This is a genomic window from Microbacterium hydrothermale (assembly GCF_004854025.1).
Classification (GTDB): domain Bacteria; phylum Actinomycetota; class Actinomycetes; order Actinomycetales; family Microbacteriaceae; genus Microbacterium; species Microbacterium hydrothermale.
Genome location: NZ_STGM01000006.1, coordinates 166,843 through 219,332 on the forward strand (window position 1 = coordinate 166,843; position 52,490 = coordinate 219,332).

A 52,490-nucleotide genomic window follows, 5' to 3' on the forward strand; every position below is an offset into this window, starting at 1 on the left:
GCTCGCGTAGAGCGTGACGAATTCGGCGTCGGCGGGCGCGAGCTCCACTCCGACTTCGGTGTAGCGAGCGTTCAGCAGCTGAGTGCGCTCTCTCACCTGCTGCGCGTCGAGATTCTGGTTCTCGGCGAACTGCGCATCGCCGGCTGCCGTGATCTCGACGGCGTTGGCGGCCGGCGCGGATACGCCAACGAGCAGCGCTGCTGCACTGGCGGCGAGTACGGTCTTCATCTTCCACTTCGACATGAGGTATCCCTTTCTGCTCCGTTGCCCCGAAGGACCGATGTACTCCACTTCGACCATCCCGTGGCGGGCCCCCGCCCTGTCAAGGGAACGCCTTTCCTGCACACCTGACTGTCAGAAAGCCTCATCCGAGAGAACGCCCGCTCTTGTCGGGGTCGGGCCGGCGTTCACCGGCGTCACGAGGAGCGTGGAAAAATCGCGTGGAGGGGGTCTCCCGTGGAGGGGTTTCCTTTGTCCTCGTCTCTGCACGGCACTCCCGGGAAGGACGCGCTCGCTCCATGGCCGACCACACCTCTCTGCCGCCCGATCTTCCGGTGCCGATCGATGACGGGGCGGCCGCGCACCTGCCCGGGCGACGGATGCCGGGGGTGACGCTGCCGACCTCCGACGGCGGCACGGTCGATCTCGGGGCGTTGCCCGCCGGTCGTACGATCGTCTACCTCTACCCCCTGACGGGGCGTCCCGACGCCGAGCTGCCCGAGGGGTGGGAGGAGATTCCCGGGGCGCGCGGCTGCACCACCGAGGCCTGCGACTTCCGCGACCACCACGAGGATCTTCGCCGCGCCGGGGTCTCGGCCGTCTTCGGGCTCTCGAGCCAGAACGTCGACTATCAGCGCGAGGTGGTTCGGAGGCTGCGTCTGCCCTTCTCGATGATCTCCGACGAGGGGTTCGTCGTGGCCGAGGCGCTGGGGCTGCCGACCTTCGCGGCGGAAGGGCACGCGCGCCTGTACGCGCGGCTGACGCTCGTGGTCGACGACGGTGGCATCACTCACGCGTTCTACCCCGTGTTCCCGCCGAACACCCACGCGCAGCAGGTGCTGCGATGGGTGGGGGAGAACCCGCGGTAGCGGGATCAGCAGGCGGCGAGGAGCGCTTTCGACTTCGTCTCGAGGAACGCCACGAGCGCACCGAGCACGTTGACCTCGTTGCCGAGGGTGACGAGTTCGACGGCGCTCAGCTCGATCACGTCGTCGCGGGCCTCCATCGTCGCCTTCCAGCTGCCGTCGCCGCCGGCGATCGGCTGCAGGTAGGTGATGGTCTTGGCGTTGCTGAGATCCACCACGATGAGGCCGATGTCGGCGTCGGGCTCGGCGTCGTCATCCTGTTCGAGGACACGGATGTCGCTCCCGGTCAGGTATCCCAGGGCGCGGAACTCCGCCAACCACGCCTCGAGCAAGGCCATGTCGAGCAACTTGCGAACCGGCATCCGTCACCTCGATCCATGCGCATGAATGTCATACGCCCCCCACATTATGGGGGGCGTACGGTGAGGCTTCCGTCGCGGGGTCGCGCGTGGTATCAGGCGGCGCGCACCGGCCGGCCGGCCGCCGCGCGAACGGGGTGCGCGGGAGTGCGCGAGGCCTCTTCTGCGGCCTCCCAGGTGCGGGTGTCGACGACGAGGCCGGACGCGGCGTTCGCCTGGTCGGCGAGGGAGCGGAGGTAGTCGCCGACGAGCTGCTCGGGCTCGGGCGACTCGAAGACGAAGCGCAGAGGGATGGCCGGCTGGAGCCAGATGGTGGAGCGGCCGGTCTCATCCGCCGTGCCGGTCCAGGTGAGCGTGAAGGATTCTCCACGGCGCAACTTCGTCGACGCGATCACCTTGATGTATCCCATCAGGCGGTCGGGAAGGGAGATGGGGGCGGTGTCGGAACCGTAGAACAGCGTGGCCATGATGATCTCCTTCGTCGATTGGTCGGGCTGAGTTGATTTCTAAGGTAACACGTATTTCACTCAGTTAATTATCTTCGCGAGATACTCAGGTTTCTCACTAGAGTGAGGATCAGCGACCGGCCGGGTCGCGTCGAGAGGGGGTTCCGTCGTGTCTCTCCCCTCCGCTCTGCTCGCGGCGCTGGACGACTACGTCGCAGCCCGCGACGAGGCCATCGCCCGTGCCCGGAACGAACTCAACGTGAGCGAGCTCGAGGCCTCGGCACTGTCGTGCATCGCCGACGAACCCGGCATCCGCCCCTCCAACCTGCGCGGTCACCTCGGGGTGACGGCGGCCGGGGTCACGACCCTGGTGGACCGTCTCATCGGTCGCGGCCTGCTGCGGCGCGAACTCGACGCCGAGGATCGCCGCGTCAATCACATCTACCTCGAGATCGATCTGGATGCCGAGCCGTGGGTCGCTCTGCGCCGGTTCCCCCGCGAGGTCGAAGAGGCCGTCCGCGAAGAGCCAGCGGAGGTCGCGGCGGCCGCGGCCGAGATGCTGTCGCGCGTCACCGCGCGCGTGCGCGCTCGCGGCTGACGCGCGCCTCCCCGTCGCCGACGACGCGGCCGTCCGCGAGGGCGACGACGCGATCGGCGGTCGCGATCAGCCGCTCGTCGTGACTCACGCACACCACCGTCGCGCCGCGGCGGAGCTCGTCCGCGATCGCCGCGCGATTCAGTGCGGCGCTCGCGGCGTCGAGACCCGTGGTCGGTTCGTCGAGCAGCAGGATGTCGGCCCGGCGGGCGAGCCCCTGCGCGAGCAGGGCCCGCTGTCGCTGCCCTCCCGACAGGATGCCGAAGGGGCGCCGGGCGAGAGCGGCGATGTCGAGGCGGCGCAGGGCCTCGTCGACGGCGGCATGATCGGTGCGGCCCATCGGGCGGAACGGGCCCGTGCGGCCCCAGGTGCCGACCGAGACGACGTCGCGAACGGTCAGGGGGAGGTGCTCGCCCACCGCCGCGCGCTGGGGGACGAAGGAGCGCGAGAGGCCGTGGGCGTCGACGTCGCCCGACGTCGGCGCGCGTGAGCCGGCAAGGGCTTCGAGCAGTGTCGACTTGCCCGCCCCGTTCGCCCCGACGACCACGGTGAGGGCGCCGCGGGGCACGTCGAGGTCGACGGCGTCCAGGGCCACCGTGCCCGAGAAGGTCACGCGCAGGGCGCGAGCGCGGAGGGCAGGGGTGGGGGCGGGTGACGGGGGCACGGCATCCACTATACGAGTTTGAGAATCGTTCTCACTTAACGCTACGGTCGATCACCGTGTCCTGGCTCCTCGATCCGTTCTCGCTCGACTTCGTGCAGCGCGCCCTCTGGGGCGGCGTCCTCGTCGCGGTGCTGTGCGCCGTCGCGGGGACCTGGGTGATCGTGCGGGGCATGGCCTTCCTCGGTGAGGCCCTGGCGCACGGGATGCTGCCCGGCGTCGCACTCGCCACCGTCGCGGGCCTGCCCGTGCTCCTCGGCGCCGCCGCGAGCGCCGTCGTGATGAGCCTGGGCATCGGCGTGCTCCAGCGGCGCGCGAAGCTGTCGTACGACACGAGCATCGGACTGCTGTTCGTCGGCATGCTCGCGCTCGGCGTGATCGTGATCTCGCACGCGGGGAGCTTCGCGACGGATGCCACGGCGATCCTGTTCGGCGACATCCTCGCGGTCGGCGCCGACGACCTCGTCGTGCTCGCGATCGCCGCGGCGATCGGCGTCGTCGCCGCGACGCTGGCGCACCGCGCGCTCGTGGCCGCCGCCGTCGACGAACGCGTCGCGACGGTGCTCGGATTGAAACCCCGTCTCGCGCAGACCGTGCTGGTGGGCCTGGTCACCCTCGCGGTGGTCGCGTCGTATCAGGCCGTCGGTTCCCTGCTGGTGGTGGGGCTGCTCGTGGCCCCCGCCGTGGCGGCCCGGCAGTGGACCGTGCGCATCCCCACGACGATGCTGCTCGCCGCGGTCGTGGGGGCCCTGGCTGTGGCCGTGGGGCTTCTCATCTCCTGGCACGCCGCCACCGCAGCCGGAGCCACCATCGCCGCCACCGCGATCGCCGCGGCCGGGCTGTCGTGGGCGCTGCGGGCCTCATCCGACGCCCTCCGCCGGCGCGCGGCATCCCCCGTTCCCCTTCCCGTCTGACCCGAAAGCCCCCATGCGTCCTTCCTCCCCGACCCGACGGGTCGCGCTGCTCGGCGCGCTCGCCATCTTCACCCTCGCCGGGTGCTCGGCCCCCGCCGCCTCCGCCCCGGAACCCTCCGTCGACACCCACGGCGCCATCGACGGGGCGACCGAGCTCGCCGAGCCCGCCCTCGGGCTGACCTCGGTCGACGCCGACGGTCGCGTGACGCACCTCGACCTCCTCGAGGAGACCACGACCGAGATCGGCGAGGTGCGCGTGCCCACCGCGGCGCACTCCGACGGCCGCTACCTCTTCGTGGCCGACGACGAGGGCGTCTCGATCGTCGACAGCGGCGTGTGGACCTGGGACCACGTGGACCACTTCCACTACTACCGGGCCGAGGCGCGCGTGCTGGGCGACGTCGACGGCGGCGGGACCGCCACCGTCGCGACCTCGAACTCCTCGACGACCGGCGGAACGGGGTTGTTCTTCCCCGCCTCCGGCGAGGCCGTCCTGCTCGACACCGAAGCCCTGTCGAAGGGCGAGATCGTCGAGCGGTTCCGTCTCGACCGTCCGCCCGGGGCGGGTCTCGTCGTCCCGGCCGGGTCGTTCGCCGCGGTCGCCGCGGGCGACGAGGTGTCGCTGCACACCGCCGACGGCGCCGAGGTGGGAACGCGCACCCCCTGCGTCGATCCGGCCGGCACCATCACCACGCGGGTGGGAGCGGTGATCGGATGCCGCGACGGCGCCCTGCTCGTCACCGTCGCCGACACCGGTCCCGCCGTGGAGCGGATCCCCTACCCGGAGGGGACGACGGCGCCGCGCGCCACGGTGTTCGCGAACCGCGAGGGGCGCCCGACCGTCGCCGCCCCCGCCGGGGAGGCCGGGATCTGGATGCTCGACACCCGTGAGCGCACCTGGACGCTCGTGCCGACGGCCGAGCCGGTCGTGCAGGCCACGGCCGTCGACGACAAGGACGCGAATCTGCTCGCCCTGACCCCGGACGGGCGCGTGCTCGTGCTCGACGGGGAGACGGGGGAGCTGCGCGCACGAACCGAGCCCCTGGTCGGCGCGAGCCTCGCCGCCGGTCGTCCCGTCTCGCTCCTCGCCGACCAGCAGCGCGCCTACCTCGGCGGCGCCGAGGAGGGACGCCTCTGGGAGCTCGACTTCGCCGACGGTGCGCGCGTCGCCCGCGAGTTCACCCCCGCGACCTCGCCGCTCTTCACGGCCGAGACGGGGCGATGACGATGACGATGACGATGCCGATGCCCGTGCGCCGGACCCTCGCCCTCGCCGTCACGGCCGCCCTGCTCGTCCTCACCGGATGCGCCGGGTCGGCGGCATCCGATCGTCCCCTCGTGGTGGTGACGACGAACATCCTCGGCGACGTCGTGTCGCACCTCGTCGGCGACGAGGCGGAGGTGCTCACGCTCATGCGGCCGGGCGCCGACCCGCACTCGTTCGAGATCTCGGCCGCCGAGGCCGCCCGCGTGCGCACCGCCGACCTGCTCGTGGCCAACGGTCTGGGGCTGGAGGAGGGACTGCAGCAGCACCTCGACGCCGCCTCCGCCGAGGGGGTGCGCACCTTCGTCGCCGGCGATGCGGTCGACGTGCTGCCCTACACCTCGACCGACGCGGACGGTGCGGACGATCCGCACTTCTGGACGGACCCCGCGCAGATGATCGCCGTGGTCGACGCGCTCTCGCCGCTGCTCGGCGAGATCGCCGGGCCGGCGGTCGCGGATCACGCCGCCGCGTACCGCGCCGAGCTCGAGACGCTGGATGCCGAGATAACCGCCGCCTTCGCCGCGATCCCGAGCGAGCGACGCGCTCTGGTGACCAACCACCACGTGTTCGGCTACCTCGCCGACCGCTTCGGGTTCCGTGTCATCGGCGCGGTCATCCCGGGCGGGACGACCCTCGCCGCACCGAGCGCGAGCGACCTGGCCGACCTCGTCTCGGCGATCGACGAGGCGGGGGTGCCGACGATCTTCGCGGAGTCGTCGTCTCCGGATCGTCTCGTGCGCGCGCTCGCCGACGAGGCCGATCGCGACGTCGAGGTGACCGAGCTGTTCACCGAGTCGCTGACCGACGCCGCGGGCGACGCCCCCGATTACCTGACCATGATGCGCGTCAACACGCAGCGCATCGCCACCGGCCTGTCGCCCTGAGCGTCGGCCACCACCTGAGAAAGAGAAATCACATGCGCAGTTCTTCCTTCCGCCGTGCGGGCCTGCTCGCGCTCGCGGTCGGCGCCACCGTCGGGCTCTCGGCCTGTGCGGGCGGCGCCGGTTCGGCCGCCCCCGCCTCGAGCGCCCCGGCCTCCGGCGAGGCGGCGACCCGGGTCGCCCTGTCGTACCCGGGCGGCATCGTCGTGCTCGACGGCGACACCCTCGAGACGCTCGCCGACGTCTCGAGCGAGGAGTTCACCCGCCTCAATTCGGCGGGCGACGGCCGCCACATCATGGTCACCACGAGCGCCGGCTTCCAGGTTCTGGACGCCGGGACCGCGGGCGACGAGCCCGCGCTCACCGACCTGGTCTTCGCGGCATCCAAGCCCGGCCACGTCGTGACGCACGGGGGCAAGACGGTCCTCTACGCCGACGGCACGAGCGACTCCACGATCTTTGACAGCGACGCCCTCCTGGCATCCACCGATTCGCTCCCCGCGGTCGAGACCGTCCCGGGCGTCGAGGCGCACCACGGCGTCTCGATCGTCCTCGAGGACGGCACCTTCCTCACCACGGTCGGAAACGCCGACGGCCGCAATGGGGCCGTGGCGAAGGATGCCGCGGGCGCGACGATCGCCGAGACCGCCGAATGCCCCGGCATCCACGGTGAGGGCACCGCGAAGGACGAGGTCGTCGTGTTCGGCTGCGAGAACGGCGCGCTCGTGTACGCCGACGGCGCCTTCACGAAGCTCACCGCCCCCGATCAGCCGTACGGACGCATGGGCAACGCCTACGTCAGCGACAGCAGCGCCGTCGTCGTGGGCGATTACAAGGACGACCGGGATGCCGAGGGCTACCTGCTCCACCGCGTCGCGCTGATCGACACCGCGGCGAAGAGCCAGCGCGTCGTCGACATGCCCGCCGGCGCGGAGTACACCTTCCGCGACGTCGCGCGCGGCCCGGGCGACCTGGCCTACGTGCTCGCCTCGGACGGCTCGATCCACGTGCTCGACCCCGTGACGGGTGTCTTCACCGACGCCTTCCCCGTGATCGACCCGTGGGACGGCCCCGTCGAGTGGCAGGACGCGCACCCCGCGATCAAGGTCTCGGGCGACATCGCCTACGTCACCGAGCCCGCGAAGAACGCCGTGCACGCGGTCGACCTCACCACGGGCGAGGTCACGACGAGCGCGACGCTCGACGAGACGCCGAACGAGATCGCGCTGACGAAGTAAGAGGAGGCGTCGCTCCCCTCGCCCCCGATCGGGACCCTCTCGGATCACGAGCGGGACCGCGGGGGGAGCGGCGCTTCACCGGCCGCCCCGGTCGTACGCCACCTGCAGTGCCCCGCGCACCGCGCGGACGCCGGGGCGGTCGGCCGTTCCGCGGCGCACCGCCGTGAACACCTCGCGGCGCGGCTCTCCCGGCAGGCCCACGAGCCGCACGGGCGGCGTCTCGCCGGCGAAGACCAGGTCGGGGATCAGGCCGACGGCATGACCGGATGCCACGAGTCGCACGTGCGCGGTGAGATCGGCCATCTCGAACCGCACGTAGGGCTCGAATCCGGCCGCCCGGCACTGCTGCGTCGCCCACTGCCGGGCGGCGGTGCCGACGGGCTCCATCACCCACGCGCGGTCGCGGAGGTCGTCGAGCCGTGCCGCGCCATCCCCGGGCGCGACGGCGAGGCGGATGGCATCCCGGCCCAGGAGTCCCCGCTCGAGGCCCTCGCGGTGTTCGCGCGTGTGGCCGGGGTACTGCTCGGCGACGGCGAGGTCGAAGCCGCGGGCGGCGACCTCGAACAGCCCCTCCTCAGGGGCGAGCTCGGCGACCTCGACGCGCAACTGCGGTTCGCTCGCGGCGAGGGCGTCGAGCGCGCGGGGGAGCAGACCGTGCGCCGCGGACTGCATCACGGCCAGACGCACGGGGGCGAGGGACGGGCGCATGCGCTCGAGCTCGGCGCGCGCGGCCTCGTCGGCGGCGAGCATGCGGGCCGCGTGCGCGGCGAGGGCGGCGCCCTGCGCCGTCAGACGCACGCGGCGCCCGTCGGGCTCGAGCAGGGCCACCCCGGCCTCCTTCTCGAGCAGGGCGAGCTGCTGCGAGATCGTCGAAGGGCTGTAGGAGAGGGCATCGGCGACGGCGGCGAGCGTGCCGCGCACGCTCAGCTCGTGCAGCAGGCGCAGGCGGCGCAGATCGAACACGGCATCCCTTCGGCTCTATCGAACAGTATGCGTCAGGAATCATCGCTTTTCTCGAACGAATGCGCGCCTCATGCTGAGAGCATCCGAGGAAGGATCGCCATGTCGCTCACCGATGTCCCCGACACCACGTCCGGCCCCACCCCCGCTCCGCGACCTGCTCACGGGCTCGTGTCGCCCCACGAGCTCGCCGACGAGGCGATCGCCCTCGTGCGCCGCTGGCTCGCCGAGAGCCGCGACGAGCCGGTCGACGCCGCCGCCGAGCGCCTGGCCGGCGTGCTGCGCGATCCGCACGGCCTCGACTTCACGGTCGGCTTCGTCGACGGCGTCGTGCGACCCGAAGACGTGCGCGTCGCCGCGCGCAACCTCGCCGCGCTGACCCCGCTCATCCCGGGGTTCCTGCCGCTGCACCTCAAGGCCGCGATCCGCCTGGGCGCGTTCGCCGCCCCGATCCTGCCGCAGGTCGTGGTCCCCGCCGCCCGCACCGCCCTGCGCTCGATGGTGCGCCACCTCATCGTCGACGCCACCGACGGCAAGCTCGGCGGGGCCATCGCCTCGATCCGCGGCCGGGGAGACGGCATCCGCCTCAACGTCAACCTGCTCGGCGAGGCGATCCTCGGCAAGAAGGAAGCCGCGCGACGCCTGGCCGGCACCCGCAAGCTGCTCGCCCGCGACGACGTCGACTACGTCTCGATCAAGGTCTCGTCGACCGTCGCCCCGCACACCCCGTGGGCCTTCGACGCCGCCGTCGACGACGCCGTCGCCGCGCTCCGTCCCCTGTACCGGGTCGCGAAGGAGACGGGGACGTTCCTGAACCTCGACATGGAGGAGTTCAAGGACCTCGACCTCACCCTCGCCGTGTTCGAGACGCTGCTGTCGGAGCCGGAGTTCCACGGCGTCGAGGCGGGGATCGTCCTGCAGGCGTACCTGCCCGATGCGCTCGCCGCGATGATCCGCCTGCAGGAGTGGACGGCCGCGCGGGTGGCATCCGGGGGCGCGCCCATCAAGGTGCGCGTCGTCAAGGGCGCGAACCTGCCGATGGAGCGCGTGGATGCCGACGTGCACGACTGGCCGCTGGCCACCTGGCCGTCGAAGCAGGCGACCGACGCGTCGTACAAGGCCGTGCTCGACTACGCCCTGCGCCCCGAGCACATGAAGAACGTGCGGATCGGCGTCGCCGGACACAACCTCTTCGACGTCGCCCTCGCCTGGCTCCTCGCCGAGCGCCGCGGGGTCACCGGCGGCATCGACGTCGAGATGCTCCTCGGCATGGCCACCGCGCAGCAGGCCGTCGTGCGGCGCACGGTCGGCTCGATCCTGCTTTACACGCCCGTCGTGCACCCGCAGGAGTTCGACGTCGCGATCGCCTACCTCATCCGCCGTCTCGAAGAGGGCGCGTCGAGCGAGAACTTCATGTCGGCCGTGTTCGACCTCGACACCCACGCGGCCCTGTTCGCCCGCGAGCGCGACCGCTTCCTGGCATCCCTCGCCGACATGCCCGAGGGGGTGCCCGCGTCGCACCGCGTGCAGGACCGCACGGCTCCCGCGGCTCCCGCGCCGACGCACGGCTTCCGCAACACCCCCGACTCCGACCCGGCGATCGCCGCGAACCGCGACTGGTCGCGCGCGATCATCGCCGGCATGCCGGAGTCGACCCTGGGCCGCGACATCATCGCCGCCCACACGGTCACCGACGAAGCCGCGCTGAACGCGCTGATCCAGGATGCCGCGGACGCCGCCGCCGCGTGGCGCGCGCTCGGGGCCGCCGGTCGCGCCGAGATCCTGCACCGCGCCGGGGACGCGCTCGAGAAGCGCCGCGCCGACCTGCTCGAGGTCATGGGCGCCGAGTGCGGCAAGGTCATCGAGCAGAGCGACCCCGAGGTGTCGGAGGCGATCGACTTCGCGCACTACTACGCCGAGCAGGCGCGCACGCTCGAGGGCGTCGACGGCGCGACCTTCACCCCCGTCGGGGTGACCGTGGTGACGCCGCCGTGGAACTTCCCCGTCGCGATCCCCGCGGGCTCCACCCTCGCCGCGCTCGCCGCGGGCTCGGCCGTCGTCATCAAGCCCGCGGGCCTCGCCGAGCGGTCGGGTGCCGTGATGGTGGAGGCGCTGTGGGAGGCGGGCGTCCCGCGCGAGGTGCTGAAGCTCGTGCAGGTGTCGGAGAACGACCTCGGGCGCCAGTTGCTCACCCACCCCGCCGTCGAGCGGGTCGTTCTGACCGGCGCGTACGAGACGGCCGAGCTGTTCCGCTCGTTCCGCCCCGATCTGCCGCTGCTCGCCGAGACGAGCGGCAAGAACGCCGTGATCGTCACGCCCAGCGCCGACCTCGACCTCGCGGCCAAGGACGTCGCGATGTCGGCGTTCGGACACGCCGGACAGAAGTGCTCCGCGGCATCCCTCGTCGTGCTCGTCGGCTCGGTCGCGCGCTCGCGGCGCTTCCGCGACCAGCTCGTCGACGCGGTCACCTCCCTCGAGGTCGGGATGCCGTGGGACGAGGCCTCGCGCGTGGGACCCCTCATCGAGCCGGCTCAGGGCAAGCTCCTGCAGGCGCTCACGACCCTCGAGCCCGGCCAGCGCTGGGTGGTCGAGCCGCAGAAGCTCGACGACGACGGCTCGCTGTGGCGTCCCGGCATCCGCGAGGGCGTCCAGCCCGGCAGCGCCTTCCACCGCACCGAGTACTTCGGGCCCGTGCTCGGCATCATGACCGCCGAGACGCTGGAGGAGGCGATCGAGATCGTCAACGCGATCGAGTACGGCCTCACCTCGGGGCTCCACGCCCTCGACGAGGCCGAGATCCAGCAGTGGCTCTCGCGCATCGAGGCGGGAAACGTCTACGTCAACCGCGGCACCACCGGCGCCATCGTGCAGCGTCAGCCCTTCGGTGGCTGGAAGAAGTCGGCGGTCGGCGCGGGCACCAAGGCGGGCGGCCCGCACTACCTCTTCGGGTTCGGCACGTGGGCGGATGCCGCCTCCACGGCACCCCGCACCCCCGACGCCCTCGCCGCCCCGGCGCTGGCCGCCGTACCCGCCGCCGAGCGCGAGTGGCTCGCCGCGGCGCTCGCGAGCGACGCCGCCGCGTGGGCCGAGGAGTTCTCGCTGGCCCGGGACGTGACCGGCCTCGAGTCGGAGCAGAACGTGCTGCGCTATTCGGCGGTGCCGGTGACGGTACGCGTCGAGGACGCTCCGTCGTCGGCCCTCGTTCGCGTCGTGGCCGCGGGGGTGCGTGCGGGCTCGGCCGTGACCGTGAGCTCCGCCGTCGAGCTGTCGCCCGCGGTGCGCGCGTGGCTCGAGGGCGTCGGCGTGCGGGCTTCCGTCGAAGACGCGGCGGACTGGGGCCGCCGCGCGGCTCGCCTCGCCCGGACCGGCGGCCGTGTCCGTCTGCTCGGCGGGTCGCCTGTCGCGGTGGCCGAGGCGACCAACGGCTCGCCCTCGGTCGCCGTGTATGCCGGCGAGGTCACCCGCGCCGGGCACGTCGAACTGCTGCCGTTCCTGCGCGAGCAGGCCGTGTCGATCACCGCGCACCGCTTCGGCACGCCGCGGCGCTACGAGGTTCCGCCGCTGGTCGGCTGAGCGGGACGCCCGTCGAGAGCGCCCGCGGTCCGTCGGAGACGTGGGCACGGCCGAGGGGCGCACAACTCCTGCGGAAAGGCGGTCCCGGGCGCATCGGCGCCCTCTCGCGCGACCGAATGCAGGAGTTGTGCTGCGGGTCGGAGCTCGTTCCGGGGTACCGACGGGGACCGGCGACGCTGCGCGGGCGGAAGTCCTGCGTCAGGGCGCCGGTCGCGCCTCGTCACGGACGTCGGATGCCGGGGATTCGGTCGGGCCGTGCCCGCAGCCGTGGCGCGGCGCCCGGATCGGGCGGCGGCTACGCCGTCCCCGACACCGCGATGCGCGCGGCCGCGCGGCCGATCGAGGCCGGAACGGGAGTCCCCGCCGCCGTCTGCGCCGACGTCACCGGTTCACCGGCGACCACCCGCAGCGGCAGGGTGCCCGCCCACACCGCGCGGTCCTCGCCGTCGTCGTCCTCCTCGACGAGGGAGCCGGCGTTGTCTTTCACACTCGCCTCGGCGAGGGGGATGCGCAGGACCATCGTCGCGGCGAGCTCTCGCGCGGTCATCGGCCGGACGTCGGCGCTGCGTCCCGGCATGAGGTGCTCCGACAGGGCGAGCAGGGCCGCCTCCTTCTCCTCCGGGGGGACGACGGATGCCACGCCGTGCACCACCGCGCAGCGGTACCGCATCGAGCTGTCGAAGAGGGAACGGGCGTACTTCAGGCCGAGCAGGTGCGTCACGGTCACGCAGACCGGCGCGCCGGCGGCGATCCGACGGAAGAAGTCGCTGCCGGTGGAGCCGTGGATGAGCAGGTCGTCGCCGTCGCGTCCGATCCCGACCGGCAGAGCGACAGGGCGGTCGTCGCGCACGATCGCGACCGTCGCCGACAGGGCGTCGTCGATCACCCCGTACAGGGTGGCGCGGTCGGTGCGCTGGTGGTGGGGGAGACGGCGGACGCGCGTGAGGGCGGTCAGGGGCAGATCGGTCATGCCCCGATTCCATCGCGACCACTGGTCTCCCGTGTAGTCCGGTTCCACGACTTCTCGGTGGACCAGTGACAGGATCGAGGCGTGATCGACGTCGGCATCCTGGATCGCGGCGCAGCCGCTCCGCTGCACGAGCAGCTCGCCCACGGCATCCGGGCGGCCGTGCTCGCCGGGCGTGCGCGCGGCGGGGACGTCGTGCCGTCGACGCGCGCGCTCGCGGCCGACCTGGGACTCGCGCGGGGGACCGTCGTCGCGGCGTACGAGATCCTCCTCGGCGAGGGCTATCTCGTCTCCCGACCGGGCGGAGGCACGACGGTCGCCGACATCCCCCGCGCGCCGAGCGTCGCGCCCACCGCCTCCGCGCCGGTCGACGTCGCGGAGGCCGCGCCCGTCGTCGACCTGCGCCCCGGTCGCCCGGGCACCGCGGGCGTCGTCGACGCGGCATGGCGGTCGGCCTGGCGTCGCGCGAGCGCGCTCGAGGCCGCTCCCGACGTGACCGACGTCACGGGCGACCCCGCCCTGCGGGCCGCGATCGCCGCGCATCTCGCGCGCACCCGCGGCCTCGCCGTCGCGCCCGACGAGGTGATCGTGACCGCGGGGACGAGCGACGCGATGCTGCTCACCCTGCTCGCGCTCGCGCCGCGCGGGCCCCGGCTGCGCGTCGGCATCGAGAATCCCGGATACCCGCGGGTGCGCAGCCTGCTCGACCGTCTCGGCGCCCAGGCCGTCCCGATCCCCGTCCGCCTCGCGACGGGCCTCGATCTCGACGCGCTCGAGGCCCACCGCGATCTCGACGCGGTGATCGTGACCCCGCACCACCACTATCCGCTCGGAAGCAGATGGGATGCCGCCGCCCGCTCGCGCGTGCTCGGGTGGGCGGCGCGCAGCGGGACCGTCGTCGTCGAAGACGACTACGACAGCGAGTTCCCGCACGGACGGGTCCCGCTCCCGCCGCTGCACCTGCTCGATCCCGCGGGAGTGGTGTCGATCGGCACCCTGTCAAAGGTGCTGAGTCCCGCGTTGCGGTGCGGCTGGATCGTGGCGACCGGCGTGCTCCGGGACCGGCTCGTCGCGGCGCGGGAGGATCTCGATCCGACCGTGTCGCAGGTGCAGCAGCACGCCCTCGCGCTCTACCTCGCCGAGGGCGCCCTCGCCCGCCACACCGCCCGTCGCCGCCGCGACTACCGCCACCGCCGCCGGCTGCTGCTCGACGCGTTCGCGGGGGTCGACGGGGTGACGCTGACCGCGACCGACGGCGGCCTGCACGCGGTGGTGCTGCTCGACGACGCCCCACCGGCGTCGGAGCGTGCGGTGGTCGACGCGCTCGCCGCCCGCGGCATCCTGGTCTCGCCCCTGTCGGGCTACGCGGTGCCGGGGACCGCGGTGGACCTGCCCGCGGGGATCGTGTTCGGCTACGCGGAGCCGTCGACTCCGGCGCTGATGGAGGCCGTCGGCTGGATCATCGCGGTGGCGCGCAATGCCGCCCGAGTTGACCCTGACACGGTGTGAGGGAGGAGAACGGAAGCATGTTGTCCATCGGAGCGTTCGCGCAGATCGGTCAGGTGACCCACCGGATGCTGCGGCACTGGGACACCGCCGGATTGCTCGTGCCCGCGCACGTGGACGAGCACAGCGGATACCGCTCGTACGATCCGTCGCAGCTCGAGAGGCTGCACCGGATCGTCGCGCTCCGGCAGCTCGGATTCGGTCTCGACGACGTCGCCGCGATCCTGGGTCAGGGGGTGGATGCCGACCGCATCGCCCTCCTGCTCCGCGAGCGCCGCGCCGAGGTCGAGCGCGAGCATCGCATCGCCGCCGCGCGGCTCGTCGACGTGGAGCGGCGCCTCCACCTCATCGAAGGAGAGAAGCACATGCGAGATATCGAGATCGTCCAGAAGTCGCTGCCCGCGGTCCGCCTCGCGGCGCGTCGCCGCCTCGTCGCCGACGGCGCCGAGATGGCGGAGGTCGTCGGCGCGACTTTCGACGCGGTCGCGGCGGTCATCGGCGCCGAGAAGGGGGCGCTCGACACCCCGGTCGCCCAGTACGCTGCCCGGGAGGACGGCACCGAGCTGATCGCCGGGTACGTCTCCGCCGCCGGCGCCGTGGGCGATGGCGTCGAGATCGTCGAGCTCCCCGCGGTCGCGGTGGCCGTGTGCGGCATCCATCTCGGGTCGATGGATCGGATCGGCGAGAGCTGGCAGTCGATCCATGCGCAGATCCTCGACCGCGGGTTCGTTCCGTCGGGCCCGTGCCGCGAGCTGTACGTGCGGGCCGAATCCGACGATCAGGCCGACTGGGTGACCGAACTGCAGCAGCCGGTCATCGCCGCCTGACCCGGCGCGCGGCCGGGGTCGGGGCGCGCCGAACCGCCCCGCCCCTCAGTCGCCCAGGATCTCCAGCGCCGCCATCGCGGCGTTCTGCCCGCCGATCCCGCTGACCGCTCCGCCGCGCTGCGCGCTCGATCCGCACAGCAGCACGCGCGGGTGCGGAGTCGACACCCCCCACCGCGCCGCGGGCGTCGACGCGGGGGCGTCCAGCCAGGGCCACGACAGCGCCCCGTGGAAGATGTCGCCGCCGACCATGTTGAGCGACTCCTCGAGATCGCGGGTCGTCCGGGCCTCGATGCACAGGCGCCCGTCGGGCGCACGCAGGATGCAGTCGCGCAGCGGCTCCGCGATGACCGACTCGAGCGAGGCCTGCGCGGCGGCGAGCAGCTTCGCGCCCGCGGCGACGGGATCCATGTCGGCGATGAGCCGGTGCGGCACCTGGAGCCCGAACATCGTCAGGGTCTGCGCGCCGTCGGCGACGAGGTGGTCGCCGAGGATCGACGGGTCGGTCAGCGAGTGGCAGTAGATCTCGACCGGGAGCGGGTCGGGGATGAGCCCTCCGGATGCCGCCGCGTACGCGGCATCCACCTGGGTCATCGTCTCGTTGACGTGGAAGGTGCCCGAGAAGGCGGCCTCGGGGGTGACCGACTCGTCGCGCAGGCGGGGCAGCCGCGACAGGAGCATGTTCACCTTCACCTGCGCTCCCTCGGGCGTCTCGGCGCCCGTCGTCTCGCTGCCGCCCGCGGCCAGGAGGCGGTCGAGCACGGCGCGGCCCACACCGCTGAGGACGAGCTCGCCGTGGAACACCTCGGAGCGGTCCGTCATGGTGTGCACGTCGCCGTCGGGGGAGATCGAGATCGCCTCGACGCCGGTGAAGATCTCGGCGCCGGACTCGAGGGCGACGCGCTCGAGCTCCTTCGTGACGGTGCCCATTCCGCCGACCGGGACGTCCCAGTCGCCGGTGCCGCCGCCGACCACGTGGTAGAGGAAGCACCGGTTCTGGGCGAGGGAGGGGTCGTCGGACGTGGCGAAGGTGCCGATCAGCCCGTCGGTGAGGGCGATGCCCCGCACGAGATCGCTCTCGAACGACCTGCGCAGCAGATCGCCGAGCGGCCGGGTCGTGAGCGCCTCCCACAGGTCGTCGTCGCCCACGCGCTCGCGCAGCTCGTCCGCCGTCGGCAGGGGGTCGGTCATCGTCGGGAACACCGCTTCGGCCAGCGGTGCCAGGCGCGCGCCGAAGGCCGAGAACCGCTCCGCCTCGGCGGCACCGTCGTCGCCGAGGGTCCGGACGAACGACGCGGTCGTCGCCGCGGCATCCCGGGTGTCGATCAGGATGCCGCGGGAGGGATCGCGCGGATCGGGAGTGTAGGAGGAGTACCGGCGCCGTTCGAGCCTGATGCGCAGCCCGAGGTCGTCGATGATCTTCTGCGGCAGCAGGCTCACCAGGTACGAGTAGCGCGACAGGCGCGCGTCGACGCCGAACCACGGGCGTTCCGACACGGCGGCTCCGCCCACCGCCTCGGCTCTCTCGATCACCGCCACGCGGCGCCCGGCCCGGGCGAGGTAGGCCGCGGCGACCAGGGCGTTGTGCCCGCCCCCCACGATGACGACGTCGTACTGGCGAGAATCCGAAGCGGTCATGGCCCCACGCTACTGAGCCGGGCGCATTCGGCGCAGGGGGTGGCGCAGTAGCGTGGATGCCATGACCCTTGCCGCAGAACTGCTCGACATCGCCGCGCGCATCGCCCGCGAGGCCGGCGAACTCGCCCACCGCCGTCGGCAGGAGGGCGTGACGGTGGCCGCCACCAAATCGGCCGCGGCCGACATCGTCACCGCCGCCGACCGCGAGGTCGAGGCGTTCATCCGCGCCGAGCTCACCCGGGAGCGGCCCGACGACGGCTTCTTCGGTGAGGAGTCGGGCGCCGAGCAGGGCACGAGCGGCATCACGTGGGTCGTCGACCCCATCGACGGCACCGTGAACTACGCCTACGGCATCCCCGCGTGGGCGGTCAGCATCGCCGCCGTCGAGGGGACGGCCGACACCGCCGCGTGGACAGCGCTCGCGGGGGCGGTCTTCAACCCCGTGACGGGTGAGCTGTTCCGCGCGTCCCGCGGTGGGGGAGCGTGGCTCGGCGACCGCCGCCTGTCGGTGAGCGAGGTGGGCCCCGCCGGAGGGCTCGTGGCCACCGGCTTCGGGTACGACCCCGAGACGCACGGCCCCGCCCTGGCGCAGTTGGCGCGCGTGATGCCGATCGCGCGCGACGTGCGTCGTATCGGCGCCGCCTCGCTCGATCTGGCCTCGGTGGCCGCCGGTCGTGTCGACGCCTACTACGAGCGCGGGACGCAGCCCTGGGATCACGCGGCCGGATCCCTGCTCGTGCAGGAGGCCGGCGGAACGGTCGGCGGAGCCCCCGGAGGCCGCCCTGGCAACGGCATGGTGATCGCCGCGGGGCCCGCGTTTTTCGCGCGCCTCGAGCCCCTTCTCGACTACGACAGGTGAAAACGAGGGGCGTTCATGGCATTCCCAGACCTGCCGAGGTAGGGTGTTTACCAGTTCGTTATTTTTCCGTGACCCGAATCCGCGGAAATGGCCAAGCCCCCAAAGCCCGAAGCCGTCGCGCCTGCGACACGACACGAGAGCCCCCGCGCGTTGCCGTCAGAAGCCCCCGAGACTGAGCCCGCCCCCACCCGGCGGTCTCGTCGCCCCCTCACCACGCCTGCCGTTGAGCCCGCCCCGCGATTGACCCGCGCCGAGATGCGCCGTCTCGCGGCGAGCGAGAGCCCGGTCGCCGTCGCCGAGGAGTCCGCTCCGAAGCCAGCCGATCCGGCCCCCGTCGACGCCGAGTCCGCCTCTCAGCCCGAGCTGATCGAGAACGTCGCCGTCGCGGTCATGGAGACCGTCATCGCCGCGACCATCGAGCCGACGCTGCCTCCCCGCGAGGCTGCTCCCGAGGCGCCGGTCGACGATGCGGCCGACGCCCTCGAGGTCACCGTCGTCGAGGAGCCTCGCTCCGACGAGGTCGCCGTCATCCTGCAGAGCGCCGACAGCGATGTCGCGACCACGCCCGTCTCGCTGCCGACGTCGCCGATCACCCTCCCGGTCTCGCGCCGGTCGCGCCGTCGCCCCGCGGCATCCGTCATCCTCGACTCGGCCGTCGACGAGTCCGCCGCCGCCGAGGGCATCGCGGCAGAGCCCGTCGCCGTCGCTCCGGTCGACGAGGCCCCGGATGCCACGATCCCGGCGCCCGCGGCATCCGTCGCTCCGGCCGACGCCGATGCCGACGCCGACGAGTTCGTCGCCGCCGCGCGTCTGTTCTCCTTCACCGGCGAGACCGCCGTGCAGGCCGCGACTCCGGTCGTCGCGCCGCGCGAGCCCGTCGCCGAGGGCCTTCCCGCCGCAGCCGGAGCAGCCCCCCGCACCCGCCGCAACGTCCGTCGCATCGCGGCCACGTCGTTCTCGGTCGGTGTGATGGGCGTCGTCGGCCTCCTCACCGTCGGCATGACCATGCCGGTGAGCGCCCTTGCTTCGGCCAGCGGCACCGACAGCGTCACGGCTCCCGCCGAGGCCGCCACGACCCGCCTCGCGGTCGGTGGCAGCGACGTCGCCGCGGGCGACGGCGAGATCCAGGCCTACGTGGCCCCCGCGCAGGCGCAGTCCGGCGTCGTCGACCGCGCCGACGACGGCTACAGTGCCACGACCTACGCGAAGATGGCCCTCGACTCGGGCATCACGCGTCCGTCCGACTTCTACACCAACAACCCGAACTCGCCGATCCAGTGGCCGTTCGCCGTGGGTGTGTCGATCTCGTACGGCTTCGGCATGCGCGACGGCGGTTTCCACGAGGGCGCCGACTTCGTTCCCGGCGAGGGGTCGCCCGTCCAGGCGATCGCCGACGGCACGGTGCGCATCGCGACCGAGCAGGGCGGCGCCTTCGGCGTGACCGTGCTCATCGACCACGAGATCGACGGACAGCTCGTCTCGAGCCGCTACGGCCACATGCAGTACGGCTCCCTGCCGGTCACGCAGGGCGAGCACGTGAAGGTGGGCCAGTTCCTCGGCCGCACCGGAAACACGGGTCGCTCGTTCGGTGCGCACACGCACGTCGAGATCCTCCAGAACGGCACGACGCCGATCGATCCGATCGCATGGCTGCGCCAGCACGCCGGAGGTTGAGCCTCGATTCGTAAGAGAGTGTCTCGGTCTGATATTCTCTTCTAGTTGCCCGGAGCGATCCGGGTACGCCCCGATAGCTCAGTGGCAGAGCACTTCCATGGTAAGGAAGGGGTCGTCAGTTCAATCCTGACTCGGGGCTCAAGCATCCGGTTTCCGGATGCCACGCGGCGGGGTAGCTCAGTTGGTGAGAGCGCACGACTCATAATCGTGAGGTCGCGGGTTCAAGCCCCGCTCCCGCTACAGGTTCCGCAGATCAGCCCCGGTTTTCACCGGGGCTTCTGTCGTTCCCGGGCGCGAATCCTCCGTGACCGAGGCAGCGCCTTCATCGAGGCGCCGACCGAGCCGGTGGCCTCCCCGCCACGAGCCCGCGCGGGATTATGCTCGCCCCATGCTGATCGCCGCCGAGCACGGTCGCGGGTCTCGTCCCGCGCCGATCTTCGGTGATCACTCCTACCGTTCCGAGCTCTATCAGTGAGCCGGGTGCCGTCCCTCGTCACCTTCTCTCACTGATCGGAACACCCATGACCATCCGCACCTACCCGACCCCTCCCGCGCCCGGAATCGACTGGGCCGCCGCGCACATGCCCCTCACCCGCGAGGCCGTCCGAGAGCTCGGCTCCGTCTTCCGCGGGCTGCGCATCGCGATGTGCCTCCACATCGAACCGAAGACGGCTGTCCTCGTGCGCCTGCTCGCCGAGGCGGGAGCCGAGGTCTCGCTGACCGGTTCGCCCGGCACGACCCGCGAGGACGCGGCCGCCGATCTGCGCGAGCGGGGCGTCGCCGTCCACGCCGCGCGCGACGACGCTGCGCCCCGCGTCGCCGCGGTGCTCGCGAGCGACCCCCATCTCATCCTCGACAACGGGGGAGACTTGTTCCGAGGCGTCCTCGACGGTCATCCCGCCCCGCACCTGCGCGGCGGCACCGAGGAGACGACGACGGGTGGCATCGTCCTGCGTCGACGCGCGGCCGACGTGCGGCATCCGATCGTCGTCATCAACGACAGTCCGCTCAAACTGCTCGTCGAGAACCGCTTCGGGGTCGGGCAGTCGGTGGTCCAGGCGTTCATGAACGCGACGAACCTCATGATCCCCGGCTCCCGCGCCACGGTGGTCGGCTTCGGCCCCTGCGGGCGGGGGACCGCGCATACCCTGCGCCAGCTCGGAGCGGTGGTCACCGTGGCCGACATCGACCCTTACCGCGCTCTCGAGGCCTCGCTCGAGGGGTTCATCGTCGCGGATCTCGACGAGGCGCTGGAGCGCGCGCGTCTGGTGTTCCTGGCGACCGGGGCGCCGAAGGTGCTCGGCGCCGCGCAGATCGACCGGCTCGCGGACGGCGCGATCATCGCCGGCGTCGGCCACCACCCGTGGGAGATGGACCTCGAGGCCCTGGGGCAGCCCACCGCCGCCGAGGGGTTCCACGCCTCGTACGATCTCGCGGGCGGCCGCACGGTGCACGTGATCGCCGACACGAACATGGTCAACCTGGTCGCCGGGTTGGGCAATCCGATCGAGGCGATGGACCTCGGCCTGACGCTGCAGGCGCGTTCGCTGGCCGCCGTCGCGCGCGGCGAGGTCGAGCGCGGGGTGCATCCTGTTCCGGATGCGGTGGACCGCAGCGTCGCGGCGGCCTTCCTGCGTCGGCGGACGGCGGGCTGAGGCGAGCTTCTCCTGGCGGCGTCTTCAATGCGCGGTGCTGACCGGTCGATTGGTCACAGGCGCACCGAGGTGCGACGCGCAACGTGACATGCGCCGAATCGTCAGCTGATTCGGCGCGGGGGATTCCGCCAAGCGATCCGGTCGACGCGCCTCTCGCGAAATGTCCAGCGCCCATTTCATACCCGATCGAACAACGCGCGATGACGCCGTGTCATTTCGAGTGCGGGGTGTGTGTCGGAATCCAGCCAGTCATGTCCGCCCCATTCGCTACAGACGAAGCCGCGATAGCCGTGGCGTCGGAGGGCGTCCTTGACGACGCGCGTCTCATCGGCGGTCCGCCCGCGTTCATCGAGATCCCAATACTTCAGATGGACCGACATGACGTCGTCGAAAAAGTCGTCCCAGTCAACGATGTCCGCGCATCCGAATCGACGGAAAGGCATCTCGAGGCGGCGGATGGCGGCCGGGGGGAGGCTCATCCCCGCGATCGCGTCTTGCGTCCGACGCCATCCGTCACTTGCGTGGCTCTGCCAGAGATCCTCGACCTCGATGAGCAGTGCGTCGGGCACGCCGTCGGCGAGGAGAGCCTCACGCCACGTCGGGGGTACAGCGGACATGATGAGGCTGGTGTCGAACACGAACCCGATGCGGTCCGTGTCGAGCTTGTCCCGCTGTCGGCGGATCTCGTCGATGGCGGGGGAGTCGGGTCTCGCGCCGGCTTGAACCTCGAAGAGAAGTCGCACGCCCCATCTCTCGAGGTCGGGGAGAAGCTGCTCGCGGAGGCCTGCGTGGACGCTTCCGAGGCTGATCCGGATGCCGAAGAACCCCATGACGGATGCAGCATGGGCTTGCCGGGAAAGCATCTCCAGATCGTCATCCATGGAGCGCGGGCCCCGCGCGTCGATGCGCCGATCGAGGTAGGCGCCCATCATCGTCGGCGTCAGGCCGGAAGCGTCGATGCTGCGCCGAAACGCGTCGATCTCTGTGCGCGCGAAAGCGGGAAATGAGGCGAAGTGCTGTGCTGCGTCTACCTCAACGGCGTCAGCAACTGCGGCGCTCGCCACCCCGCGGAGAAGCTCGTCGGCGGTTCGCTCGCGCTCGTGCAGCTCGTTGGTGAAAGAAAACATCGTCACTGCCCACGTCATGTCGGGTGCGGTGGGGGGATCGGAAAGGCGCATGCTGGCAGCATAGGCACGTGCTATTGACTTGGGTAGGTAATACTTCTACTGTGACATCGTGACGATGGCGACGAAGCTGCTGCATAGGGACGCGGTGTCGATGGATGACACCTCCGTCCGGGTCACACTCGGCCTGCCCTGGTATCGATCGATCCCATGGGCGGGTGTCGCGTCTCTGGCGGTCGAGGTCGACGGGCGTGACCTGGGTCCCGTGAGCCGGATTGATGGACGCGACGCGTCGCGCTTGAGTCAGAGGGGCGATTACTGGTCGATCCAAAGGTGGGCGGAGCTGCAGTTCGCGCTCGCTCCCTGGCTGCGTGTGGGAGTCCCTGCCGTCGTTCGCGCGCGGATCGGTTTGCGCATTCCCGGACCGCTTCAGGCGGACGGCAGCCCCCTCCCTGTCGATTTTGAAGCCGAGAGGCTCGTCGTTGTCCTCTCCTCCGTCGATTCCCTCGAGCAGGGCCGCTCATCTCCCCCGCGACGTAATACCCACAGCACAACCCGATGAAAGGTCAAAGATGCCCAAGAATCACCCCGTATCTCGGCGCTCTGTCGTCGTGCCACTGGCGCTGCTCGGTGCCTCCGTCCTCTCCCTCGCGTCCTGCTCGTCGAACGGCGGGGGCGAGGCGGATCCGAACGCTCCGGTCACTCTGCGCCTGTCAGTCGAAGCTGGTGCCGTACGGGCGCCGATCGCCGTGATGGCGGACAAGTATTCCGAAGAGAACCCCAACGTCACCTTCGATGTGGAGGAGGTGCCCAATGAGCAGTATGGAGAGGTGCTGCGCACGCAGCTGCAGGGCGGCAACGCCTCGGACGTCTTCTATGTCACCGGCGGTAACGGCAATCCGCACTCGGCGCTTCCCCTGGCGGAGGCGGGCTATCTTGAGCCGCTGACCGACACCAGCGCCGCGGAACTCTACAACGATCAAACGCGTTACCTCAGCGAGTGGAACGACCAGCTCTGGACGCAGCCTGTTGACTTCGTGCCCATCACCAATAATTACAACGTTACGGCGGCGGAAGAACTGGGCATCAAGCTCCCCTTCCGAACGGTGGCGGAGGTGAAAGCGGCCTGCAAGACGGCGCAGGCTGGCGGTAAGACGCTGCTGCGACTCGCCGGGTCGACGGTTCCGAACAACGGTTTGACAACTCTGCAGTTCGCCGCCACACGTGTCTACGCAGACGAGCCGGATTGGAACGCCAAGCGCACGAATGGAGAGGTGACCTTCGCTGACACCGCGGGGTGGAAGGAGTCGCTCCAACTGATCCTCGACCTCCGAGACGCCGGGTGCTTCCAGAACGGTGTCGAGGCGGGTGTCGTCGCCGACAACGTGCCGAATGTGGCGGCCGGCAACGCGATCGGTGCATTCGCGCCGGGCGGCGCCGTGGGCGACATGCGACGGATCAATCCGGACGCTTCCTTCATCTCGACGGCGTTCCCCGGGGATGCCGGCGAGGAATACATGTTCGCTTCCCCGAGCAACATGCTGGGCATCAACGCGAAATCGGGGGCGAACGAGAAAGCTGCCGCCAAGGCGTTCCTCGCCTGGCTCGCGGAACCGGAAAACGCCGATGCGCTGGCCGAGACGAGCGGAAACCTCAGCATTCGCGCCGGCGCCGGGTCTGCGTTGCCCGAGCAGTACTCGTCCATCGCGACCTACTTCGAGCAGAACAACTACCAGCCGCTCGCCAACCTGGGCTGGCCGTCGCCCGAGGTGTACAACACGCTCGGCACGGGTGTTCAGGGTCTGCTGACCGGGCAGACGACGATTGATGACGTCCTTGCGTCTATGGACGCCGCCTGGGATGCCGCGAGCTGACGTGAGACGGAGGGTGCCGGCGTCGATCGTCGATCTCGTCGGCACCCCCAAACCGGAAGAGAAGGTCATGGTCACTGTTGCCCCTGTGCCAACGCCCGTTCCCACCGAGGTGGACGAACCACCTCGGCCGCGACGCGTGCGCCGCGCGCTCTTCGCGTCGTGGTGGTGGGCGATACCCGCCCTGGTCGTTGCGTTCGTCGTCCACTACCTTGCCGTCGCCGTCGGTGGGCTCTACGCCTTCACCGACTGGAGGGGGATCGGCGCCTGGAACTGGGTCGGCCTGGAGAACTTCATCCAGATTTTCTCCGGAGAACTCGGGCAGAGGTCGGTGTGGAACACGCTTCTGCTGGCCTTCGGGTTCGTCGTCGGGACGAACATATTCGGACTGCTGCTTGCGCTCGGACTCAATCGCGGTGTGAAGCTCCGGTATGTGTTGCGGGTCGTCATCTTCATGCCGACGGTGCTGAGTCCTCTCGCCGTCAGCTACATATGGCGCTTCATCTATCAGCCCGACGGGGCGCTGAACGGCTTCCTTGGAAATCTAGGCTTGGAATCCCTCCAGCGCACGTGGCTGGCGGATCCCCAGGCGGCCGTGTGGACCATCCTCGTCGTAATGGTCTGGCAGAGCACCGGAATGGTCATGGTCATCTATCTGGCAGGTCTGGCGGGCGTCCCCCAGGAGATCGAGGAAGCGTCACTCATCGACGGGGCGAGTGTGTGGCAGCGCTTCCGGTACGTCACCCTCCCCAGCATCCGTCCGTCGGTCGTGATCGCGTCGACGCTCATGGTCATCCAGGGGCTGCGCGTTTTCGATCAGGTGATGGCGCTCACAGGCGGAGGACCTTTCAACGCGACGGAGACGCTCGCCACTCAGGTCTACAAGCAGACCTTCGCTTATGGGCAGTTCGGCTATGGAGCCGCCCTGTCCCTTGTCCTGACCGTTCTGATTCTGGTGATCTCGCTCGTACAGCTCGCGCTCGTCCGAGGCCGGGGAGAGGCTCGCTGATGCTGACCAAGTACCGTCTGTCCACGCTGATCCGCGAGATCATCCTCGTCCTGATCGGCATCGCCGTCCTGATCCCGTTCTGGATCCTGCTCGTGACAGCCTTCAAAAGCCCCCTGGAGGCCGCCTCGTCGTCGGCTGTCGCACCTCCGACGGTCTTCGACCCGAGCGGATTCGTCCAGGCCGTCTCTGGTTCCGGCAACCGCAACGTGCTCGTTGCGATGCTCAACAGCGCCGTGATCACGGCCGGAAGCGTCATCCTGCTCATCCTCATTGGTTCCATCGCCGCCTACACGATCGCGCGGCGTCCCGGTCGCTTGGGCAATGCGGCCTACATCGGTTTCGTCGTCGGCATCATCCTGCCCTTCCAACTCGCGATGTTGCCGACCTACGTGGCCCTGCGCTCGATCGGCCTGTTGGGCTCCCACGTCGGCATGATCCTCCTGTACACCGGATTGCTCATGCCCCTCGCCGTCTTCCTTTACACGGGGTTCGCCCGTGTAGTCCCGGCTGACTATGAGGAAGCGGCGTCAATAGACGGGGCGAGCAAGTTCCGCATCTTCGTGAACATCGTCTTCCCTCTCCTCGCACCCGCGACGGGCACGGTGGCCATCATGACCGGGCTCATTGTCTGGAACGACTTCTTCACTCCGCTCATCTTCTTGAGCGGCTCCAAGGCAACCACTCTGCCGGTCATGATGTACAGCTTCGTCGGCGAGAACGCGACGCAGTGGAACGTCATCTTCGCCGTCGTGATCCTCTCGATGATTCCGATTCTCACCTTCTATCTCTTCGCCCAGAAAAAGTTCATCCAGGGCTTTGCCGGGGGCATGAAGGGCTGAACGCCGCTCCGGCACCTCTCACGAAAGGAGACCGCATGGCGGTCCACGACATCAAGCGGGGCGTGAGCCTCTACAGCTTTCAGGAAGAGGTCTTCCTGCGGAAGCTGACCCTCGACGACGCGGTCCGCGTGTGCGCCGAGATGGGGGCCCGCGGGATCGAGGTGATTCCGGAGCAGTCGTTCGACAGCTTCCCGAACCTCACCGACGCCGAAATCGGCGGGTGGCACGAGCTGCACGCGAAGTACGGCACGACGCCCACCGCGTACGACATGTTCATCGACTTGAAGCGCCGGAAAGACCGGGTCATGACGTTCGAGGAAGGCGTGGAATCGATCGTCCGCGACATCAAGCTGGCCAACAAGCTCGGCTGCACCTCGATGCGCGTCATCGTGAACACCCCGCCCGAGGTGTTCGAGGCGGCGGCACCTTACGCCGAGGAGTACAACGTCCGGCTCGGAGTCGAGATCCACGCGCCGATGCGCTTCGACCACCGGTGGATCCAGCAGTTCCTAGACATCGTGCATCGCGTCGACAGTCACTACCTCGGCATCGTGCCCGACATGGGCATCTTCGTCCGGGAGTTCCCGCGAGTGGTGGCCGAACGCTTCAAGCGCGATGGCGCTCGCCCCGACCTCGTCGACCACGCGGTGAAGGTGTACAACGACCACCCGGATGACATGGAGACTCTGACGCGCGAGCTCGCGTGGCGCGGGGGCACGGCGATCGACGTGGCGTTCGCGAACAACGTCGTCGGCTACAACTACGTCGCGCCCGAGACCATGGCCCCGCACGTGCCCTACATCGTCCACATTCACGCGAAGTTCTACGAGATGGTCGGGGATGAGCGCGAGTATTCCATCCCCTACGACGAGATCGTGCCGGTGCTCATCGCCGGCGGATACGACGGATACCTGTCGAGCGAGTACGAGGGCAACCGCCACATCCAGGATGTACGGCCGGTCGACAGCGTGCAGGAAGTCGCCCACCAGCAGCGCATGCTCGCGCGTCTGCTCGGCGAGGAAACCACCACCGGAGGGAGCCGCTGATGTTCGACCGATACCTGCTGGAGGACGACACCTTCGCCAATGTCGAGGTCGACGGCGAGGTCGTCGGCTGGAAGATCGGTGCCCGGATCGGCTATTACCGAGGGCTGGGCCTGTCGATGATCGAGCTCTCGCTCGCCGTCGACGGTTCGCCGGTCCCGCCGGAGAGCATCCGCCTTCAGCTCCACGGCGCCGACTACCGCCTCAGCGAGATCGAGGACGTCCTCGACGATCGCTGGGGATTCTCCGAAACCGTCATTCTCTTTGTCGATCAGCCCGGGGGGTTGGCGCCGGGGGAGCATGAGATCGCCTTCGAGCAGAGCCTGCGCATCTCATACCTCGCCGTGCCAAGTGTGAATCGGGTCTCGCGGCGACTGGCGCTGGCATGAGCTGCCGCTCCCGGTCCGGACCTCGACGTCCGGACCCGGGAGCGGTCAGAGGGGCGGGGGCATGAGAGTGATGTTCCGCGCGCTCGCGCACCGGAACTACCGGCTGTGGATCGCCGGACTGTTCATCTCCGGCATCGGAACGTGGATGCAGATGACCGCGCAGGACTGGACGGTTCTGACGGTGCTCACCGATCAGGATGCCGGAGCATTGTCGGTCGTCATCGCCTTGCAGACCGCTCCCCAGTTGCTCCTGTTGCCGATCTCGGGATACGTGTCCGACCGGATTCCCCGGAGGCGACTCCTCATCGGGACGCAGATCGCCATGGGACTGCTCGCCGTCACACTCGGATGCCTCCTCCTCGGCGGCGTCGCCGAGTACTGGCAGGTGTGCGTTCTCGCCGCCGTCACCGGCGTGGTTCAGGCCTTCGACTCTCCGGCGCGCAACACCTTCGGCAACGAGCTGGTCCATCCCGAGATCCTCCCCAACGCGATCGCGCTGGGCGGTGCGACGTTCAACCTCGCCCGTCTCGTCGGCCCGGCCATCGCCGGTCTTCTGATCGGGGTGGTGGGTCCGGGCTGGATCTTCATCGCCAACGCGGTGACCTTCGTGGCGATGCTCACCGGGCTCGGTCTCATGCGCGCGCACGAGTTCCACCCGGTGCAGCGCGACGATGGGCGATCCGGGGGGTGGCTGGGCGGGATCCGCTACGTTCTTCGTGATCGCCGCGTGCTCGCGCTGATCGTGATGGTGTTCCTGGTCGTGGGCTTCGTGGGCAACTCCATCACTCTTCTGATCATCACGGCGGCGACGAAGGAGTTCGATCTCGGAGCGGCCGGCTTCGGTCTGCTGACGTCGTGCATCGCGGCGGGGTCGATCGTCGGTGCATTGTTCGCCGCGGCTCGCCGATCACCTCGCCCTCGCGTGCTGCTCGCCGCCGCACTCGGGTTCGGCATCGCGCTCCTGCTCGCGGCCGTCATGCCGACGGCGGAGACGTTCGCGCTCTCGATGCCGCTCGTCGGGTTCTTCCTGATGGCAGCGATGGCCACGGTCAATGCGCTGGTGCAGACGTGGACTCCGCCCGGTATGCGCGGCAGGGTCATCGGCGTTTACATGCTCGCGTGGATGGGCGGTGCCCCGCTCGGCGCGCTGTCGTTCGGCGCGGTGGTAGAGGCGGCGGGGCCGCGCGTCGCTCTTGCCGTGGCCGGCGGCGTCGCGGCCCTGTGCGCGGTCGGCGTCGGTCTGCGTCTGTGCTCGTTGCGCGCGTCAGGAGCGGCCGCGGCACCCGCCCCGGCGGTATCGGAGGTGGCGCCGTGACCTCATCGACGGCGAGCGGCTGCGATCGCCTCACGGGCCGCCGGCGACGTGAACAGCGTGAACGAGGTCGCGACGAGGTCGGCGCCGTGCGCGTCGATCTCGCGAACGATGCCTGCGGTGAGAAGAGGCTTCGTCGCGGCCATACCCTGCGGATGCGCGGCCCGCAGGGCGGTCAGGGTGGCATCCACGCGGGAGTCCATGTCGGACGCGTCGACCGCTTCGTCGATGAGTCCGATGTGCGCAGCCCGCTGCGCGTCGATGCGCTCGGCCGTCAGAAACAGGCGCGTCGCATCACGCGAACGCAGCCGGGGCAGCACGCACACGGAGATGGCAGCGGGCGCGAGGCCCAGCCGCACCTCGGTGAAAGAGAAGTCCACGTCGGTACGGGCGATCGCGAAGTCGGCGGCGGCGACGAGACCGAGTCCTCCCGCCCGCGCGGGGCCGTCGAGCCGCGCGACCACGGGAACCGGAAGAGTCAGCATCTGCCTCATGACGGCGAGCAGCAGCTCGATCGATCGTCGCAGTCGCTCGGGATGCTCCTCCCGCAGATCGAGACCGGCGCAGAACGCCGGGCCCTCCCCGGACAGGACGACGGCTCGCGCGCCCGCCTGCACCGCGACGTCGAGCTGTGCGCTCACCGACGTGAGCATCTCGACGGTGAGGGCGTTGCGGTTCTCGGCTCGAGCGAGGGCGACGTGAGCGATTCCCGCATCGATCCGCAAGGAGGCGGGTGGGTCGGAATCAATGAGTGGCATATTACCTACCGTAGTAGTTAGGATAATCCTGTGAGAAGACTTGACTTGCACTTCTACCCCGGAACGCCCACGTGGGTGCGTTCGCAGGGACCGTTCGCAAAGGCGCTGGCGGAATACTGGAACAAGCCCTGGGATGGCCGTCCCGAGTCGGACGTCGTCGCCGACGCCCGCGCGGCCGGCCTCCAGGCCGTCCTCGTGGCCTTCGACATCGAGAGCATCCATGGGGCGCCGCCGATGACCAACCAGGAGGTCGCCGCTATGCGCGACCGTCACCCCGACGTCTTCGTCGGCGCGTGGGGCGCGGTCGATCCGTTCAAGGGCGAGGAGGCTCTGCGCGAGGTGGAGCGTGCCGTCCGCGAAGACGGCATCCTGGGCCTGCACTTCCACCCGATCATGGGGCGCTATCGCGTCGACTCGGACGAGCTCAAACCGCTCTTCGCGCTGATGCGCGACCTCGGGCTCGTGGCGATGGTCGACGTGGGGACGACCGGCATGGGTGCCGGGCTCCCCGGGGGCCTGGGCTCGCTCATCGAGAACGCCCACCCCCTCGCCATCGACCGCCTCGCGGCCGAGTTCCCCGAACTTACGATCATCGCGTCGCACCCGGGCTGGCCCTGGGTCGACGAGATGACGGCCGTCGCTCTGCACAAGGGCAACGTGTTCTGGGAGCTGTCCGGTTGGGCGCCGAAGTACTTCTCGCCGCAACTCAAGGTCGACATCCGCGCTCGGTTGCAGGACAAGATCATGTTCGGTTCCGACCACCCCAGCATCCCGTTCGATCGCCTGTTGCGAGAATGGGACGAGCTCGGGTACTCGGAGACGGTCATGAACAAGGTCTTCCACGAGAACGCCGAGCGCGTGCTCGGCATCTGACCCACAGGTCTTTTCGCTCACCATCTTCAAGGAGGAAACATGGATGCTGCTCGCCCCCACGCGCTCGTCACGGGCTCGGCCAGCGGAATCGGACGGGCCAGTGCGCTGCGGCTGGCCGCGGCAGGCTACGACGTGACGATCAATTACTCGCGCTCCCGCGACCGGGCCGACCAGACCCTCGCCGAGCTGCACGAGCTGGGCGGGTCGCACCGTGCGGTGCAGGCGGACGTCAGCGACGACGACGCGGTCCGCGCCCTGGTCGCCGAGGCCGTCGACGCCGACGGGAACCTTACGGCGCTGGTCAACAACGCCGGAACGACGGCCGAGACTGCCCCCGACGACCTCGACGGGATCGACCTCGACGACTGGGACCGCGTCATGCGCGTGAATGTGCGGGGCCTCGTCCAGGTCACCCGCGCGGCGGCCGGGCCGCTCCGGCAGGCGCGGGGCTCGATCGTGAACATCGCGAGCATCGTGGGCCTTCGCCCCGGCGCCCAGCCTCTCGTCTACGCCGCGAGCAAGGCCGCCGTGGTGAGCCTGACCAAGACACTCTCCCGCGTGATGGCCCCGGAGGTGCGGGTCAACGCCGTCGCGCCGGGATGGATCGCGGGGGAGTGGATGGAGCGCACCCTCGGCGACGACTACGACCGGCTCATGGAGCGGCGGGCCAAGCAGACTCCGCTCCGCCGCAACGTCACCCTCGATGACGTCGCCGCATCCGTCGAGGCTCTCGTCACCCTTCACCCGTTCGTCACCGGTGAGATCGTCGTGATCGACGGCGGCTTCACCGCCACCACCTAGGAGACCCATGACTCTCGACGGCATGGTCCGCTTCCCGGCCGAGGACGCCCGGCGCTATCGTGCGGCGGGGTACTGGGACGATCGGTTGCTCATCGACCACTACGAAGACGCGTTCCGCGCGTTCGCCGACCGCGTGGCCATCACCGACGGCGAGGTGACGTTGACCTACGCGGAGCTGGAGGCACGCGCGCTGCGCGTGGCGCGGAACCTTTACGACCTCGGCATCCGACCGCTCGATCGGATCGTCGTGCAGCTGCGCAACACTGCCGCGTTCCCCCCGTTCTATCTGGGACTGCAGTACCTCGGCGCGGTGCCGATCATGGCCCTGCCCGTCCATCGCTACCGGGAGCTGGAGCAATTCGTTCGTCTGTCGGGCGCCATCGGTCTCGCGGCACCCGCCAAGAGCAAGGATGCCGATCACCGCGAGATCTACGCGCGGATCGCCGCCGAGCACCCCTCGCTCCGCCTTCTCTTCGTCGAGCAGGACGAGGGCGGATCCGACGTGGACGCGATCTTGATCTCCGAGCTCATCGAGCGCGAGCCGGTGGCCACCGAGGCCGACGTCCGTGCGCTCCACGAGGGTCTCGACCCGGAGGACCCCGCGGTGTTCCAGCTCTCGGGCGGCACGACGGGGATCCCCAAGCTCATCCCGCGATCGCACAATGACTACGCCTTCAACTCCCATCTCGCGGCGTCCGTCTGCGACATCCGCGATGGTGATGTGCTGTTGGACGTCCTCCCGATCTCGCACAACCTTCCGCTCGCATGCCCGGGAATGCAGGGCTTCCTCTTCCGGGGAGCGACGGTCAGCCTGGTCGCCTCGACGTGGAGTGACGGCATCCTGGACCGCGTGGAATCCGACCGGGCGACCCATATCCACGTCGTTCCCGCGCTCCTGATCAAGCTGACGGAGGCGCTCGCGGCCCGCCCGCGGGACGTTTCCTCGATGCGGGTCATCCAGAGCGGGGGGCAGCGCCTGCAGCCCGAGACACGCACACGTGCGGCGGCGCTCTTTCCCCGCGCCACGGTGCAGGAGAACTTCGGCATGGCGGAGGGGCTGCTGATGTTCGTGCGTCTGGACGACCCCGACGACGTGCGTCTGGAGACGGTGGGGCGCCCGATCTGCGCCGACGACGAGGTGCGGCTCGTCGACGAGGACGGGAACGATGTCGCGGACGGTGAGGTGGGGGAATTCTGGGCGCGAGGGCCGTACACCCTCCGCGGCTACTTCCGTGCGCCGGAGCACAACGCCACGGCGTTCTCGCCCGACGGGTTCTACATGAGCGGTGACCTGATGTACCGGCATCCCTCCGGCAATTACGTCGTGGCCGGGCGCCGTAAAGACCTCATCAACCGCGGCGGGGAGAAGATCTCGGCGGAAGAGATCGAGAACCTCATCCTGGCTCACCCGGCGGTCGTGCTCGCCGCGGCGGTGCCCATGCCCGACCCGGTCCTCGGTGAGCGCACGTGCGCGTGTGTGGTGCTGCGTGAGGGTGCGACCCTCGAGCTCCAGGAGCTCGTGGACTTCCTGCGTGGCTTCGACCTCGCCACCTTCAAACTCCCCGAGGCGTTGCGTGTGTACGACGAGCTGCCGCTGTCGCCGATCGGCAAGGTGTCGAAGAAGGACCTCGTCGCGGAGCTCGCCGCCGATCTGGTGTGACGCCGCGAAGAAGGGGCCGGACGATTCTCGTCCGGCCCCTTCTTCGTTCGGCTGATCAAGCGCCGGCGGCGGCCCGCGCTGCTCGGACGGCGAGCGAGACGCTCAGGAGAGTGGGATTGGATGCCGTCGGCGTGGGGATGACGCCGTTGCCGGCCACGAACAGCCCGGGCACACCCCAGACCCGCCCCCAGGGGTCGCACACGCTGGTGCCGTCGTCGCTCGCGCCCATGCGGACGCTGCCCTGGTAGTGGATGGAGCTTCCGGCAGGGACGAGACGCGGCGCTCCGCCGGGTACAGGCGTTCCCATGCGCTCGACGAGCCCACTCACGATCTCGATGCCGCGGGCGATCGTGGCCCGGTCGCGCTCGGTGAGCGAGTAGTGGATGGTGGGAGCGGGCATGCCGAAGAAGTCCACCTCGTCATCGGAGAACTCCACCCGGTCCTCGAAGCGGATGTCCTTCGTGGCGAAGCAGCCGAGGCCGACGATGGGGTGCTTCTCATCGGAGACGACGTCGCCGACGACCATCGGGGCGGCATCACGCTGCATGATCTGCCCGTGGTACGGGTACTCGGGGCCCCAGAACGGGATCCAGCTCACGCCGGTCATGGCCTCGCGTTCGGAGGCGGCGTGACCGCCGTCCTCCTTCTCCGCGCGCGCGATTTCGGGCTTCAGGTAGACCGAGCACATGATCTGGGGCTGGTCGTTGAGGTAGTGGCCGAGGGCCCGGGGGCGGATACCGGATGCCCACAGGACCTGCGGGGTCCCGAAGGAGTCGGCGGCGACGACGACCTGTCGTGCCGCGATCTCCTGCACCGTTCCGGTGCGACGGTCCTCGATCTCGACTCCGCGGACGTCGCCGTCGTCGGCGCGAAGGACCCGGCGGACGACGGTCTCGGCGCGCAGTTCGAACCCCGCGGGGGCCGCATCATCATCGATGAGCGGTCCGAGGACGACGTTCGTCCCCGACCATCGCGGGCGGCCGGATGCCGTAGGGAATGCCGCGAGCGGCATCGCCTGCACGCGCCGATCGGCGGGGCGGCCGTCGTTGAAGACGGCACCGAGCTCACGTTCCACGGCGGAGCGCACGGCCGTGTCGGCGAAGGCCTCCTGCGTGACGTGCAGCAGTTCACGACCGCGGGCGAGCAGCTCCTCGATCTCGTCCCGCGGCACCTGCGACGGCAGCTCCGCCTCGCCCGGGGTGGGGCAGGCGCAGGTCCAGTGCTGGCCCATGCCGCCCACGGTGGCGGTGGCCAGCGCGCCCGGCATGTCCTGTTGCGGGTCGTCGGTCCGGCCGGGGGCGACCAAGAACGTGCCGGGGCGCGCCGTCGGGCGCTTCTCGCGGTCGTTCGAGACCGCCTGGTGCCCGTCCGCGTTGGGACCCTGGGACCGGCGCTCCGCCTCCCCGCGGACTTCCGCGGGGAGATTGCGCACCGATTCTCCGGGGACCGTCGTCGTCTGCGGGCCGCGCTCGAGCATCAGCACGCGGTCATCGCTCCGGTGCTCGAGATATTCGCGGGCGAACGCCGCGCCCGCTGGTCCGCTGCCGACGACGACGAGATCGAACTCCTCGATCATTCCTGTTTCTCCTGTCGCGCGATCGAGTCGAGGATGGCGCGGGCCCCGCGCAGCGCGATCGCGACGCTGGTAAGGGTCGGGTTCACCACGGTGTTCGTGGGGATGGTGCCGTTGCCGCCGAGATAGAGGTTGTCGAAGCTCCACACGCGACTCCACGGGTCGCACACACTGGTTCCGTCATCGGCCTCGCCGATGCGCATCGTCCCCTTGTAGTGCAGGCTCGCGCCGTACGGGAGGGGAGCGGGCTCTCCACCGGGGATGAAGGACCCGATGGCGCCGGCGACCTGTCGCTGACGTCGACGGGCGCCCTCCAGCTCCGCCTCCTCGCGGTCGGTGAAGTCGTAATGGATTGTCACGTTCGGCATCCCGGCCCAGTCCAGGTCGGTGTCGTCGAACTCGAGCCAGTCCTCGTAGCGCGCGAATTTCCGGATGCCGAATCCGACATTGGCATAGCCCCACGGGTTTCGGGCGAGCGGATGATCGTCGGGGATCGGCAGGGGGGAGTCGTGCATGTACAGCACCTGGCACGAGTACGGGTTGTCGGGCTCGGAGAACGGCAGTCTCAGGACCGCGGTCACCGGGTCGGGGGCGCTCTCGGAGACACGTCGTTCCCGCTCGATCTGCTCGAGGCTGAGACGGCCGCCGAGCTTCTCGGGGTCGATGGCAACGACGCTGAAGATGCCGGGGTGGTCGCTGAGGTAGCGCCCGAGAGCCCGTGGACGGATCCCCGAGGCCCATAGGAGCTGCGGCGTGCGAATGGCGTCCGCGGCGACGACGACGATGTCGGCCGCGACGAACGTCTCTTCGCCGCCCCCCGCCGGGGTGATCTGCACGCCCGTGGTGTGCCCACCTTCGACGACGACGCGGGTCACCGCGGTCTCCGCCTGCAGACTGAACCGCGCAGCCTCCGGCGAAGACGCGTCCAGCAGAGACCCGAACACGACATCCGTACCGGCCCAGCGCATCCGGCCTTCGTCGTCGAGATCGCCCGCGACCGGGAGGGGGCCGACACCGTAGCCCTCGGGGAGCTCCTCGTCGACCTCGGCCGAGATCGCTTCCTGGAGGGCGGCTGCGATGGGGGAGCGGTCGAACGCGCGGTGAGTGGTGTGCAGGAGCCCCTCGGCCTCGACGATCAGGGCGTCCCACTCCTCGCCGGGGATGAAGGGGATCAGTTCCGAGAAGCCGGGCCGGGGCGTGGCGCACGTCCACTGCGCTCCCTGCCCGCCTACCGCGGTCGACACGGCTGCGGCCGGAAACTCCGCCGCGTGCCCACTGCCCTCCCCGCCGAAGTCGATGAGGTGCGTCCCCCCGCGCGCGGTGTAGGTGCCTTCCACGACTTTGGTGATGGGGATGCCGAGGCCCACGGGTGCGCCGTCGCGGGACTGCGGGCCCTGGGCACGCCGCCGGGCTTCCTGCTTGGCGGCCGGGTCGGCGATGTTGCGCACGTTCATGCCCGCCGGTTCGGTGAGCACCGGGCCGCGTTCGAACATGGTCACGCGCACTCGGGCGGAGCCTTCGAGGAGGGTCCTCGCGTAGGCCGCGCCGATGGGACCGCTGCCGACGACGACGACGTGGACGTCCGGCCCGTTCATCTCGGGTCTCCTTCGTTCACTTCAGCCGCGACCGCGGGGGCGAGGACGTGCTGGAGTTGCCAGCCGTTCAGCATCGTGGTGGTCGGCGGGTGGGGGCTGAGCTCGCTCTCGACCACGACCCAGCCGTCGTAGCCGTGCCGCGCGAGATCAGCGACGAACCGGCGGCTGTCGACCAGCGGCGAGGCGGCATCGAGCTCGACGAACCACCTCGGCACGGCGCGGCTGCCGCCGGCGCGACGCACATGGTGCTCGGCGTTCCGCCGCGTGTACTCGGCGATGTCGTCGACGGCTCCCACGTTCTTCAGGTGCACCAGGACCACGCGGTCGGCGTGACGGTCGAGGAAGTCGTGGGGATCCACCCCGGCGATGGTGAGTTCGCCGGTATCGAGCGTGAGGCCCACCCGGTGCGGGTCGGTGGCCGAGATCAGCTTCTCCAGACCGTCGTCGACCCGGAGCGCGGAGAGGAAGTCGAAGTGCAGACCGAGTCGGATGCCAAACTCGGCGATCGCGTCACCGACCGCGTTCCACGTTTCGGCCATGGCGGCGATGTCGTCGTCATCGAGATCCAGCCGCTGCCACGCCGAGACGGCCGGCCGCGCGACGAGGACGTCGCCGCCGAGTTCCGCCAACGCGCGCGCGAACCACTGTGCACGCTCGATCAGGACCGGGCGGCTCGCCGCGTCGGCGGGATCCGAACTGGGGAGAAGGTCTTCGCGGAAGGGCATCATCGGGTCGAAGAACCAGCTGCTGACACCGTCGAGCCCCGCCTTGCGGACGAAGGCGGCGAAGCCATCCAGATCGCCGAAGTTGGCGGCTATTTGCGCGGGGTTGCCGAGCGGTTCCCACCGGCCCGTGCCGGCGGTGAGCTCGAGCCCGGTGAAGCCCGAGATCGACACGATGCGAAGCGCCCGCAGGTGATCGCGGCGCCGAGCGAAGTCGTCGAAGTTCGGCTTGAAATGGTTGATCGCGTGCGCCCAGCGGATCATCGGAACCCCTCCTCGGCGGCGATCTTCTCGAGAACGTTCTTTGCGTACCATCGCGCGATCGCCGTGCTCTCGGCGTGGTTGCCGCCGAGCTTGTTCGCCTTGTCGTGCTCGACCGAGAGCCAACCGTCGTAGCCGTTGCGCACGACCGCGCGGATGAACGCTTCGAAGTCGACCAGGCCGCCCTCATCGCCCATCTCGTGGAACCACTTGGGCGTGGTGTCCGACATGAGCTCGGAGTCCGGACGTCGTCGGTGGTCACCGATCAGGTCCTGGTGGCGGGTGTCCTTGAAGTGGAACCCGGTCACACGGTCGGCATACGCGTCGTAGAACTCCACCGGGTCGACGGTGGCGATGCAGTGCTGAGCGGTGTCGACGAACAGGTTCACGTACTCGGGGTCGGTGTTCGCGTAGAAGGTGTCCAGCTCCCAGCGCGACTGGATGCCGCAGAAGAACTCGTGGTGGCAGGTGAGGTTGACCCCGGCGGCCTTCGTGATCTCACCGACCTTGTTCCACAGCTCGCCGGTGATCTTGATCTTGTCCTCGGTCACCGGCTCCATGTCGTAGTACAGCGCCGCGGGCATGACGATGATGTTGTCGAGCGTGATCTCCGACCATCGGTCGAGCGTGACGCGGAAGTCCTCGAGGATCGTCGGATGCGTCTCCCGGATGTGCGGCGCGTAGACGCGCGGGTCGTAGTTGGCCGCGTGGAACGTGTTGACGATGCGTTCGAGTCCGCGTTCCTGCACGAACTCCTGGTAGTTCCGCACCGAGCCGAACATGTCCATGATCGTGAAGTACCGGTGGTCGAAGCAGTCGATCGCCTGGTACCCCACCGCCGCGACCTGCTTGAGGAACCGGTCCATCGTGCCGATCGTGTTCCACTGGTCGACCGGACCACTGGGCGAGTCGCTCCGCCAGTGGTCCATGTAGCTCCATCTGAGGGTCATCGTCCTCGTCCTCCGGGGAAATCGGCGTTCCCGAGGGAGCGCAGGTACCAGGCGTTCAGCAGCGTCGTCGTCGCCGGCGTCGGCGACTGATCGCTCTCGACGACCACGGTGCCGGTGTATCCGATCGTGCGGAGGGCGTCGATGACGGCGGGGACGTCCACGAGTCCGCCGGGCGTGCCCAGCTCGAAGAACCAGCGCTCGATACCGGGGTCTGCGGCGCCCTGGAGCAGCGCGCTCTCGGCGAAGGGGCGGCGGTACGTTTCGCTCGAGTCGACCGCGCGCGCGTCCTTCAGCTGCACGTGCGCGATGCGCTCGCCGTGGGCGAGAAGCACCTCGACTGGGTCGTGTCCGGCCACGGTGTAGTCGGCCGTGTCCACGGCAAGACCCACCGTCGCCGCGTCGGTCTCGGCCAGCAGCGCCTCCCGGAGCGGGGCTGGGCGGAAGGCCGAGAGGCAGTCGATGTCGATCGCGAGCCGGACGCCGTGGTCGTCGCACAGGCGCCCCAGGGCATTCATGACCGAGGCGACGTCCGCGACGCTCGGGCCATCGGGCAGACGCCACGCGGACTCCGAGGCCCGGACGACGAACGTCTCCGCGCCGATCGCCGCAAGGAACTCCACGAACGCAACGGCGGCCTCGAGGATGGCGGCGTGATCGGCCGCGTTCGACGTCGAGCGGAATGCTCCGCCCTCCTCCTCCGCCGGAGCGGTCGGGTCCCACGTCATGCTGGACACCCGGCGGATTCCCGAGTCGGCGAGGAAGCCACGGAATCCGTCGATCGAGCCGTGGCCGAGAAGAATGTGCTCCGGACGTCCGAGGTTGTTCCACCGCCCCGATCCGCCCTGCAGCTCCACAGCGTCCAGGCCCGTCACGCTGATCGTCTTCAGCGCGCGCGTCTGCAGCTCCGGACGGACGAATGCCGTGGGCGGGGAGTTCCATTGGTTGAGGGCGTAGGCCCATCGCAGCGGGATACTCATCGTCCGGACACCTCGCTCAGCACGTTGTCGATGTACCACTTGGCCACGGCGGTGGCTTCCGCGTAGTCCTGGCCCTCGACCTCGACCTTGTCGTGCTCGACGGTCAGCCAGCCCTCCCACCCGGATGCCGTGATCTCGGCCATGAGGGCGGGGAAGTCGACGATGCCGTCGGGGCGGCCCATCTCGACGAACCACCGGGGAACGCCCGGCGCCAGGAGCTCGGCATCCGGCGGTGTCCTATAGGCCTCGGCGGTGTCGATGGCCCGGGTGTCTTTGAAATGGAAGCCGGCGCACCGGTCCCGGTAGCGACGGAAGACCTCGATGGGGTCCACGCCCGCGATCGTGTGCTGAGCGGTATCGCAGAAGAAGGCCACGTTCTCGGGCGCGGTGTGACCGAGGAAGAAGTCGAGCTCGTCGACCGTGCGGATGGCGCCCCAGAACTCGAAGTGGCAGGCGAGGCGCAGATCCCGCTCGCGGAGCATCGCGCCGGCCCGGTCCCAGAGCTCGGCGGTCGCGAGGGTCTTGTCCGGTGTGACGGGTTCGACGTGGAAGTAGGTGTTCGTGGGCATGACGATGACGTTCTCGACCGCCGTGCCCTCCACCATGTGCGCGAGCGCCTCGATGTCACCGAGGATGCGCTCATGCGTCTCGCGACGGTGCGGCGCCCGATGGTCAGTGGCGTAGGGGTAGGCGGCGAAGACCCCGGTGATCCCGACGAAGCCCTCGGCCTGTAGAAACGCCTCGAACTCATGGACCGAGCCGTAGAGAGCCGCGTACTGCGGGAGGGTGAAGCCGAACGTATCGAAGCCGGTGAAGCCGAGGGCGGCGAGCTGGCGGACGTACGCGTCCATGTGCCGCCTGTTGAAGGACGGATGCCGCAGACCTTGCGGGGTGGGGGTCAGCCAATGGTCCATGTACGACCAGCGATCCCACGGCATAAGCATCTCCTGTCAACGGTGACGGTGTGATACCTACCCTAGTAAGTACTTAAGCGGCGTGTCAATGCGTCACGCGCGTCGACGCGGGGCGGAGTCCGCTCCGGCGTCTTCCGCCGCCGAAGACGCGACCGAGGCTGGGGCGCGGTACGACTCGAGGGCCTGGAGGCCCGGTCCGTACGCCTGGATGAGCTCGGTGCGGAAGTCGGCGTAGATCTGCTGAATGTCGATGTCGTGGCGGATCATGCCCTTCACCGCGGCGATGATCGAGGCGTTGCCGGTCTGGATGCCCTCCCAGGCGGTCCCGTCCACGGCCACGGCATTCACCGCCTGGCTTGAATCGGCCACGAGAGCGAGGTGGCGCGCCTGGTGGTGGCGGAAGAGGGCGCGCTCGGTGCTGGCGTGGCGGAACACGCGCATACCCGCCTCGTCGCCGCGCTCGGGCCCGAAGTCGAGGAGAACGATATCGACCCCGCGCCCTACGGCGGTGCGCAGGGTGGGAAGCAATTCGTCGAGTTCGGCGGGGGAGCAGGAGAGGTAGACGCGGCGTTCCGCGCGCCCGAGGATGTCCTCCGCCGCGCGCAGCACGGCCTCGCGCGACGTGAAGGCCGTGAGCGAGATGGCGGAGGCGCTTTGCCCCTCGCGCTCGATGACCGTCGCCGCCTCGTTGGCCGCCCCGTACCGGCCGCGGAACTCCGCATCCAAGAGCGAAAGCAGCTCGGTGGGGGGAGTCGCCACGAACAGAACGGGGTCGCTGCCGACCTCCTGCGCCGCGCCGCGGCGCACCAGCCGCCGGAGGTTCTCGTACACCTTGGGCTGGGGTACGCCCGTGGCCTTCGATACGCCGTACCCGGTGAGGCCGTTCGTTCCGACCAGCCCCGTGTAGCAGCGCGCCTCGTAGAGGCTGAAGCCCAGCTCCACGAGCGCGTCCCGCAACTGGTCCCGCGCCATGTCGGCGCCGACGATGGGAGTCATGTTGATCGTCCTTCCGCGTTCGTCCCGGTTTACACCCGCTCGACGAGCAGGGCCATCCCCTGTCCACCGCCGACGCACATCGTAGCCAGGCCCAGGGTTCCGTCGATGGTCTCCAGGGTCGTCAGCAGTGTCGCGACCAGTCGGGCTCCGCTCATCCCGAACGGGTGTCCCAGCGCGATCGAGCCGCCGCGGAGGTTGACCTGTCGGTCGATGTCCATGCCCGTCTCTCGGGCGGTGGCCAGGACCTGAGCGGCGAAGGCCTCGTTGAACTCGATGGCGTCGATGTCTTCGATACGCCGGCCCGTGCGTTCGAGAAGGCGCGTCACGGCTTCGATGGGTCCTACCCCCATGATCTCGGGAGCGATCCCTGACACGGCCGTGCCGATGATCCGGGCGCGGATGCCGAGACCCTCGCGGCGGGCGAGATCTTCGCTGGTCACGAGAACGGCGGCGGCGCCGTCGTTGAGAGGGCAGGAGTTTCCGGCGGTGACCGCCCCGCCGACGCGGAAGGCCGGGGGCAGGGAGGCGAGGATCTCGGCGGAGGTCGTCCGTCGCGGCCCGTCGTCGGTGTCGATGACGCGGCCGTCCGGGGTCTGGACGGGGGTGATCTCCCGTGCCGTGGTGCCGTCGTCCTGCGCGGCGATGGCCAGGCGGTGGGAGCGGAGGGCGAAAGCGTCCATGTCGGTGCGCGCGACACCGTATCGATCGGCGACGTTCTCAGCGGTCTCGCCCATCGAGATGTACATGTCAGCGATGCCGCCGGGCATGACGAGATCGGGGTGCTGATCTTCGGCGGCCGTTCCGCGCCCCGTCATGCTGACCGATTCGACGCCGGCGGCGATGAGGGCGTCGGCCTCGCCCGCTCGCACCGCGTGCGCGGCCATGCGGATCGCCTGCAGGCTCGACGCGCAGAATCGGTTGACGGTCGTTCCGGGCACGCTCAGGGGCAGTCCGGCGAGCGGGACGACCCGGCGTCCCATGTTCGATCCGGCTTTCCCTTGCGGGTAGGCGGTGCCCAGGATGACGTCCTCGATGAGGTCTGGGTCGACACCCGAACGGCCCACGACTTCGCGGATGACGCCCGCGGCGAGGTCGTCGGGGCGCACATCGCGCAGCGACCCCCTGCCGGCCCGCCCGATGGGCGTCCGGGTCGAGTCGGCGATCACGGCGGTGGTCACGAATCCCCCAAAGCTGTTATGGTCATCCCATTCTAGTACTTACTACGGTAGTTTGCTACGCGGAGGACACAGCGACGTGGACAGGAATGAGACGGGACCGACCGTGACGCTCGACGTCTCCGGCGGTGTCGCCATCGTGACGCTGAACCGTCCGGGCCGTCGCAACGCCCTGGACGCGCCGATGGTGGACGCGATCGGAGCGGCCTTCGATGCCGCCGAGGCGGACGCTTCGGTGCGGGCGATTGTCGTCGCCGGAGCCGGGGGCGCCTTCTGCGCGGGGGCCGTGCTCGACACGCTGCTGGCCTCCGCCGAGGGCGAGTTCGCCGAGGTCGCCCACGTCTACGACGGGTTCCTCCGGGTGCTTCGCAGCCCGCTTCCCACGATCGCCGCCATCGACGGAGCCGCGGTCGGCGCAGGGCTGAACCTCGCGCTGGCCTGCGACGTCCGGATCGCCTCTCGGCGCGCGCGTTTCGACAGCCGTTTCCCCGCCCTCCGGCTCCACCCCGGCGGTGGCCACACGTGGCTGCTCGGGCGGGCCGTCGGACGACAGCGCGCGACCCTCATGGCTCTGTTCGGTGAGACGTTGGACGCCGACGCCGCGCTCGCCGCGGGGCTGGTCGCCGAGATCCACCCCTCCGAAGACCTCTCCGGAGCCGCCTTCCACCTCGCCGCCCGGCTCGCCGAGATGGACCGTCCGCTCGTGGAACGGATGATCGACTCTCTCCGCGCGGCTGAGCAGACGCTGTCCCACGCCGAGATGCTCGAGCTCGAGACCGAACGGCAGCGGTGGTCGACGCACCAGGAGGACTTCGTTCGACGCACGGTTGAGTTGCGGGACCGCATTTCGCGAGGTCGCTCGTGACGTCTCCCACAGACGCGACGCGTGTCGCCCTCGTCGGATTCGGCGGAAGCGCGCGCGGCATCCACACGCCTTTGATTCGTTCGGTGGACGGTCTCGAGCTGGTCGCCGCCGTGGCTCGCAGCCCACAATCCGCGGCGCGCGCGAAGGATGCCGGCATCCTGTCGGTCGACTCGATCGAGGCGTTGCGCGAGCACGGCGTCGACCTCGCGGTCATCGCGACGCCCGACGGCGCGCACCGCGAGGACGTCGAAGCCGCACTCGAGGTCGGCTATGACGTCGTCGTCGAGAAACCGCTGGCCGGGACGCTCGGGGAGGTCGAACGCCTCGTCACGATGGCCGCGGACGCCGGGCGGCACCTCATCCCCTTCCACAATCGCCGGTGGGACGGGGACTTCCTCACCGTGCGGTTGCTGCTCGCCGAGGACCGCGTGGGCGACCCGTTCCGTTTCGCGTCGCGCCTCACCCGCTGGTCGCCGACCGCGCGGGCGTGGTGGCGGGACACCCCTCGCCCCGGGCAGGTCGACGGCAAGCTCGGCGACATCGGGTCTCACCTCGTCGACCAGGCACTCGTCCTGTTTGGGCCTGTCGACGAGGTCTACGCCGAAGTGCGATCGATTCGAGGCACGGACACCGCCAACGACGACTGCTTCCTCGCTCTGCAGCATCGCGGCGGTGTCCTCACGCACCTGCACCTCTCCGCTGTCTCGGCTGCCCGGCTGCCGCGCTTCGTGCTGCAGGGACGCCGTGCCGCCTTCACCGTCTTCGGCGACGATCCGCAGATGGAGGCGCTGAACACCGGCCGGTCCCCGCGCGACGCCGGATGGGGCCGGAGGAACGTCGACACGCACGGCATCCTGTCCGGCGACGGAGAGGACGAGCGGATCCCCACCCTGGCGGGGGACTGGTCCGACTTCTACCGCGGCGTCCTCGCTCTGCGGCGGGGGGATGCCGCCCCGCCCGTGGCTGTCGAGGACGCCGTCGCGGGTCTCGCCGTCCTCGAGGCGGCTCAGCGCAGCGCGGAAGACCGATGCGTCATCCGCATCGCAGCGGACGAACAACACTGACGAGAGGAACGACGCACATGGGACTTCGCGCGGCCGCCGACATCGGCGGAACCTTCACGGACGTGGTCACGGTGGACGAGGGCGGGACGGTCGCCGTCGGCAAGGCGCTGAGCACTCCGGGAGATCTCCTCCGCGGCATCCTGAACGGCCTGGCCGACGCCGGCGGTGCGCCGAACGATGTCGAACTCCTGCTGCACGGCAGCACGGTGGTCATCAACGCCCTCATCGAGCGGCGCGGTTCTCGTGCGGCTCTGGTCACCACCGAGGGCTTCCGCGATGTGTACGAGATCGGGAGGGTCAACCGGCCGGATGCCTTCAACCTCGCCTTCCGTCGTCCCCGCCCCCTGATCGAGCGGGATCACGTCTACGAGGTTCCTGAGCGGCTCCGCGCGGACGGGAGCGTCGTCACACCCTTGGACGAGGAGGCGGTGCGAGCGCTCGCCGGCGTCCTGCGCGATCGCGGCTACGAAGCGGTCGGTGTCGTCCTGCTGCACTCCTACCGCGACCCGTCCCACGAGATCCGCGTCGGAGAGATCCTCCGCGAGGAACTGCCGGGGGTGTTCATCACCCTGTCCCACGAGCTCAGCCGTGAGTACCGCGAATACGAGCGCACATCGACGGTGGCCGCGAATGCCTTCGTCGGTCCCATCGTGGCGGAGTACCTCGACGATCTCGCCGAGAGCTTCTCGGGCGAGCGCGCCTCGATCGGCATCATGCAATCCAACGGCGGGCTCGCCGGGCTCGACCGGGTGCGCCGGCAGAGTATCCAGATGGTGGAGTCCGGGCCCGCCGGAGGCGTCGTCGGGACGATCCAGATGTGCGAGCGTCTGAGCCTGCGCGACGCCATCGCCTTCGACATGGGCGGTACGACGGCCAAGGCCTCCGTCATCCGCGATCTGTCGTTCCCCCTCGCCGCGGAATACTACGTCGGGGGGTACGCGGAGGGGCTCGCGTTGCGCGTACCCTGCCTCGACATCGTCGAAGTGGGGACGGGCGGCGGCAGCATCGCCGCGGTCGATGCCGGGGGCGAGATCCGCGTGGGCCCGCGCAGCGCCGGGAGCGAGCCCGGTCCCGCCTGCTACGGCCGGGGCGGGACGGATGCCACGGTGACCGATGCCTGCGTCATGCTCGGCATCCTCGATGGAAGCAGCGTGCTCTCCGGTGGGCTGCAGCTCGACGGGGACGCCGCCCGACGTGCCGTTGGTGCCGTCGCCGCCGACCTCGGCATGGATCCGATCGACCTGGCGGCCGGGATTGTCGCGATCGCCGCGGCGTCGATGGCCAACGCGGTGCGCGCGGTAACCACCGAGCGGGGACTCAACCCGCAGGACTTCGCGATGTTCGCGTACGGCGGGAATGGGCCGGTGCACGCCACCCTCGTCGCTCGAGAGCTGGGCGTGCGCCAGGTCGTCATCCCCACGATGCCCTCGGTGTTCTCGGCGGTGGGGATGCTGCTCGCGGACCTCCGCAACGACGTCGTGCAGACCGAGCTTCTGAGGGTGAATGACCTTCCGTCCGGATATCTCGCGGAGAGACTCGAACAGCTCGGGCGCGAGTGCGCGGCGGCCCTGGAAGCGGTCGACGAGGCACCTCGCCATCTGTATGGACTGGACATGCGCTACGTCGGACAGGAGCACGTTCTCACCCTCGAGGTCGAGCCGGACATCGATCGCGAGGCTCTCACGGCGCGCTTCCACACCGAGCATCGGAGCCGGTTCGGGCATTCGGCAGTGGGGGAACCGGTGGAGATCGTGGGGCTGCGCGCGTCCGCCCTCCAGCCTTCCCCGGCCTTCACCGCCGAGACGTTGGAACCCGGCGCCGCCGGCGCACCGGCACCCGAGGCCGTCCGCGGCAGCCGCGGTGTCCGGCTCGCGGCACAGGGGGAGCCGACGGAGTGCACCGTCTACGACCGCACCCGCCTTCGCGCAGGCGATGTCGTGACCGGTCCGGCCGTCATCGAGGAGACCACCACCACCACCCTGCTGCGTGAGGGGGACCGCCTCGTCGTCGACGCGACCGGGTGCCTGCTCATCGAGATCGGAGGACGAGCATGACCACGGGGCCCGATCCCATCACGGCGGAGATCATCCGCGGCAATCTCGTCGGCATCACCGACGAGATGAAGACGAACCTCATGCGCACCGCGTACAACCAGATCATCTACGAAGCGCAGGACTTCACGGTCGGACTCTTCGACGCGCACGGCGAGACAGTCTCCATCGGTCTCGGCCTGCCGATGTTCGTCGGGGGGCTGTCCGAGGCGGTGAAGGCGATCATCGCCCACTACGCCGACGAGGGCATCGGCGCCGAGGACGTCGTGATGACCAACGCTCCCGAGCTCACCGGCAGCCACCTCAACCACATCGTCGTGGTCGCTCCCGTGTACGCGAGCGAACGGATCATCGGCTTCTCCGCGTCGATGGCGCACTGGGCGGACGTCGGCGGAGTGCTGGGGGGCACAACGCACGACATCTACTCGGAAGGCATCCAGATCCCCATCGTCAAGCTCGTCCGCGACGGTGTCGAGAACGCCGAGCTGCTGAGCATCGTCCGGACCAACGTGCGCTTCGCCGATCTCGCGCTGGGCGATCTGCGCGCGCAGATCGCCGCCGTCCGAACGGGGCAGAACCGCCTGGCCGGCCTGGGGGCGCGGTACGGAGCCGACGTGCTGGAGGCGGCCTTTTCGGGGATGTTCGACTCGAGCGAGCGCCGTGCGCGAGCGGCAGTGGCCGCCATCCCGGACGGCGAGTACTGGGCCGAGACCGAGATGGACGACGACGGCGTGCGCCGTGGGGAACGCGTGCGCGTGCGCGTCGGTGTCATCGTCTCGGGCGAGACCTTCACCGTCGACCTCTCGCAGATGAGTCCCCAGGTCGCGGGCTTCTACAACTCCGGAGAGACCGCGGGCCGCTCGGCCGTGCAGGTCGCCTTCAAGGCCCTGACCTCGCCCACGGAGTGGCCGGTCAACGCCGGGTCGTTCCGGCCGGCCGAGGTGATCCTGCCCCCCGGCACCGTCGTCAGCGCCGAGACCCCGGCCGCGATGCGGTGGTGGATGACGTATCCGATGAGCGTGGTCGACTGCATCTTCCGCGCGCTCGCCTCCGCGATCCCGGACGACGCGATCGCCGGTCACCACGCCGACATCGGCGTCGCCAACGTCGTGGGCAACGACCCCGAGTCCGGTCGCCTGTTCGTCTTCGTCCACGCCGCGCAGGGCGGCGGATGGGGCGCTCGTCGTCACGCCGACGGTGAGAACGCCACGATCTGCATCAACGACGGCGACACCCACAACACCCCCATCGAGGCCAATGAGGTGCGCCACGCAGCCCTCCTCGCGCGCAGCTACTCGCTGCGGACCGACTCGGGCGGAGCGGGGCGGATGCGCGGAGGTCTGGGCACGCGATTCGAGTGGACGGTGAGCGCCCCGGCCCGCTTCAACAGCTTCGTCGAGCGGACGGTCGTGCCCGCGTGGGGACTGGACGGCGGGGAGGCGGCCGCGCCGAACGGCGTCGCCCTTCGCGATGCGACGGGGCGAATCGACCGGCTCGCCTCGGGCAAGGCCGACCTCGTGCCGATCGCCGCCGGAGGGGGATTCGTCGTCGAGACCGGCGGGGGAGGCGGGTTCGGCGATCCCGCGGAGAGAGACCCCGAGAGCGTCCGTCATGACGTCGCGCGAGGGTACGTGTCGCTCGAGGCCGCGCGCGAGACGTATCGCGTCGAGCTCGTCCCGGGGCCCCGCGGTCTCGAAGTCGACCACACCGCGACCGCGCGGCTGCGGACGGGGGTGCCCGCATGATCCGCGTACGCCATCAGGCGGTGGACGGGGTCCCGACCGTCGTGGTCGAGCGGGACGGCCGGACGTGGGATGCCGAGACTCTTCTCGGGCACGCCGTCGACATCGGCGAGGTCATCGTCGACATGCCGGGTTTCGTCAGCGCGATCGAGGCCGCGCTCGCGGAGGGGCGCGCGCAACCGGTCGGTCGTGAGGGCGATCCGTTCCTGGTCCCCACCGTCTTCCGCCCGAGCGTGTTCTGCGCGGGTGCCAACTTCTCCGACCACGTGCGCGAGATGGGGGAGAAGCCGATCACCCGCGCGTTCCACTTCGTCTCCCCGCCCACCGTCCTCAGCCCCCACGGGGCGGCCATTCCCCGCCCCGAGGGCGCGGAACGCCTGGACTGGGAGGTCGAGCTCGTCGCCGTCATCGGCCGGGTGACGTCGCGCGTCGACGAGGCGGACGCTCTCGCGTCGGTCGCCGCGTTCACGGTCGGAAACGACGTGTCGGTCCGGGGCGATCCGATGCACCCGATCTTCGGTATGGACTGGGGCGCCGGAAAGAACGCCGACGGGCTCACCGCCGTCGGTCCTGCTCTCGTCCCCGCCGCCGATGTGGCGGACCCCCAGAACCTGCCCATGCGGCTGACGGTGGACGGTGACATCCGGCAGGACTCGTCCTCCGCGCAGATGCTCGTCACCGTCGCGCAGCAGATCGCCGCCATCTCACGCCGAACCACCCTCCACCCGGGTGACCTCGTCCTCACCGGCACCCCCGCGGGAACGGCGCGCGCACACGCGAACGCCTACCTGCGCGACGGGCAGACGATGTCGGCCGAGATCGACGGCGTCGGCGTGCTCGTCAATCGCGTCGAAGGGACCCCCGCTTCGCGCCACTCAGAAGGAGACCAGATATGAACGCCGCAGCGATCAAGCGCGGGGTGAGCCTGTACTCGTTCCAGGAGGAGTACTTCCTGCGGACGATGTCCCTGGAGGACTGCATCGCCGCCTCGGTGGCGATGGGTGCACGGGGGATCGAGACGATCGCCGAACAGATGATGCCGGGGTTCCCCGACCTGTCCGAGGACTTCTACCGGCAGTGGGACGGATGGGTGGAGGCGTACGGTTTCGTCCCGACCGCGCACGACATGTTCGCCGAGCTCAAGCTCTACCCCGACCGCGAGCGTCCCACCGACGAACTCATCGCCGACCTCCGACGCGACATCGACCACACGGCCCGGATCGGGGCGACGGTCATTCGCATCCTCGCGGCGACGCCGCCCGAGGTGGTCGAGGGGGCCGCGCCGTACGCTGCCGACCGTGGCATCCGCCTCCTCACCGAGCTGCACGCTCCGCGTCGCTTCGACAGCGACTGGTTCCGCGGTCACCTCGAGGTGGCTGAGCGTGTCGGGCCCGAGGTCGTGGGCCTTCTTCCCGATCTCGGCATCTTCGTCCGGCGCCTGCCGCGGGTGGTGTGGGAGCGCGCGTTGCGCGACGGCGCCGACCCCGACTTCGTCCACCGCGTGGTCGAGGTCTACGACGGGGGCGAGGACACCGAGATCCTGCTCGAGGACGCGGACCGTCTCAACGTCGGTCCGGTCGAGCGCGACCTCGCGGTGAGCGCGACCCGCTACATCTTCGAGGATCCGCGTCTCCTCCTGGACTACATGCCCTACATCCACCACGTCCACGCGAAGTTCTACGAGATGACCGATGAGGGCGAGGAGTACAGCATCCCGTACGACGAGATCATCGCCGTCCTTCGCGAGGGCGGATTCCGCGGGTACCTCTCGAGCGAATACGAGGGCAACCGCCACATCCAGGATGCGTTCCCCGTCGACAGCATCGACCAGGTCCGCCGCCACCAGCAGATGCTCGCCCGTCTGATCGGCGAGTGAGGAAGGAACCTCATGTTCGATCCGTACATCATCGTCCCCGACTCGCTGCGCAACACCGACCACGAGGGCGTCGACGCCTTCGCGTTCGACGCGCGGTGCGGCTACTACCGGCGACTGATCCTCTCGATGGTCGAAGACCTTCGCGTGAGCGTCGACGGCGAACCGCAGCCGCGCGAGAACATCCGGCTGACCGTCGCCGGTGAGACGTTCACGATGGACGCCCTCGCCGGGGAGTTCCGTCTCGCATGGGAGTTCGGGGAGCCGGCGACCGTCACGGTTCTCGGGCGTCGTCTGTCGCCCGGGACGCACGAGCTCGGACTGTCCGAGACCCTGCGCATCTCCTACCTGCCGACCCCGCACGTCCCCGCGACGGTGCGGAGCATGGAGGTGGCGGCATGACCCGCCCCGAACTGCTGCTCGGCCCCGGTGCGGTCGAGGTGACCGAGAGCGGGCTGCGACTGAGCATCCGCCAGCCCTGGTACCGCAGCCTCCCGCTCTCGAGCGTCGTCGATCTCGAGGTGTCCGTCGACGGTGAGAGCGTGAACCGCGACGCCCTCCGGATGAGGGTGGACGGCGAGGACTACGGCCTCGACGACCTCCCCGCCCGGTGGGACACCGTGTGGTTCATCCAGGATGCCGCTGAGGTCGACGTGCCCGTCGCGCTCGAGCCGGGGCCGGCCCACGTGGAGGTCGCCCTCACCCTCCGGTTCCCGTACATCATCATCGACGGCGTGGGACCGCTGCGCCGGCGGACCACGGCCACCGCCGATGTCCACATCGACAGGAGCACCCGATGACCGCGCCGATGCTGGGTACGACGCTGTATTCGTTCACCAACGAGTGGGTGATCGGCCGCTACACCCTGACGGGCCTCCTCGAAGAGGTGGCCGCCGCCGGGATCGGTCCGGGCGTCGAGGTCGTCGGATTCCAATCCTTCCGTGGATACCCCCACCTCGATCGGGAGACCGTCCGCGTATTCCGCGACGCGGTCGACCGGCTGGGGCTGGTCCCCACGAGCCTGGGGTCCAACATCGACATCGCGATCCGGACCGATCGCGACCTGACCACCGACGAGCGGGTGGAGTACACCGTGCCGCAGCTGGAGGTCGCAGCCGAATTGGGATTCCCCGTCGTGCGAGTCCAGATCGGCGCCGACCCAGCGACGCTGGAGCGTCTCGTGCCGGTGGCCGAACGCCTCGGCCTGCACCTGGGGATGGAGATCCATGCGCCGGAGGGTCCCGCGACGCCGAAAGTGCTGCGCTACCGCGAGCTGTACGACCGGCTCGACTCCGAGGCGCTCGGGTTCATCCCCGACTTCAGTTCGACCATGCACCGCATCACCGACGGGCTGGCCGAGACCTTCGTCGACAGCGGGCTGCCCCGCGACCTCCTGGACGATCTCCAGCGCATCTGGGCCGGAGACGGAGGGCAGGGCGAGCGGCTCTCGGAGTTCCTCACCCTTGCCTCGGACGCCGGCGTGGACGACGCCGCGGCGAACACGGTCGCGGCAGCGTTCACGATGAACGGACACGAGGACCCCGCGGCATGGGCGGAGCTCATGCCGCGCGTCCGGCACATCCACGCCAAGTTCTACGAGATCGACGCCGAGGGCGAAGAACCCTCGATCGACTACGCCGCCAATCTCGGCCCCCTCCTGCGGGCGGGATTCCGCGGCTCCATCTCCAGCGAGTGGGAGGCGCACTCGTGGACGCCGAACGACGAGCTGGCCACCGCCGACATGATCCGCCGTCACCACGACCTCATGCGGCGCACCCTGACAGAAGGAGAATGATGCTCACCCTCGCCCCTAATATCGATCTCGTCTTCACCGAAGCGGGTGCCCCGGAGGATCGCGTGCGCGCGGCCGCCGACGCGGGCTTCGACGCCGTGGAGATGTGGATGCACACCGACAAGGATCTCGACGCCCTCGAGCGGGCGACCCGGGAGACCGGCGTCCGTATCGTCGCGCAGCTGGTGGAGCCGAGGCCGCAGTTCCTCGCCGATTCCGACAACACGCACGCGGCGTTCTTCGACGGGCTGGACCGCTGTCTCGCCGTCGCGGCGCGGCTGGACATCCCGCGCCTCGTCGTCGGCGGAGGACCCGGCGTCTCGCGCATCAAACGAGAGCCCTCCACCGCGGCGTTGATCGACGTCTTCTCGAGGGTCGCCGAGCGGGTCGCGGGATCCGACGTCACCGTGGTCATCGAGGCCGTCAACGAACGTGTCGACCATCCCGGCTCGTTCCTGAGTCACACGGCGGACTCGGCCGCCATTGCGCGGGCGGTCGGCTCCGCGCAGGTCGGGATCTTGTACGACCTCTACCACTCGGTCGCCCAGGGGGAGAACATCGACCGCGTGATCCCCGAGTACGCGGACGTCATCCGGTACGTCCAGTTCGCCGACTCCCCGGGTCGGGGTGAGCCTGGCTCCGGGGAGATCGATTGGGCACACGCTCTCGGGCTGCTCAACGCCGCCGGATATGACGGTCCGGTAGGTCTGGAGTTCTACCCGCAGGCCGAGTCGACGCTCGCCGTCCGTTCCATTCAGGAATGGGCCCGGGCATGAGTTCGCCTCTGCGCGTGGCGATGATCGGCTACGGGTTCATGGGGGCCGCGCACTCGGTGGGGTGGCGCCAGGCGCCGCGGATGTTCGATCTGCCGCGTGCGGTCGAGATGACCGTGGTGGTGGGACGCAACGCGGATGCCGTGGCATCCGCCGCCGAGAAGTGGGGGTGGGCCGAGTCCGCCACCGACTGGCGCGAGGTGATCGCTCGCTCCGACATCGACATCGTCGACATCGTCACCCCCGGCGACTCGCACGCCGAGATCGCCATCGCGGCGCTCGAGGCGGGAAAGCACGTGCTGTGCGAGAAGCCGTTGGCCAACACGGTGGCCGAGGCCGAGGCGATGGCCGAGGCGGCCGAGCGGGCTCGGGCCCGCGGCATCCGC

Annotated in this window: 50 protein-coding genes and 2 tRNA genes (1 of these 52 running past the window's edge); 35 read left to right on the plus strand and 17 right to left on the minus strand. The window is 70.0% G+C overall.

What is annotated here, in order from left to right; all coding sequences use genetic code 11:
• On the minus strand, positions 1-243 hold the 5' end (the start) of the coding sequence (locus FB047_RS12860; RefSeq protein ID WP_136587606.1) for a hypothetical protein. It extends 396 nt beyond the left edge of the window; the window shows 243 of its 639 coding nt (coding positions 1-243); it begins with the start codon at positions 241-243; its stop codon lies off the left edge, out of view.
• A gap of 275 nt (positions 244-518) precedes the next feature.
• On the opposite strand from FB047_RS12860, the gene FB047_RS12865 reads away from it, so the two are divergent.
• Positions 519-1,088: a peroxiredoxin gene (locus tag FB047_RS12865; RefSeq protein ID WP_136587607.1), complete on the plus strand. Its 570-nt coding sequence runs from the start codon at positions 519-521 to the stop codon at positions 1,086-1,088.
• A gap of 5 nt (positions 1,089-1,093) precedes the next feature.
• Here the strand turns inward: FB047_RS12865 and FB047_RS12870 are convergent, their stop codons facing one another.
• Positions 1,094-1,447: a hypothetical protein gene (locus FB047_RS12870; protein WP_136587608.1), complete on the minus strand. Its 354-nt coding sequence runs from the start codon at positions 1,445-1,447 to the stop codon at positions 1,094-1,096.
• Positions 1,448-1,539: 92 nt separating this feature from the next.
• Entirely contained in the window at positions 1,540-1,911 is a 372-nt protein-coding gene (locus tag FB047_RS12875; RefSeq protein WP_136587609.1) for a DUF7882 family protein, read from the minus strand.
• 148 nt (positions 1,912-2,059) lie between these two features.
• Between FB047_RS12875 and FB047_RS12880 the strand changes: the two genes are divergently transcribed.
• Positions 2,060-2,488 carry a MarR family winged helix-turn-helix transcriptional regulator gene (locus FB047_RS12880; protein WP_136587610.1) on the plus strand — a complete coding sequence of 143 codons (429 nt, stop codon included), beginning with the start codon at positions 2,060-2,062 and terminating at the stop codon, positions 2,486-2,488.
• Here FB047_RS12880 and aztA read toward each other — a convergent pair.
• Positions 2,460-3,149 carry a zinc ABC transporter ATP-binding protein AztA gene (gene aztA / locus FB047_RS12885; RefSeq protein ID WP_136587611.1) on the minus strand — a complete coding sequence of 230 codons (690 nt, stop codon included), beginning with the start codon at positions 3,147-3,149 and terminating at the stop codon, positions 2,460-2,462. The two genes, FB047_RS12880 and aztA, sit on opposite strands and share 29 nt — an antisense overlap.
• Positions 3,150-3,205: 56 nt before the next feature.
• Between aztA and aztB the strand changes: the two genes are divergently transcribed.
• From aztB to aztD, 4 genes are read left to right on the plus strand one after another with little or no spacing between them, the layout of a single operon-like run.
• On the plus strand, positions 3,206-4,060 hold the full coding sequence (gene aztB / locus FB047_RS12890) for a zinc ABC transporter permease AztB (protein ID WP_136587612.1): 855 nt from the start codon (positions 3,206-3,208) through the stop codon (positions 4,058-4,060).
• A 13-nt stretch (positions 4,061-4,073) separates the two neighbouring features.
• A complete protein-coding gene (locus FB047_RS12895) occupies positions 4,074-5,285 on the plus strand; it encodes an ABC transporter (protein ID WP_136587613.1) in 1,212 nt (403 codons plus the stop codon).
• Between the two features lie 26 nt (positions 5,286-5,311).
• Positions 5,312-6,211, plus strand: a complete 900-nt coding sequence (gene aztC / locus FB047_RS12900; RefSeq protein WP_136587660.1) for a zinc ABC transporter substrate-binding protein AztC — start codon at positions 5,312-5,314, stop codon at positions 6,209-6,211.
• A 32-nt stretch (positions 6,212-6,243) separates the two neighbouring features.
• On the plus strand, positions 6,244-7,446 hold the full coding sequence (gene aztD / locus FB047_RS12905) for a zinc metallochaperone AztD (RefSeq protein WP_136587614.1): 1,203 nt from the start codon (positions 6,244-6,246) through the stop codon (positions 7,444-7,446).
• A gap of 75 nt (positions 7,447-7,521) precedes the next feature.
• Here aztD and FB047_RS12910 read toward each other — a convergent pair whose 3' ends face one another.
• The gene (locus tag FB047_RS12910) at positions 7,522-8,409 is read right to left on the minus strand and encodes a LysR family transcriptional regulator (RefSeq protein ID WP_136587615.1); all 888 of its coding nucleotides are present in this window, start codon (positions 8,407-8,409) and stop codon (positions 7,522-7,524) included.
• A 99-nt stretch (positions 8,410-8,508) separates the two neighbouring features.
• Between FB047_RS12910 and FB047_RS12915 the strand changes: the two genes are divergently transcribed.
• On the plus strand, positions 8,509-11,979 hold the full coding sequence (locus FB047_RS12915; protein ID WP_240752799.1) for a bifunctional proline dehydrogenase/L-glutamate gamma-semialdehyde dehydrogenase: 3,471 nt from the start codon (positions 8,509-8,511) through the stop codon (positions 11,977-11,979).
• Between the two features lie 295 nt (positions 11,980-12,274).
• Here the strand turns inward: FB047_RS12915 and FB047_RS12920 are convergent, their stop codons facing one another.
• Complete coding sequence (locus FB047_RS12920; protein ID WP_136587616.1) at positions 12,275-12,949, minus strand: pyridoxamine 5'-phosphate oxidase family protein; 675 nt, start codon at positions 12,947-12,949, stop codon at positions 12,275-12,277.
• 81 nt (positions 12,950-13,030) lie between these two features.
• Here FB047_RS12920 and pdxR point away from each other — a divergent pair, with 81 nt between their 5' ends.
• Entirely contained in the window at positions 13,031-14,455 is a 1,425-nt protein-coding gene (gene pdxR / locus FB047_RS12925; protein WP_136587617.1) for a MocR-like pyridoxine biosynthesis transcription factor PdxR, read from the plus strand.
• Positions 14,456-14,472: 17 nt separating this feature from the next.
• The gene (locus FB047_RS12930) at positions 14,473-15,279 is read left to right on the plus strand and encodes a MerR family transcriptional regulator (protein WP_136587618.1); all 807 of its coding nucleotides are present in this window, start codon (positions 14,473-14,475) and stop codon (positions 15,277-15,279) included.
• Between the two features lie 45 nt (positions 15,280-15,324).
• Here FB047_RS12930 and FB047_RS12935 read toward each other — a convergent pair whose 3' ends face one another.
• Positions 15,325-16,914, minus strand: coding sequence for a phytoene desaturase family protein (locus FB047_RS12935; protein ID WP_136587619.1), 1,590 nt, complete (start codon positions 16,912-16,914; stop codon positions 15,325-15,327).
• Positions 16,915-16,975: 61 nt separating this feature from the next.
• On the opposite strand from FB047_RS12935, the gene FB047_RS12940 reads away from it, so the two are divergent.
• The 5 genes from FB047_RS12940 (at position 16,976) to FB047_RS12960 (ending at position 21,102) form a co-directional block, all read left to right on the plus strand.
• Positions 16,976-17,773 carry an inositol monophosphatase family protein gene (locus FB047_RS12940; RefSeq protein ID WP_136587620.1) on the plus strand — a complete coding sequence of 266 codons (798 nt, stop codon included), beginning with the start codon at positions 16,976-16,978 and terminating at the stop codon, positions 17,771-17,773.
• A 255-nt stretch (positions 17,774-18,028) separates the two neighbouring features.
• On the plus strand, positions 18,029-19,447 hold the full coding sequence (locus tag FB047_RS12945; protein WP_136587621.1) for a M23 family metallopeptidase: 1,419 nt from the start codon (positions 18,029-18,031) through the stop codon (positions 19,445-19,447).
• Positions 19,448-19,514: 67 nt separating this feature from the next.
• A tRNA-Thr gene (locus FB047_RS12950) sits at positions 19,515-19,586 on the plus strand.
• A gap of 27 nt (positions 19,587-19,613) precedes the next feature.
• Positions 19,614-19,687: transfer RNA gene (locus tag FB047_RS12955), tRNA-Met, on the plus strand.
• A 281-nt stretch (positions 19,688-19,968) separates the two neighbouring features.
• Complete coding sequence (locus FB047_RS12960; RefSeq protein ID WP_136587622.1) at positions 19,969-21,102, plus strand: adenosylhomocysteinase; 1,134 nt, start codon at positions 19,969-19,971, stop codon at positions 21,100-21,102.
• A 176-nt stretch (positions 21,103-21,278) separates the two neighbouring features.
• On the opposite strand, the gene FB047_RS12965 is transcribed toward FB047_RS12960, so the two are convergent.
• Entirely contained in the window at positions 21,279-22,280 is a 1,002-nt protein-coding gene (locus FB047_RS12965; protein WP_136587623.1) for an apurinic/apyrimidinic endonuclease family protein, read from the minus strand.
• A 58-nt stretch (positions 22,281-22,338) separates the two neighbouring features.
• On the opposite strand from FB047_RS12965, the gene FB047_RS12970 reads away from it, so the two are divergent.
• The 7 genes from FB047_RS12970 (at position 22,339) to FB047_RS13000 (ending at position 28,692) form a co-directional block, all read left to right on the plus strand.
• Positions 22,339-22,788, plus strand: a complete 450-nt coding sequence (locus FB047_RS12970) for a hypothetical protein (RefSeq protein ID WP_136587624.1) — start codon at positions 22,339-22,341, stop codon at positions 22,786-22,788.
• Positions 22,789-22,798: 10 nt separating this feature from the next.
• On the plus strand, positions 22,799-24,100 hold the full coding sequence (locus FB047_RS12975) for an ABC transporter substrate-binding protein (RefSeq protein ID WP_136587625.1): 1,302 nt from the start codon (positions 22,799-22,801) through the stop codon (positions 24,098-24,100).
• Positions 24,101-24,113: 13 nt separating this feature from the next.
• On the plus strand, positions 24,114-25,106 hold the full coding sequence (locus FB047_RS12980) for a carbohydrate ABC transporter permease (RefSeq protein ID WP_240752800.1): 993 nt from the start codon (positions 24,114-24,116) through the stop codon (positions 25,104-25,106).
• Positions 25,106-25,945, plus strand: a complete 840-nt coding sequence (locus tag FB047_RS12985) for a carbohydrate ABC transporter permease (RefSeq protein WP_136587626.1) — start codon at positions 25,106-25,108, stop codon at positions 25,943-25,945. Before FB047_RS12980 ends, FB047_RS12985 begins: the two co-directional genes overlap by 1 nt.
• A gap of 35 nt (positions 25,946-25,980) precedes the next feature.
• Positions 25,981-26,991 carry a sugar phosphate isomerase/epimerase family protein gene (locus FB047_RS12990; RefSeq protein WP_136587627.1) on the plus strand — a complete coding sequence of 337 codons (1,011 nt, stop codon included), beginning with the start codon at positions 25,981-25,983 and terminating at the stop codon, positions 26,989-26,991.
• Positions 26,991-27,377 carry a C-glycoside deglycosidase beta subunit domain-containing protein gene (locus tag FB047_RS12995; RefSeq protein WP_136587628.1) on the plus strand — a complete coding sequence of 129 codons (387 nt, stop codon included), beginning with the start codon at positions 26,991-26,993 and terminating at the stop codon, positions 27,375-27,377. The genes FB047_RS12990 and FB047_RS12995 overlap by 1 nt, the downstream gene beginning before the upstream one ends.
• A gap of 61 nt (positions 27,378-27,438) precedes the next feature.
• Positions 27,439-28,692: an MFS transporter gene (locus FB047_RS13000; RefSeq protein ID WP_136587629.1), complete on the plus strand. Its 1,254-nt coding sequence runs from the start codon at positions 27,439-27,441 to the stop codon at positions 28,690-28,692.
• Between the two features lie 2 nt (positions 28,693-28,694).
• On the opposite strand, the gene FB047_RS13005 is transcribed toward FB047_RS13000, so the two are convergent.
• Entirely contained in the window at positions 28,695-29,447 is a 753-nt protein-coding gene (locus FB047_RS13005; protein WP_136587630.1) for an enoyl-CoA hydratase-related protein, read from the minus strand.
• Positions 29,448-29,477: 30 nt separating this feature from the next.
• Between FB047_RS13005 and FB047_RS13010 the strand changes: the two genes are divergently transcribed.
• The 3 genes from FB047_RS13010 to FB047_RS13020 are packed head-to-tail and all read left to right on the plus strand — an operon-like array spanning position 29,478 to position 32,781.
• On the plus strand, positions 29,478-30,320 hold the full coding sequence (locus FB047_RS13010; RefSeq protein WP_136587631.1) for an amidohydrolase family protein: 843 nt from the start codon (positions 29,478-29,480) through the stop codon (positions 30,318-30,320).
• A gap of 39 nt (positions 30,321-30,359) precedes the next feature.
• Positions 30,360-31,121, plus strand: a complete 762-nt coding sequence (locus FB047_RS13015) for an SDR family NAD(P)-dependent oxidoreductase (protein ID WP_136587632.1) — start codon at positions 30,360-30,362, stop codon at positions 31,119-31,121.
• A 7-nt stretch (positions 31,122-31,128) separates the two neighbouring features.
• A complete protein-coding gene (locus FB047_RS13020) occupies positions 31,129-32,781 on the plus strand; it encodes a (2,3-dihydroxybenzoyl)adenylate synthase (protein ID WP_136587633.1) in 1,653 nt (550 codons plus the stop codon).
• Positions 32,782-32,836: 55 nt separating this feature from the next.
• On the opposite strand, the gene FB047_RS13025 is transcribed toward FB047_RS13020, so the two are convergent.
• From FB047_RS13025 to FB047_RS13060, 8 genes are all read right to left on the minus strand, one after another.
• Complete coding sequence (locus tag FB047_RS13025; RefSeq protein WP_136587634.1) at positions 32,837-34,357, minus strand: GMC oxidoreductase; 1,521 nt, start codon at positions 34,355-34,357, stop codon at positions 32,837-32,839.
• On the minus strand, positions 34,354-35,949 hold the full coding sequence (locus FB047_RS13030; RefSeq protein WP_136587635.1) for a GMC oxidoreductase: 1,596 nt from the start codon (positions 35,947-35,949) through the stop codon (positions 34,354-34,356). The genes FB047_RS13025 and FB047_RS13030 overlap by 4 nt, the downstream gene beginning before the upstream one ends.
• Positions 35,946-36,935: a sugar phosphate isomerase/epimerase family protein gene (locus FB047_RS13035; protein WP_240752802.1), complete on the minus strand. Its 990-nt coding sequence runs from the start codon at positions 36,933-36,935 to the stop codon at positions 35,946-35,948. The genes FB047_RS13030 and FB047_RS13035 overlap by 4 nt, the downstream gene beginning before the upstream one ends.
• On the minus strand, positions 36,932-37,882 hold the full coding sequence (locus FB047_RS13040; protein WP_136587637.1) for a sugar phosphate isomerase/epimerase family protein: 951 nt from the start codon (positions 37,880-37,882) through the stop codon (positions 36,932-36,934). The genes FB047_RS13035 and FB047_RS13040 overlap by 4 nt, the downstream gene beginning before the upstream one ends.
• Positions 37,879-38,859 carry a sugar phosphate isomerase/epimerase family protein gene (locus tag FB047_RS13045; protein WP_136587638.1) on the minus strand — a complete coding sequence of 327 codons (981 nt, stop codon included), beginning with the start codon at positions 38,857-38,859 and terminating at the stop codon, positions 37,879-37,881. The genes FB047_RS13040 and FB047_RS13045 overlap by 4 nt, the downstream gene beginning before the upstream one ends.
• A complete protein-coding gene (locus tag FB047_RS13050) occupies positions 38,856-39,797 on the minus strand; it encodes a sugar phosphate isomerase/epimerase family protein (RefSeq protein WP_167494241.1) in 942 nt (313 codons plus the stop codon). Before FB047_RS13050 ends, FB047_RS13045 begins: the two co-directional genes overlap by 4 nt.
• Positions 39,798-39,866: 69 nt before the next feature.
• Complete coding sequence (locus FB047_RS13055) at positions 39,867-40,769, minus strand: TrmB family transcriptional regulator (protein ID WP_136587640.1); 903 nt, start codon at positions 40,767-40,769, stop codon at positions 39,867-39,869.
• A 29-nt stretch (positions 40,770-40,798) separates the two neighbouring features.
• A complete protein-coding gene (locus tag FB047_RS13060; protein WP_136587641.1) occupies positions 40,799-41,947 on the minus strand; it encodes a thiolase family protein in 1,149 nt (382 codons plus the stop codon).
• A gap of 76 nt (positions 41,948-42,023) precedes the next feature.
• Here FB047_RS13060 and FB047_RS13065 point away from each other — a divergent pair, with 76 nt between their 5' ends.
• The 11 genes from FB047_RS13065 to FB047_RS13115 all read left to right on the plus strand — a co-directional run.
• Positions 42,024-42,809, plus strand: coding sequence for an enoyl-CoA hydratase-related protein (locus tag FB047_RS13065; RefSeq protein ID WP_205822981.1), 786 nt, complete (start codon positions 42,024-42,026; stop codon positions 42,807-42,809).
• A complete protein-coding gene (locus FB047_RS13070; protein ID WP_136587643.1) occupies positions 42,806-43,873 on the plus strand; it encodes a Gfo/Idh/MocA family oxidoreductase in 1,068 nt (355 codons plus the stop codon). The genes FB047_RS13065 and FB047_RS13070 overlap by 4 nt, the downstream gene beginning before the upstream one ends.
• 17 nt (positions 43,874-43,890) lie before the next feature.
• The gene (locus tag FB047_RS13075; protein ID WP_167494242.1) at positions 43,891-45,927 is read left to right on the plus strand and encodes a hydantoinase/oxoprolinase family protein; all 2,037 of its coding nucleotides are present in this window, start codon (positions 43,891-43,893) and stop codon (positions 45,925-45,927) included.
• Positions 45,924-47,669 carry a hydantoinase B/oxoprolinase family protein gene (locus tag FB047_RS13080; protein WP_136587645.1) on the plus strand — a complete coding sequence of 582 codons (1,746 nt, stop codon included), beginning with the start codon at positions 45,924-45,926 and terminating at the stop codon, positions 47,667-47,669. Before FB047_RS13075 ends, FB047_RS13080 begins: the two co-directional genes overlap by 4 nt.
• Positions 47,666-48,562 (plus strand): fumarylacetoacetate hydrolase family protein, encoded by an 897-nt coding sequence (locus FB047_RS13085; RefSeq protein ID WP_136587646.1) that lies wholly within the window; start codon positions 47,666-47,668, stop codon positions 48,560-48,562. Before FB047_RS13080 ends, FB047_RS13085 begins: the two co-directional genes overlap by 4 nt.
• Positions 48,559-49,542 carry a sugar phosphate isomerase/epimerase family protein gene (locus FB047_RS13090; protein ID WP_136587647.1) on the plus strand — a complete coding sequence of 328 codons (984 nt, stop codon included), beginning with the start codon at positions 48,559-48,561 and terminating at the stop codon, positions 49,540-49,542. Before FB047_RS13085 ends, FB047_RS13090 begins: the two co-directional genes overlap by 4 nt.
• Positions 49,543-49,554: 12 nt before the next feature.
• Positions 49,555-49,941: a C-glycoside deglycosidase beta subunit domain-containing protein gene (locus tag FB047_RS13095; protein ID WP_136587648.1), complete on the plus strand. Its 387-nt coding sequence runs from the start codon at positions 49,555-49,557 to the stop codon at positions 49,939-49,941.
• Positions 49,938-50,339 carry a C-glycoside deglycosidase beta subunit domain-containing protein gene (locus tag FB047_RS13100; protein ID WP_136587649.1) on the plus strand — a complete coding sequence of 134 codons (402 nt, stop codon included), beginning with the start codon at positions 49,938-49,940 and terminating at the stop codon, positions 50,337-50,339. The genes FB047_RS13095 and FB047_RS13100 overlap by 4 nt, the downstream gene beginning before the upstream one ends.
• Positions 50,336-51,334, plus strand: coding sequence for a sugar phosphate isomerase/epimerase family protein (locus FB047_RS13105; RefSeq protein ID WP_136587650.1), 999 nt, complete (start codon positions 50,336-50,338; stop codon positions 51,332-51,334). Before FB047_RS13100 ends, FB047_RS13105 begins: the two co-directional genes overlap by 4 nt.
• Positions 51,334-52,107: a TIM barrel protein gene (locus FB047_RS13110; RefSeq protein ID WP_136587651.1), complete on the plus strand. Its 774-nt coding sequence runs from the start codon at positions 51,334-51,336 to the stop codon at positions 52,105-52,107. Before FB047_RS13105 ends, FB047_RS13110 begins: the two co-directional genes overlap by 1 nt.
• A gap of 20 nt (positions 52,108-52,127) precedes the next feature.
• On the plus strand, positions 52,128-52,490 hold a 363-nt coding region (locus FB047_RS13115; protein WP_136587663.1), incomplete at its 3' end, for a Gfo/Idh/MocA family protein.

What these genes read in the sequence shown, in the direction of transcription:
- FB047_RS12985 (WP_136587626.1), top strand. Translation starts at nt 25,106, where the DNA reads ATGCTGACCAAGTACCGTCTGTCCACGCTGATCCGCGAGATCATCCTC.
- FB047_RS12940 (WP_136587620.1), top strand. Translation starts at nt 16,976, where the DNA reads ATGACCCTTGCCGCAGAACTGCTCGACATCGCCGCGCGCATCGCCCGC.
- FB047_RS13075 (WP_167494242.1), top strand. Translation starts at nt 43,891, where the DNA reads ATGGGACTTCGCGCGGCCGCCGACATCGGCGGAACCTTCACGGACGTG.
- FB047_RS13105 (WP_136587650.1), top strand. Translation starts at nt 50,336, where the DNA reads ATGACCGCGCCGATGCTGGGTACGACGCTGTATTCGTTCACCAACGAG.
- FB047_RS13040 (WP_136587637.1), bottom strand. Translation starts at nt 37,882, where the DNA reads ATGACCCTCAGATGGAGCTACATGGACCACTGGCGGAGCGACTCGCCC.
- FB047_RS13035 (WP_240752802.1), bottom strand. Translation starts at nt 36,935, where the DNA reads ATGATCCGCTGGGCGCACGCGATCAACCATTTCAAGCCGAACTTCGAC.
- FB047_RS12990 (WP_136587627.1), top strand. Translation starts at nt 25,981, where the DNA reads ATGGCGGTCCACGACATCAAGCGGGGCGTGAGCCTCTACAGCTTTCAG.
- FB047_RS12875 (WP_136587609.1), bottom strand. Translation starts at nt 1,911, where the DNA reads ATGGCCACGCTGTTCTACGGTTCCGACACCGCCCCCATCTCCCTTCCC.
- FB047_RS12995 (WP_136587628.1), top strand. Translation starts at nt 26,991, where the DNA reads ATGTTCGACCGATACCTGCTGGAGGACGACACCTTCGCCAATGTCGAG.
- FB047_RS12935 (WP_136587619.1), bottom strand. Translation starts at nt 16,914, where the DNA reads ATGACCGCTTCGGATTCTCGCCAGTACGACGTCGTCATCGTGGGGGGC.
- aztD (WP_136587614.1), top strand. Translation starts at nt 6,244, where the DNA reads ATGCGCAGTTCTTCCTTCCGCCGTGCGGGCCTGCTCGCGCTCGCGGTC.
- FB047_RS13100 (WP_136587649.1), top strand. Translation starts at nt 49,938, where the DNA reads ATGACCCGCCCCGAACTGCTGCTCGGCCCCGGTGCGGTCGAGGTGACC.
- FB047_RS13030 (WP_136587635.1), bottom strand. Translation starts at nt 35,949, where the DNA reads ATGAACGGGCCGGACGTCCACGTCGTCGTCGTCGGCAGCGGTCCCATC.
- FB047_RS13050 (WP_167494241.1), bottom strand. Translation starts at nt 39,797, where the DNA reads ATGCCGTGGGATCGCTGGTCGTACATGGACCATTGGCTGACCCCCACC.
- FB047_RS12945 (WP_136587621.1), top strand. Translation starts at nt 18,029, where the DNA reads ATGCGCCGTCTCGCGGCGAGCGAGAGCCCGGTCGCCGTCGCCGAGGAG.
- FB047_RS13110 (WP_136587651.1), top strand. Translation starts at nt 51,334, where the DNA reads ATGCTCACCCTCGCCCCTAATATCGATCTCGTCTTCACCGAAGCGGGT.
- FB047_RS13055 (WP_136587640.1), bottom strand. Translation starts at nt 40,769, where the DNA reads ATGACTCCCATCGTCGGCGCCGACATGGCGCGGGACCAGTTGCGGGAC.
- FB047_RS12895 (WP_136587613.1), top strand. Translation starts at nt 4,074, where the DNA reads ATGCGTCCTTCCTCCCCGACCCGACGGGTCGCGCTGCTCGGCGCGCTC.
- FB047_RS13045 (WP_136587638.1), bottom strand. Translation starts at nt 38,859, where the DNA reads ATGAGTATCCCGCTGCGATGGGCCTACGCCCTCAACCAATGGAACTCC.
- FB047_RS12965 (WP_136587623.1), bottom strand. Translation starts at nt 22,280, where the DNA reads ATGCGCCTTTCCGATCCCCCCACCGCACCCGACATGACGTGGGCAGTG.
- FB047_RS12930 (WP_136587618.1), top strand. Translation starts at nt 14,473, where the DNA reads ATGTTGTCCATCGGAGCGTTCGCGCAGATCGGTCAGGTGACCCACCGG.
- FB047_RS13085 (WP_136587646.1), top strand. Translation starts at nt 47,666, where the DNA reads ATGATCCGCGTACGCCATCAGGCGGTGGACGGGGTCCCGACCGTCGTG.
- FB047_RS12870 (WP_136587608.1), bottom strand. Translation starts at nt 1,447, where the DNA reads ATGCCGGTTCGCAAGTTGCTCGACATGGCCTTGCTCGAGGCGTGGTTG.
- FB047_RS13080 (WP_136587645.1), top strand. Translation starts at nt 45,924, where the DNA reads ATGACCACGGGGCCCGATCCCATCACGGCGGAGATCATCCGCGGCAAT.
- FB047_RS13025 (WP_136587634.1), bottom strand. Translation starts at nt 34,357, where the DNA reads ATGATCGAGGAGTTCGATCTCGTCGTCGTCGGCAGCGGACCAGCGGGC.
- FB047_RS13095 (WP_136587648.1), top strand. Translation starts at nt 49,555, where the DNA reads ATGTTCGATCCGTACATCATCGTCCCCGACTCGCTGCGCAACACCGAC.
- FB047_RS12975 (WP_136587625.1), top strand. Translation starts at nt 22,799, where the DNA reads ATGCCCAAGAATCACCCCGTATCTCGGCGCTCTGTCGTCGTGCCACTG.
- FB047_RS13090 (WP_136587647.1), top strand. Translation starts at nt 48,559, where the DNA reads ATGAACGCCGCAGCGATCAAGCGCGGGGTGAGCCTGTACTCGTTCCAG.
- FB047_RS12920 (WP_136587616.1), bottom strand. Translation starts at nt 12,949, where the DNA reads ATGACCGATCTGCCCCTGACCGCCCTCACGCGCGTCCGCCGTCTCCCC.
- FB047_RS12865 (WP_136587607.1), top strand. Translation starts at nt 519, where the DNA reads ATGGCCGACCACACCTCTCTGCCGCCCGATCTTCCGGTGCCGATCGAT.
- FB047_RS12960 (WP_136587622.1), top strand. Translation starts at nt 19,969, where the DNA reads ATGACCATCCGCACCTACCCGACCCCTCCCGCGCCCGGAATCGACTGG.
- FB047_RS13005 (WP_136587630.1), bottom strand. Translation starts at nt 29,447, where the DNA reads ATGCCACTCATTGATTCCGACCCACCCGCCTCCTTGCGGATCGATGCG.
- FB047_RS13015 (WP_136587632.1), top strand. Translation starts at nt 30,360, where the DNA reads ATGGATGCTGCTCGCCCCCACGCGCTCGTCACGGGCTCGGCCAGCGGA.
- FB047_RS13000 (WP_136587629.1), top strand. Translation starts at nt 27,439, where the DNA reads ATGAGAGTGATGTTCCGCGCGCTCGCGCACCGGAACTACCGGCTGTGG.
- FB047_RS13020 (WP_136587633.1), top strand. Translation starts at nt 31,129, where the DNA reads ATGACTCTCGACGGCATGGTCCGCTTCCCGGCCGAGGACGCCCGGCGC.
- FB047_RS12915 (WP_240752799.1), top strand. Translation starts at nt 8,509, where the DNA reads ATGTCGCTCACCGATGTCCCCGACACCACGTCCGGCCCCACCCCCGCT.